Raw genomic sequence first — 56,124 nt, 5'->3', positions numbered from 1 at the left:
ATGGCCGTCCTTCCTCTTGACCAATACCCCGCCCCGGTATTCCATGTACCCCTATGGGGTACCAGACGGACGTGACCCGTCCCGCGCCGACGACCGCGGCTTCTCGGGTGGCGGTGGCCGCACCCGTCCTCGTCGGCGTGCTGTGCGCCGCCGGGTTCCTCCTCGGGCCGGTCTCCGCGGACATGCCCGCCACGATCGTGGGCATCGCCGCGCTGGCCTACCTGTCCGCGGCGGCTACCGGACGGCGAGCGGCGGCCTGGGTCTTCGTGGGCGTCGGCACCGTGGTGAAAGTGGGGGCCGAGATCGCCGACGTGAGCTGGATCCCGCCGATCCTCGGACTCGGGGTCCTCCTCGCCGGCTACGGACTGCTTCGCCGACGGTCCGGGACGCTGATCCAGTCGGCGGCGATGCTCGGTTACCTCGGGCTGGCGGTCGTCGCCCTCCTCGTCGGGCCGAACGCGGGCCTGGCGCTCGCCGGCGCGGTGCTCGCAGCGCACGCGCTGTGGGACATGTGGCACTACCGCCGCGACGCCGTCGTCCACCGGCCGCTCGCCCTGTGGTGCATCGGCCTGGACATCACGGCGGGGACCGCATGCGTGGTGCTCGCTGCGACGAGTTGAGGGCGCTCAGGTTGTGAGGTCGCGCAGCTCGGCGGCCAGGTTGGTCCGAGCGCGTTCCTCCCACAGGTGTCGGCCCGACGCGGTGGCGAACAACCGCTCACGCCCGATCAAGGACTGCAGCACCGTGCCGCGCCCTGCCCGGAACTCCTCCTCGGGCACGTGCGCGTACTCGGCCCGCACGTCCGCCGCGTAACGCGCATACCGGCGCGGCGGAGCCGCCAGGATCGCCAGATCCGCGTCGCACAAGGCAGCGCCCGGCGGGTCGTCCTCGACCGCGTGGGAGGCGGTCAGCCGCACCAGACGCACGGCCTCGGCGACCGTGGCCCCACCGGCCCCGACCCCCGTGAGCCGGCGCCGCGCGAGCTCCGCGGATTCCTCCTCGTCCCGGCCCGGCTCGCCGGCGTAGACCGCGTCGTGGAACCACGCCGCCAGACGCACCGCCGCCGTCACCGGCTCCCCGTGCCGGGCGAGCTCGGTCAGCCGGTCCAGCACCTCCTCGAGGTGGGCGAGGTCGTGGTAGCGCCGGTGCGGCTCGCTCCACCGGTCGAGGAGCTCCTGCCCGAGTGCGCGCCACGTCTCGTCCGGGCGGGCCTCATGAGCATCCGGCGGCGCCCCGTCGCCGGGCACGTCGGGCACCGCGCCGGCGAGCACCTCACGTCCCAGAGCCGCCCATTCCCCGGCGAGTCGTGCTCGTCGGCGCCGTCGCCGCTCCGCCCGGCGGTCCGCGCCGGGCACCCGCAGGCCGGACCGACGAAGCCGCTCCAGCAACTCCCGGCCGGAGACCAGTTGCGCGCCGGCAGCGACCAGCTCGTCCACCCGATCGGCAGGGACGTCGTAATGGTCGAGATCGAACGAACGCGGCGAGAGCCCGGCGGCCGCCGCGAACGCATGCAGTTCCTCGAGCGAGACGTCCGAGACGAGGTGCGCCCACATCGTCCCGTGCGCGGGCCAGCGGGGCGGGTCCACGAGGATGGCCACGCAGCGATGCTACGACCGCACGGCCTCTGCCGACCCGCCCCGACCCTCCCGGGTCACCGCGCGAACAGTCCCTGGGCCGCGGACTCGGCGTCGTCATAGGTCCGCGCCGCGGTGTCCAGCGCCATGGTGACCTGCTCCAGCGACGCCTCGACCGTGGCCTGCGTGGCGCGCCACTGGTCGGCGCACGCGCCGAAGGCCTGGGACGCCGTCCCCGTCCAGGACTGCTGCAGGGTGATGAGGTGCGCCATCATCGCGGCCACCTCGCTGCGGATGTTCGCCGTCGTCGTCCTGGTCTGCTGGGCGGCGACGACGATCTCGCCGCTGTCGACCGTGAACTGGGCCATGGTGTGCTCCTCCCTGCCGCGCCACCGTGGCACGGCTCAGCAGGGACGCTAGGCAGCCCACCGGCCGGAGGGTGCGCCCACGTCGCTGCACTGTGGACAAGGTGGCACCTGAGCCGCAGATGTGGACAAGCGGCACCGAGGAACCGGCCGAGAAGCCGCGGAAACGTCAGGACCGAGCGGCCCTCGGCGTCAGGACGGCCGGTCCTTGCGACTTCCCTTTTTCTTCTTGCGCGGCCGGGTGAGGAAGTCGGGCTCACGCTCGATGCCGTGCTGGGGGGACGCGGCGCGGCCGTCACCCGGCGGCGGCTCGTCGGAACGGTCGGAGGGCAGGTGAGGGGCGCGAGGTTGGACCTTCCGCGGCCCGCGGGTGCTGTCCGGCGTCGGGGCGCTGCGGGGCGAGGCCGGGGTCAGCGTGGACGTGCGTTCGCGACGCTCGCGTTCGGGCAACGCGCCCTGTTCCCGCAGAGCACGGGTTACGTCGAGTCGTTCCCGCTTCAGACGCTCCGCACGTTCCCGGTCCATCCGTCCGGTGCGCACCGCGTGCTCGACCAGGTCCCGCGAGGAACGCGCGATGGTCGCCCGGTCGCCCTCGCTCGGCTCGGTCCTGGGCCGCGGGGCGAGATCGTCCGGAAGTGACTCGAGCGACGACGCGAGCACCCGCTCCTCGTCTCCGCGGCGGACGGATGCGGCGCCCTGCCGGTCGGTGCCGCCGGCCTCGTCGGGCGCGGGCGCCGGCTCCTGCTCGGCACCGGCAGGCTCCGGGTGCGGCCGCACCGTCGTCGTAGCCGGGTCGGGGGAAACCGCGGCGCGGACCGGCGCAGGTTCGACGATCGGCACATCCGTGCCGGTCGGGCCGGCCGGAGCGCGGGAGGTCTCGCGCGCGGCCGGGGCGTCGGGGGTCACGGACGCGGCCGGGGCGTCGTCGCGGACCGTGTGCCCCTCGGCCGCTGCCGCGTCCGCCGCGTGCTCGTGCGCGGCCTCCGCGGCGGCGACCGTCTCCTCCGGCGCGCAGGATCCGAGCTTGCCCAGCTCCGCGCGCAGCCGGTCCAGCTCCGCGGAGAGGTTCTCCCGCGCCGCGTCCTCCCACTGCTGTCCCATCGGGGAGACGAAGATGTTCCGGCGCGCGAGGAGCTTGCCGATGATCGCGATGCGGGCTTCGAGGTAGTGCCGCAGAGGGATGTGCGCGTACTCGGCCCGCACCTTCTTGCGGTACGCCTGGTATTTCTGCGGGTCGGACGCCAGCACGGCCAGGTCGGCGTCGGACAGTGCGAGGCAGTCGATGTCCTTGGCCTTCGCCTCGTGGCGCTTCAGCCCGAGGATGAGCTGTTCCACCCGGTCGAGCGCGGGCTCCGGTACGCCGAGCCCGCCCAGCTCCTCCCGGGCCAGCTCTGCGGAGGCGACCTCGTCCTCACCGCCGCTGCGGGTGTAGGCCTTGGTGGCCACGGAACTGAAGATCGCCCCGTGGTACCAGGCCGCGAGCCGCACCAGGTCCGGGTTGTGCGTCTCCTCCGCGATCTCGTCGAGCCGGGCGAGCATGTCGACGAGGTGCTTGTCGTTGTGGAAGTGGCGGTCAGGCTGCTTCCACCGCTCGAGGAGGCGCCGACAGGTCGTCTCGATCTCGTCGCGGCCGGCACTGGCCCCGACGGCTTTGCAGCTGCGTACGAACGCGGCGGGCAGCCACTGCGGTACGTCGGCGACGCCCATGGTGATGTCAGTCCTCAGATGGTTTCATCGTTCGGTCGACCGATCGTAGAACAGCCTGCCACTCCTGCGTGCCCACAGTGCGATGAACCGGGTCACAACACCGCGAACCCGGGGTTCACGGCCCGGGAGGAGGGGAGGCGGAGAGGTAGCATGCGCGGAATGTCGCAACCCTTGGACCAGGCGCACGTGCTGCTCACGGGCGCCACCGGCTTCGTCGGCCAGGCCGTACTCGAGAAGCTCCTCTCCGCCTACCCCACGACCCGGATCACCGTCCTGGTGCGGCCCCGCGGCGAGATCACCGCACAGCAACGGATCGAGAAGCTGCTGCGCAAGCCGGTCTTCCGTCCCTGGCGCGAGGAGGTCGGTGAGGACGCGGCCACGGCCGCCCTCGCCGAGCGGGTCACCGTCCTGTCCGGCGACCTCGGCGACCTGCCGCCGCTGCCCGGCGACCTCGACGTCGTCATCCACTCCGCCTCCACCGTCTCCTTCGATCTGCCCGTCGACGAGGCCTTCGCCGCGAACGTCTCGGGGCCGGTCTCGCTCTACGACGCCCTCCGAGACACCGGCTCGGACCCCCACGTGGTCCACGTCTCCACCAGTTACGTCGCCGGGCTGCGCAAAGGCGTCGCCGAGGAGCGCACCCTCGATCACCACATCGACCGCAACGCCGAACTCGCCTCGGCCCTCGCCGCCCGTACCGCCGTCGAGGAGGACTCCCGCAGCCCGCGGGTGCTGGGTGACCTCATCGACAAGGCCCAGGCCGAGCACCGCCGGGCCGGGCCCCAGGCGGTCGCCGACGCCGCGGAGGCGCTGCGGGTCGAGTGGGTCAAGGACCAGCTCGTCGAGCACGGCCGCACCCGTGCCCGGTCGCTCGGATGGCCCGACGTGTACACCTTCACCAAGGCGATGGGGGAGCGTGCGGCGGAGGAGCTGTGGGCCGGGGCCGGGCACCGCCTGTCCGTGGTGCGACCGACGATCATCGAATCCGCGCTGCGCCACCCGTACCCCGGCTGGATCGACGGCTTCAAGGTCGCCGACCCGCTCATCGCCGCCTACGGACGCGGTCTGCTCCCCGAGTTCCCCGCCCTCGCGGACACCGTGCTCGACGTCATCCCGGTCGACTTCGTCGTGAACGCCATCCTGGCCGCCGCGGCCGCGCCACCAGCGGCCGGGGACGCGGACTACTACCAGGTCAGTTCCGGCATCACGAACCCGCTGCGACTCGGCCCACTGGTCCAGACCGTGCGGGAGTACTTCTCCGAGCACCCGCTCACCGACGCCGACGGCGCGCACGTCGCCGTCCCCGCCTGGTCCTTCCCGCACCCCGGGGCGGTCGAGCGGGCGTTGCGCCGGCGTGAGCTGGCCGTCGACGTCGCGGACCGCACCGTGTCCCGGCTGCCCGCGAACGACCGCACCCGGGGGTGGATGTCCAGCCTGGCGACGGCCCGCCGGGATCTGAACACGCTGCGGAAGTTCACCTCGCTGTATCAGCCGTACACCCAGACCGAGGTGATCTTCGACGACGCCCGCACCAGGGCGCTGCACGCCGCGCTTGCGCCGGAACGGCAGGTCGAGCACGGCTTCGACGTGACGGAGATCGACTGGCGCCACTACCTCCAGGCCGTGCACATCCCTGGCGTCCCCGGGCTGATGCGCTCGCGTTCGGCCTCGGCCGCGCCGAAGGAACCGGCCGAGCTGCCCCGGCGTGAGGACGTCCTCGCGGTCTTCGACCTGCAGCGCACCGTGGCCGCGGCCACGCTGGTCGAGCAGTACCTCTGGGTGGAACTGGCCGCGCGGCGTCCCTCCCGGTGGCCCGTCTCGGTGGCCACCCTGATGGCGAAGTTGCCCCGGTATCTCCAGGCCGAGCGGCGGGACCGGTCGGACTTCATCCGTACGTTCATGCGCCGGTACGCCGGCGTGGACGAGGAGGAGTTGCGCGCCGTCATCGCCAGCAAGGTCACGCCTTCGTTGCGCCGGGACCTGCTCACCGAGGCCGTGGAGCGGATCCGCGCCCACCGGGAGGCCGGTCACCGGACCGTGCTCGTCACCGGGGAGATCGACGTCTTCGCCGAGCCGCTGGCCCCCATGTTCGACGAGATCGTCGCCGGGAAGATGGAGAAGGACGACGCCGGACGGTGGACTGGGCACCTGGAGGTCTCGCCGATGGTGGGGGAGGCCCGGGCCGCCTGGCTGCGCCGCTACGCGCGTGAGAACGGCATGGACCTCGCGGCGTCCTATGCTTATGGCGACAGCTACGCGGACCGGCCGTGGCTGGAGGTGGTCGGGCACCCCAACGCCGTGAACCCCGACGCCGGCCTCTTCCGGTACGCCCGAGCGAGGAGATGGCCCGTACACACCTGGACGACCACGGCAGAGGGCCGGTTGACACCGGTCCTGCGAAGCATCCGAGGAGCGATGTGAGCAGCACTGTGCGGCGGCAGCGTCCGCGTCCGGAGGCCACGGTCCTGCGCGGCCGTGGCCTGGTCACCGGTGGCACCTCCGGGATCGGTCTGGCCTTCGCGCGCGCCCTCGCCGTCCGGGGCTGCGACCTCGTCCTCGTCGCCCGGGACGAGGCACGGCTGACCAAGACTGCCGAGCAGCTCAAGTGGCGCTACGGCGTCGAGGTCGAGACCCTTGTCGCCGACCTGTCCCGCACCGAGGACATCCATCGGGTCGCCGACCGCCTCACTGACGAGGACCGGCCCGTCGAGATCCTCGTGAACAACGCCGGCAAGGGCCTGCACATCCCCCTGGTGGCCGAGGAGACGGAGGAGCACGAGCACGCCGTCGACCTCATGATCCGCGCCGTGCTCGTCCTCGGTGCCGCCGCCGCGCGGGCGATGCGTGGGCGCGGGCACGGCGTCGTGATCAATGTCGCGTCGGTGGCCAGTCTGATCCCGATGGGGGCATACTCGGCGATCAAGTCGTGGGTGCGGACCTATTCCGACTCGCTCGCCCTCGAGCTGGCCGGTACCGGGGTGCGGGTGATGACCCTGCTGCCCGGGTGGGTGCGCACGGAGTTCCACGAGAGAGCGGGTATCCGCACCGGCTCGATCCCCGACGTGTTGTGGCTCGAGGCGGACCGGGTCGTGGAAGAGTGCCTCGCGGATGTCGAGAAGGGTCGGGTGAGGTCGGTGCCGTCAAAGCGGTTCGCCGCGCTGGCCTTCCTCGCCGAGCACGCCCCGCGGCCGCTCGTGCGGCGAGCGACCGCGCTCATCAAGGGAGGACGCGCATGAGTGGCCGTACCGACGGCGGCACCGGGCGCTACCACGCCGGCTGGCACCGCGCGATCCGCTACGTGGCGCAGCGGATGGTGCTCAAGCCCGTGGTGCACAGCGTCACCCGCACCAGCGTCGAAGGCCTCGACAACCTCGACGGGCTGGAACGCCCCTTCGTCGTGGTCGCGAACCACTCGAGCCATCTCGACACCGCCGTCATGGTCTCCTCCCTGCCCCGCGAGGTCACCTCGCACCTGGCCGTCGGCGCCGCCGCCGACTACTTCTACGCCAAGTGGTGGACCAAGCTCGCCACCTCGATGTTCTTCAACACCTACCCGATCCACCGCACCGCCGGATCCAGCCGCCGCAGCCGCAAGCGCAAGGGACTGACGCAGCGCCTCGTCGCCGAGGACGTGCCGGTCCTGATCTTCCCTGAGGGCACCCGTTCGCGCGACGGCGTCATGCGGGCCTTCAAGCCCGGTGCCGCGGCGGTGTGCGTCTCGCGCAGCATCCCGTGCGTGCCGATCGCCCTCATCGGCGCCTACGACGCGATGCCGCCCGGACGGTCCTGGCCCGTGGAGGGCCGACCGCGGGTGCGGATGCTCGTCGGCCGGCCGATGCGCCCCCGTCCGGGGGAGAAGGCCGCCGAGTTCAACGACCGTGTGGCCGCGCGCGTGCGCACCATGCTCGAGATGCAGACGCCGTACGTGGTGGCCGACTCGGCCCCACCGCCCGCGCAGCCCGGCGGGCAGGCTCAGGAGGAGGCTTCGTGACCGGGGTGGCGCACCAGAAGTGGTGGGGATGGGGCGTGGAGGGCGTCGCGTTCAACCACCGCGACAAGCCCAAGATGGCCCCGTTCGTCTACGACAAGGTCGGTATCGACCTCAACGCCCCGGGCAGTCCCCCGCCGAACTTCGACGACCTCGACGTTCCCGCTCCCCGGATCGGCGAGGAACTGACCGGCACGCTGACCGCCGCCGTCGGGCGTGAGCACGTCCGCGACGACGACCTCGAGCGGGTCATCCACACCTACGGCAAGGGCCTGCCCGACCTGGTGCGGGTCCGTGCCGGTGACCTGCCGCGCGTGCCGGACGTCGTCGTCTACCCCGCCGACGAGTCGCAGGTGCAGGCGGTGGTTGACGCCGTCGTCGCGGCCGACGCCGTTCTCATCCCCTTCGGCGGTGGGTCGAACATCTCCGGTTCGCTCACGCCGCCGGCCGACGAGCAGCGCACCGTCGTCTCGCTCGACCTGGGCCGGATGAACCGTGTGCTCGAGGTCGACGAGGAGGCCGGCCTCGCCCGGATCCAGGCCGGCGTCCAGGGGCCGGACATGGAAGACCAGCTCAACTCCCGCGGCTGGACCGTCGGCCATCAGCCGGACAGCTTCCGTCACTCCACCCTCGGCGGGTGGATCGCGACCCGGTCCTCCGGCATGCAGTCGGACAAGTACGGCGACATCGCCGACATCACCCGCGGCCTGCGGATGGTCCAGCCCGGCAAGGTCGTGGTGCTGCGGCCGCTGCCGTCCACGTCCACCGGTCCGAGCGTGCGCGAGATGATCCTCGGCTCCGAAGGGCGTCTCGGTGTGGTTACTGAGGCGTGGGTGCACGTGCACCGGCTGCCGGAGAACCGCGACATCATCGCCTACCTGTACCCCTCGTGGGACGCGGCACTGGCCGCGATGCAGGAGATCTCCGTCTCCGACGCCGCACCGACGGTCACCCGCGTCTCCGACGCCAACGAGACGCAGTTCTCGCTGTCCACCCAGAAGGAGTCCGCCGGGCTCAAGGGCAAGGCGCAGCAGGCGCTGTTCGACGTGCTGGCCCGGCGCGGCTGGGACCTGGAGCAGGCGTGCCTGTCCTACATCGGGTACGAGGGCGGCGCCGGCAAGGTCAAGGCGGAGAAGAACGTCGTCGGGCGGATCGTGCGTCGGCACGGCGGGATCAAGCTGGGCCGGGGGCCGGGTGCCCTGTACGACCAGAAGAAGTTCGACACCCCCTACATCCGTGACTTCCTCCTCGACATCGGCGGCCTTGCCGACGTCTCCGAGACGGCGGCGCCCTGGTCGAAGCTGCCGGAGGTCTACATGGCGACCACGCGTGCGGCACGTGAGGCGTTCGAGCGGATCGGGGTGCGCGGCTTCATCATGTGCCACCTCTCGCACAGCTACCATTCCGGTGCCTGCCTGTACTTTACCTTCGCGTTCGCGCCGGGCGTCGACGGGGCGCAGGAGCAGCTCGAGCGCTACTGGACGGTCAAGAAGGCGATCCAGCAGACGTTCGTCGACCTCGGTGCGACGCTCTCGCACCACCACGGCGTCGGGACGGACCACGCGCACTGGCTCGAGGAGGACATCTCCCCGGCCGGCACCGACGTCATGGTCTCGTTGCTGCAGGGCGTCGACCCCGGCCGGAACCTCAATCCGGGAACCATCATCCCGGCCCAGCGGGAGTGGTGAGGGAGCTGGTCGCCCGAGGGGCGATCACAGCTGAGGCGCCGGCTCGTCCCGTGGCTCGATCGGGCCGCTGACCGGCAGGGCCACCTGCACCGTCGTGCCGCCACCGGGGGTCGGGACCACCCGCGCCGCGCCGCCGTGCGCGGCGACGACGCCGGCGACGATCGCCAGACCGAGGCCGGAGCCGCCCGAGGTGCGGGCGCGCGAAGGGTCGGCGCGGTAGAACCGCTCGAACACCCGCGCCGCGTCCTCCTCCGGGATGCCGGGGCCGTGGTCGCGCACCTCGAGCTGGGCCCACCCGGGCTCGACGTGCCCGACGGCGACCTCGACGCCGCTCTCGGGTGGCGTGTGCCGCAGCACGTTGCCCAGCAGGTTCGCCACCACCTGACGGATCCGGTCGGCGTCACCGCGCACCGTCACGGGCGGCACCTCATGGTCCGCCTCGCCGGTCAGCGGCACGACGGCGACCGGCCGGTCCGGCGCCTGCGCGTGCAGGTCGGAGGCGGCGTCCCGGGCGATCGCCGTCAGGTCGATCTCGGTGAGCGTCAGCGGGCGGCCCTCGTCCAGCCGGGCCAGTTGCAGCAGGTCCTCGACGAGGCTGCCCATCCGGGAGGCCTCGGACTCGATGCGCTGCATGGCGTGGGGCAGGTTCTCCGGCGGTACACCACCCATGCGATACAGCTCGCCGTAGCCGCGGATCGCCGACAACGGCGTGCGCAGCTCGTGGGAGGCGTCGGAGACGAACCGGCGCATCCGTCGTTCGGAGGCGGCCTGGTCCGCGAACGACTGCTCGATCTGGGCGAGCATCGTATTCAGTGAACGAGCCAGCGAGCCGACCTCGGTGCTGACCGGCAGGGCAGGCACGCGGCGGGAGAGGTCACCGGCGGCGATGGCCCCCGCGGTCGACTCGATCTCCCGGAGCGGACGCAACGATCGGCGCACCGCGGCCCACGCCAGGACCGCCCCACCGGCAAGGATGACGACGCCGAAGATCACCACGAGCTTGCGGGTCTGGTCCATCGTCTTCTCCACCCCGAGCAGGGGCAGCGCGACCGTGATCGCGCCCACGACGGGACCGTCCTGGACGTTGCGCAACGGGAGCGTCACCGCCCGCCACGACGGCGAGGGCCCGTCGCCCGGCACGGTCTCGATGTCGTACTGCTGCTGGTCGGCGAGGGCGTCCAGGTCCGCGCTGTCGAGCACGGGCCGTCCCGCCTCGTTCGCGGTGGAGGTGCTGAACAGCTCCTGCGTACCGGCGTCCTGCAGCTCGACCCGGACGTAGTACTGGGAGGGCAGCACGCCGGGGGCGGTGTCCATGAACTGATCGGGCGGGCGCTGCCCGAGCTCACGCACGGCGGCGCTGAGCTGTCCGTCCACCTGACCCTCGAGGTTGGCCCGCAGGACGGTTGTGGTCGCCGCGCCGGCCGCGGCCAGCCCCACGAGCAGCAGGACCGTGATGATGGCGACGAGCCGGGCGCTGAGCGGGACGCGGCGCCACTTGGCGTGCAGGCCACCGAGCGGATGGTGCGGGACGGGCGGTTCACCCAGCGGTGGCGGGTCTCCGAGCGGCTGGCGCTCACCGGTGTTCGGCAGCTCGCCGGCTGCCTGCCGCTCACCGGGCCGAGGCGACTCCGGCGCGCCCGGCGCCTCCTCGCCCGTGCCGGCTGCGCTCACCGGCCCGCCGGCGCGCGCAGGACGTACCCCACGCCGCGCCGGGTGTGCAGCAGCGGCACCAGGGCGGCGGCGTCATCGCCGGAAAGGCCGAGGTTCTCCGGCGAGTCGATCTTGCGGCGCAGGTAGGAGATGTAGGACTCCACGATCGCCGCCTCGCCGGCGAAGTCGTAGTCCCACACGTGGTCCAGGATCTGCGTCTTCGAGACCACCCGCTCGGCGTTGATCATGAGGTAGCGCAGCAGCTTGAACTCGGTGGGCGAGAGGTCCACGGGACGTCCGGCGCGGCGCACCTCGTGCGCGTCCTCGTCCAGCTCGAGGTCGGCGTAGGTCACGATGCCGTCGTCCTCCTCTGGCGGCTGCGTGCGGCGCAGCACGGCCCGGATACGCGCCACGACCTCCTCCAGGCTGAACGGCTTCGTGACGTAGTCGTCGCCGCCGACGGTCAGCCCCTGGACCTTGTCGGACATGTCGTCCTTCGCGGTCAGGAATAGCACCGGGATGTCCGCGGCGTGCGCGCGCATCCGCCGCAGCACGGTGAAACCGTCCATGTCGGGCAGCATGATGTCGAGCACCACGAGGTCGGGCCGCTCCTCGGCGGCGGCCCGCAGGGCGGCGTTGCCGTCCGCGGCCGTGACGACCTCGAACCCGGCGAACTTCAGCGACGCGGAGAGCAGTTCGCGGATGCTCGGCTCGTCGTCCACCACGAGCAGGCGCGCCTCGGGCGCCTCCGGTGAGCGTGCGGCGGTGACGTTCATGACTCCCAGTGTGCCGCGCACGTCTGGGCGTTCGCTGGGAGCAGGCTGAGGGGGCGCCGGACGGTAGGGTCGAGCGCCATGCGTGCCGCCTACCTGGCCGCCCCGGGACGCGTCGAGGTCGACGACGTCCCGGACCCGGCCGCCGACGCCCCCGGTGACCTCGTGGTCCGCATGGAGCTGGCCTCCGTGTGCGGCTCCGACGTGCACACCGTCTTCGACGGTTTCCACGAGCCCGACGCGCTCGGCCGCCCGGGCTACCCCGGGCACGAGGGGATCGGCACCGTGGTCGAGTCCCGGGCTCGGGCCGTGCCGGTCGGGACCCGGGTGCTCACCGTCCCCGTTCCCGCCGAGGCCGGGTGCTTCGCGCAATACCAGCGTCTACCCGCCGGTCAGGTCGTCCCGCTCCCGGACGGCGCTTCGGTCGAGCGCCTGCTGCTCGCGCAGCAGTACGGCACCACGTTGTTCGCGATGCGGCTGTTCTGGCCCGACGGCGGCGCCACGCGGCCGGCCGGCACGGCGGCGATCCTCGGTGCCGGTTCGGCCGGACTGTTCTTCGTCCAACTCGCCCGCCGGGCCGGGTTCGCCCAGGTGCTCGTCGCCGACCCGGACCCCTACCGTCTCGGCGTCGCACGGGAGCTCGGCGCGACCACGACCGTGCGGCCTGGCCGGGAGAGCCTCGTCGAGGCGGTGCTCGACGTCACCGGCGGCACCGGCGCGGACCTGGTCATCGAAGCGGCGGGTTACGACGCCGCCCGCGCCGAGTGCGTGGCCGCAGCCGCGCGGCAAGGCACGGTCGGGCTCTTCGGCTTTCCCGAGCGCCGCGGCCACGCCGGTTTCCCGATGTACGACGCGTTCCGCAAGGTGCTGCGGATCCAATGGGCCGGCGGCACCCAGTCCGAGCCCGGTCTCGTCGCCTTCCGGGACGCCGTGCGCGAGATCGCCGACGGCACCGTCGAGGTGGCGCACTGCCTGGGCAGCGACCATCGCCTCGAGGAGGTCCCGGCCGCCCTCGAGCTCGCCCGTTCGGGCGGCCGGGGGTCGATCAAGCAGACGATCCGGCTGGCCTGAGTCGCCCGGTGCGAGCGCGTTCCACCGCCGCCTGCAGCTCCTCCGCGCACAGGTCGGCGTTGATCTGGGCTCCCGCCATCGCGCCTGCCGCCGCCGAGGCGCCGACCTGCGCCATCACGTCGGTCACGTTGCCGGCCACCCACACACCCGGGACCGCGGTCCTGCCGGTCGGCTCGGCCGCCACGTGCTCGCCGAGCCCGGAGGGGTGCTCGGCCGGGGTGAGCCCCAGCGCGGAGAGCACGCCGGACCGCGCCACCGGGCGCGAGGCCGTGGCGACGATGTCGCGGGGGACCAGCTCACCGTCGGCGAGCCGGAGGCCGATGATGCGGTCGGCCGCGATCTCGAGCCCGGTGACCCGCCCGGTCACCACCGGCACGCCGAGCGCGGCGAGCTGCTCGAGCTCCTCAGTCCCCGGCTCCGGGGCGAGGTGCCGGAAGAGCACGACGTCGTCACTGAGCTGACGGAACAGCATCACCTGGTGCATCGCCATCGGGCCCGTCGCGATGACGCCGATAGCCCGGTCGCGCACCTCCCAGCCGTGGCAGTACGGGCAGTGGACGACGTCGCGGCCCCACCGCTCCCGCAGCCCGTCGATCGCAGGGAGCTCGTCGAGCACGCCGGTGGCGATCAGCAGACGGCGTGCCCGGACGGTGCGCATGTCCGCCACGGTGACGGCGAAGCCGTCGGCCTCGCGGGTGGCCGTGGTCACCGTCCCGGCGACGACGTGCCCGCCGTACTGGCGCACCTCCTCCCGGCCGATCGCGAGCAGCTCGGCCGGCGACCGGCCGTCGTGCCCGAGCAGACTGTGCACCGCGGCGGCTGGGGCGTTGCGCGGCTCGCCGCCGTCGATCACGGCGACGCTCCGGCGGCTCCGGGCCAGTACGAGCGCGCCGTTCAAGCCGGCCGCGCCGCCCCCGACCACCACGGCGTCGTATCTGTCGCGAAGTTCGTCGGTCATCTCGTTCCATCTCTCGTTCCGCGGACCCGTGTTCCTCGGGCTCTCTCACGATGAGAATGCTTCCCAGGACGGCGGCATGCAACACTGCTTGCCGAAGTGGCAAACTGGCCTCGTGGACGATCTCGAGCAGGCCCTGACCGCCGTCGGCCCGCGGCTACGTTCGCTCCGCCAGGAGCAGGGCATGACCTTGGCGGCACTCTCCGGGCAGACCGGGATCTCGGTGAGCACGCTCTCCCGCCTGGAATCGGGTGCCCGGCGCCCCACGTTGGAACTGTTGCTGCCTATCGCCCGCGCGCACCGGGTCGCCCTCGACGACCTCGTCGACGCGCCGCCGACCGGCGATCCGCGGGTGCGGATGCGTGCGGTGCGGGCGCACGGCGTCACCCATGTGGCACTGAGTCGCCGGTCCGACGGCATCCAGGCCTACAAGCTCATCATCCCGCCTCGGGAGGAGCCGGCCCAGCCCCAGGTCCACGAGGGCTACGAGTGGCTCTACGTCCTCGACGGGCGCCTACGCCTGCTGCTCGCCGACCGCGATCTCGTGCTCAGCCCGGGAGAGGCGGCCGAGTTCGACACCCGCGTGCCGCACTGGTTCGGACCCGCCGACGCGCAGCCGGTGGAGGTCTTGAGCCTGTTCGGCTCCCAGGGGGAACGGGCGCACCTGCGGGCGCGGCCGAAGCGCCGCGAGGAGCTCCCGCCGAAAGCGGACACCTGAGTCAAAAGCGGACTTCCGAACGTCCGCTTTTGACTCAGGTGTCCGCTTTCGGCGTGCGACGGCGGGTGGGCCTGCGGGACGGGGCGCCCGAGGTCAGAACGTCACGACGAGCCGGCCCCGGACGCCCCCGGACTCCATCCGGCGGTGCGCCTCGGCGGCCTCCTCGGCCGGGTAGGTCTGCGCGACGCGCAACGTCAACACACCGTCGGCGACGAGGCCGCCGAGCTCGTCCAGCAGATCGGCCCGGCGTAGGTAGTCGCCGACCATGACCTTGTGCACGGTGATCCCGCGGCCCGGGCTGCCGTCCCACCCGCGCACTACGGCGAAGCCGCCGTCGTCACGGACCGCCGGGACCAACTCCTCGTGCAGCAGCGCCGCGTCCAGCGCCCCGTCGGCACCGTCCGGCAGCACCTCCCGGACCCGCTCGGCCACGCGCTCACCGCGCGGGACGAACTCGTGCGGTGCCAGCGCGGCGAGCAGGTCACGGTCGGGCTCCCCGGCGATCGCCACGACGCGCAGGCCGCGGTGCACGGCGAGCTGGAGGACGTACCCGCCGAGCGCGCCGGCGGCCCCCGAGATCACCAGCGAGCCGCCCGGCGGGAGGGCGAGCATGTCCAGTGCCCGCACCGCTGTCAGCCCGTTCATGGGCAGCGTCGCGGCCTCGACCAGGCTGACGCCCTCGGGGACGCGTGCCACCTGGTCGGCTCCGAGCACCACCTGCTCGCGGTAGGCGCCGCCGCGATCCGGCGTCGTGATGGCCATGACCCGATCGCCCGGCGCGAAGGCGACGCCGTCGCCGACCTGATCGACCGTGCCGGCCGCCTCCATCCCCGGCACGATCGGGCCCGCAGCGTCGCGGCCGGGATGGAGTCCGGCCCGCAACGCCACGTCCGTGGGGTTGACCGTGGCGGCGGCGACTCGGATCCGCACCTGGCCGGATTCGGCGACGGGTTCGGGCAGGTCCTGGATCTCGAGGACCTCGGGCGGACCGGGACGGGGAATGACGACGGCGCGCATACCGGCGACCGTACCGACGGCCTCGCGCCGGGGCGACGCGACCGGGCGACGTCCACCAGCACAGGAACCCCGGGATGTCGCTGACGATCACAACTATTGACTTTCCGAACGAATACTCGACACCATGCTCCCGGCGTCGGCTCCGGGCGCCGACCACGGCACGACCTCGAGGTGGAGGACCGCGGGATGCAGGGAATCGGTTCGTGGCCGCACAGGCGCCGGCTGAAGTCGGCCGGCGTCGACGTGCTCGTCAGCGGGGACCGGCGCGAGACCTACGACGAGCTGGCCGACCGCGTGGACCGCCTGTCCGACGCGCTGGCCGCCCGTGGGATCGCGCGCGGCGACCGCGTGGCCTACCTCGGCGAGAACGACCCGGCGTTCCTCGAGACGTTGTTCGCCTGCGGTCTGCTCGGCGCCGTGTTCGTGCCGCTGAACACCCGGTGGGCCGCACCCGAGATCGCCTACGGGCTGCGCGACTCGGGCAGCAGGACGCTCGTCTTCGCCGAAGCGCTCGCGGACCTGGCCCACCGTGGGAGCGCTGATTCCGCCGTCACCGACCGGATCGTGGTCGGGCGGGCCGACGGCCAGTCCAGCGATCCCGACGGTGCCCTGCCCTACGAGGAACTCCTGGCCGCCGGCCGTCCGGTGCACCGTGAGGAGCCCGTGACCCTGGACGACCCGGCGATCATCCTCTACACCTCCGGGACGACCGGGCGGCCGAAGGGTGCGGTCCTCACCCACGGCAACCTCACCTGGAACGCGTTCAACGCCGTCGTCGACTACGACATCCACGCCGACGAGACGGCCCTGATGATCTCGCCGATGTTCCACGTGGCCTCGCTCGGGATGGGTGTGCTGCCGACGATCCTCAAGGGCGGGACCATCGTGCTCGAGGCCAAGTTCGATCCCGGCCGGGCGCTCGAGCTGATCCAGCGCCACGGCGTCACCTACCTCTCCGGCGTGCCCACCACGTACCAGATGCTCGCCGAACACCCGGACTGGCCGACGACGGACCTCGGCACGCTGCGCCGGCTCACCTGCGGCGGCTCGACCGTCCCGCTGCGGATCCTCGAGGCGTACGAGGAGCGCGGTCTCGCGTTCACCCAGGGGTACGGGATGACCGAGACGGCGCCGGGGGCGACCGCGCTGATGGCCTCGTACTCGCGGGCGAAGATGGGATCGGTCGGCCTGCCACACTTCTTCACCTCGGTGCGCGTGGCGGGGCCGGACGGAACCGAGCTCCCGGCCGGCGAGGTCGGCGAGATCCAGATCGCCGGGCCGAACGTCGTACCGGAGTACTGGGGCCGGCCCGAGGCCGCGGCGGAGTCCTGGACCGCGGACGGCTGGTTCCGTTCCGGCGACCTCGGTCATCTCGACGAGGACGGGTTCCTCTACGTCTCCGACCGGCTCAAGGACATGATCATCTCCGGTGGGGAGAACATCTATCCGGCAGAGGTCGAGCAGCTCGTCACGGAGCTGGAGGCCGTGGGGAGTGTCGCCGTGATCGGCCGCCCGGACGAACGGTGGGGTGAGGTGCCGGTGGCCGTCGTCGCGATCCGCCCGGGCTACACGCTCGCCGCCGACGACGTCCTCGGCCACCTCGACGGCCGGCTGGCGCGGTACAAGATCCCCAAGGACGTGATCTTCACCGACGACATGCCGCGCACCGCCTCCGGGAAGATCCGTAAGACGGACCTGCGGCGGCAGTACACCTGACGGCGGGCGCCGGCCGACCGCGCCGCCGTCGGCGTCGTGTCCGAAACCCGCTAGCCGGCGTCGCTGGCAGGCGCGAGGATGGACGGCATGGCCGCCCCCGCAACCGCCCCCGCCGCCGAACCGCTCGCCGGCCCCGGCGACCCGGTCTTCGCCGAGCGCTACCGGGCCATCGCCGCGCGGGACCGCCGCTTCGACGGGCAGTTCATCACCGCGGTGCGCAGCACCGGCATCTACTGCCGCCCGTCGTGCCCGGCGCGCACGCCCAAACCGGAGAACGTGGTCTTCTACCTCACCCCGGCCGCCGCGCACGAGGCCGGCTTCCGCGCCTGCCGTCGCTGCCTGCCCGAGGCGGCGCCCGGGACGCCGGAGTGGAATCTACGGCGGGACGTCGCCGGGCGCGCCATGCGGCTCATCGGCGACGGCGTCGTCGACCGCGAGGGGGTTGACGGCCTGGCGGACCGGCTCGGCTACAGCGCCCGGCACCTGCACCGCATCCTCGTCGCCGAGCTCGGTGCCGGACCACTCGCCCTCGCCCGTGCGCAACGGGCGCAGACCGCTCGCGCCCTCGTCGTCGGCACCCGGCTCCGGCTCGCGGACGTCGCCTTCGCCGCCGGGTTCGGCAGCATCCGGCAGTTCAACGACACCGTCGCCGAGGTCTTCGGCACCACACCGGGCGACCTGCGCCGCCGGTCCCGCCGGGTACCCGGTGAGGCCGGAACCGACGCGTACCTCCCGGCCCCGGCGACCGTCCACCTCACGCTGCCCGTCCGTGAGCCCTTCGACGCTGCCGGCGTGCTGACGTTCCTGGCCGCCCGCGCCGTCGAAGGCGTCGAGACCGCCTCGAGCGACGGCCCGAACCTGACCTACGCCCGCACGCTGGCCCTGCCACACGGACCGGGCGCCGTCGAGGTCACGTGCACGCCGGGCACCCGGAGCGGTGCCTGGCGGATCGGTCTGCGCCTCGAGCTGACCTCGCCGGCTGACGTCGCCGTCGCCGTGGCACGCGTGCGCCGGCTGCTTGATCTGGACGCGGACCCGGCCGGCGTGGACGCCGCGCTCGCCGCCGACCCGGCACTCGCCGGACTGGTCGCCCGCCGGCCCGGCGCACGCGTCCCGGGCAGCGTCGACCCGCACGAGACGCTCGTGCGGGCGATCGTGGGACAGCAGATCTCCGTCACCGCCGCCCGTACCCACCTCAGCCGTCTGGCGGCTGTGGGCGATCCGTACCGCTCGGGCATCCCCGGGCTGACCCGGCTCTTCCCCACGCCGGCGCAGGTCGCCGGCGCCGCCACCGACCGCTTGCGGCTGCCCGCACGCAACGTGGGCGCGGTCGCCACCGCCGCCCGTGCGATGGCCGACGGGGCCCTGGCCCTCGACGTCGGACAGGATCCGGCCGAGCTCCGCGCGGCCCTGCTCGCGCTGCCCGGCGTCGGACCCTGGACCGCCGGCTACGTCAGCATGCGGGTCCTCGGCGATCCGGACGCCTGGCTCGACGGCGACGTCGCCCTGGAAGCGGGGGCACGCGCCGTCGGAATCATCGACGACCGGCCCCGCGCGGCCGCGACACGGCTGCTCACCACCCGCGCGGCCGAGTGGGCGCCGTGGCGCTCCTACGCCGTCATCCATCTCTGGCGCGCCGCCGTCACGAGCCGCACCCCACATCCCGGCACGCGCACAGGGTCGCATGCCTCGTCCCCGACAGGAGCTACGCCATGACCGTCGCCGCCGCGACCGCCGGCACTGCCGTCACCACCGCGACCACGAACACCATCACCACGCCGGACGGGCCGTTCACCGTGATCACCGCGGACGGCTCCGTCCTGGCCTCTGGCTGGACCGACGACGTCGCCTCCCTGCTCGCGTTGATCCATCCCGCTCTGCGGCCAGGAGCGGTCGAACCGGTGGTGGGCGCGACGCCCGCGGGCGACGCCGTCCGGGCCTATTACGACGGCGACCTCCAGGCGCCGGCCCGCCTCGCCGTCCGCCAACGGTCCGGCCCGTACCGGGAGTCAGCCTGGGAGACGTTGCGCCAGGTGGCCCCGGGTGAGCGGGTGACCTACACCGAGCTCGCGGCCCGCACCGGTCGGCCCGGTGCGGTGCGGGCCGCGGCCGGTGCGTGCGCGATGAATGCCGCCGCCCTGTTCGTGCCCTGCCACCGCGTGCTGCGCAGCGACGGCGCGCTCGGCGGCTTCCGCTACGGGCTGCCGATCAAGGAGTCGTTGCTCGGCCGCGAGCACGGCGACCGGCGCTGACCTGCCCCGTCGCCGCCACGTCAACCGCAGGAGGGGCCAGGGCGCCGGGCCGCCCGCGACGACGTCCGGGCTCGCCCGTCCTCGTCAGGGGAGGAACTCGTCGAGGTTCACGGGCTCGTCGTAGATGCCGTCCGCGACGGCCATCTCGTTGACGGCGTCCATCGCCGCCCGGTCGATCTCCGGGCCCAGCCCTTCGAGGCGGATCGCCTGGGCGAGCTCCTCGTCGATCTCGAGGAACTGTGAGCGGGTGAGGACGTCGCGCTGCTCGTCCGGGTGCTCGTCGGCGTAGGTGGTGGCCTCGTCGGCGGCCGCGGTGAACGCCTCGACGACGTCCGGGTTCTGCTGCGCGTACGCACCGGAGGTGAACAGCACCGTGGTGGACAGGCCGGGTGCCACGAGCTGGTTCTGGTACTCGACCAGCCGGACGTCGTCGCCGGAGATGGTGATGAACGGCTCGGGCAGCCACGCGGCGTCGACGTCGCCGCCGGCCAGGGCCGCGGGCATGTCAGGGAAGCCGATCTCCACGAAGGACAGGCTGTCCGGGTCGCCGCCGTCCTGGCGGACCATCTCCTTGATCGTCAGGTCGCCGAGACCGCCGATGGTGTTGACGGCGACCGTGGCGCCTTCGAGGTCGGAGATCTCGTGGATGTCCGTCTGTGCCCCGGCATAGGTGCCGTTGATGTCGTCGCCCTCGGCGAGCGAGTGCGAGTAGCCGGTGACGATGTCGACGTCGAGGCCCTGCGCCTCCGCCTGGAGCAGGGAGAGCGGGTTCGAGATGGCGAAGTCGTAGTCGCCGGCGACGACCGCCGGGAGCAGCGCCGCGCCACCCTGGCCGACCTCGAGCGTGACGTCGAGACCGTGTTCCTCGAAGATGCCGTTCTCCACGCCGAGCTCGAGGCCCGCGATCGCCGAGACCGGCAGGATCCCGACGGTGATGGGGGTCAGGTCGCCGCCGTCGCCGCCGGCGTCGCCGTTTCCGGACGGTTCGCCTTCCGCGCCGCAGGCGGCCAGGGCCAGGGCGGTCGCAGCTGCGAGCAGACACGTCTTCGTGCGCATCGATCAGGTCCTTCCAGGAGAGGGGCCCAGCAGTCCTCATCGGTGAGGTGGCGGCAACGTAGCACGCATGCGCTTAGGTTCGTCAATGATTGAGAACGTCATTGATTTGGTCTGCGCGTGCTGGCACGTCGAGGTCGCCGGAGCCGCCGGTGTGCGACGCGGCCTCCGACGCCCGGTCCCGCCAGCTCAGGCGAAGACGACGGTGCTGTTCCCGTCCCGGAAGACCCGGTCCTCGCAATGCCAGGCGACCGCGCGGGCCAGCACCCGGCGCTCGACGTCGGCGCCGGTGCGGGTGAGGTCGTCGACCGTGTCGGCGTGGGTCACCCGGGCGACGTCCTGCTCGATGATCGGTCCCTCGTCGAGGTCTTCGGTGACGTAGTGCGCGGTGGCCCCGATGAGCTTGACGCCGCGTTCCTTCGCCTTGAAGTAGGGGCCGGCCCCCATGAAGGCCGGCAGGAACGAGTGGTGGATATTGATAACCGGGACGCCCACGTTCTCGAGGAAGTCGCTGGAGAGGATCTGCATGTAGCGGGCCAGGATGACGAAGTCGACGTTGTCCTTGACCAGGTCGATCTGGCGCTGCTCGGCCTCGGACTTGTCGCCCTTGGGCACGGGCACGTGGAAGTACGGCACGCCGAAGCCGCGGACCTCCTCGGCGAGGTCGGGATGGTTGTCGACGACCATCGTGGTGGTCATCGCGAGCTCACCGCGCCGCTCGCGCCAGAGCAGGTCCAGCAGGCAGTGGTCCATCTTGGACGCGAAGATCGCCACGCGCTTGCGCTGCTGCGCCTCGGTCAGCGTCCAGGTCATGCCGAGCGGCTGCAGGGTCTCGTCCAGCGCCTGCTCGAGGTCGCGCCGGCGCACCGTCAGGTCCGGCAGGTGGAACTCGGTGCGCTGGAAGAAGCGGCCGCCCTCGTGGTCCGTGGAGTGCTGGTCGAGGGAGATGATGTTGGCGCCCTGCTCGGTCAGCAGCCCGGAGACGGCGGAGACGATCCCCGGTCGGTCCGCTCCGTGGACCATGAGGCGACCTCGGTCTGCCGGCTGGTGGGCGGCGCTGGCTTCGGTCGGCCTCACTGTGGTCACGGAAGAGTCCCTTCTTCGTCCTCGAAGGCTGCGGTGGTGGCGTGCACGGCCATGCTGCCTGCCGGGCGGCCATCCGTCATGCTGGCAATCCCAGACATTTCTGTCAACGATTCTTTCGACAGTCTGGCAGGGGCTTCGTCGTGGTGGCGTGACGTCGGGTGTGGAGCGCGGCATGTCGAGCGCCCACACGGCCGAGATTGCTCTTCCGGCCTGCGGGTCACAGTGTTGACACGAATGTTGACGATTTCTCCGAGGCGGCCGTACGCTCGCCGCACGGTTGTTCGGTAACGCGCTACGGGGCGCCTGGGAGATGCGATGACGCACACGGCACGACGACGGGCGATGGTCCGCTGATGGCGACGAGATTGGTGCTCGAGGACGTCAGCCTGCAGTTCGGCGGGATCCAGGTTCTGCAGGACGTCAGCCTCGAGGTCGAGCCCGGAACGGTACTCGGCCTCGTCGGTCCCAACGGTGCGGGCAAGACGTCCCTGTTCAACTGCATCAGCGGCCACTACCGGCCGACGTCGGGCGCGATCCGGCTCGACGACGTCGACGCGCTCGCACTGCCCCCTTCGCGCCTGGCAGAGGCCGGATTGGCGCGCACCTTCCAGCATCCCGCACTGCAGCTGAGCGCGACGGTGCTGGAGAACGTGCTGCTCGGCGCCCACTCGCGCCTGCCGGGAGGCCCGATCGCCTGGTCGCTGCGCCTGCCGGGTACGCGCCGTGCGGAGCGGGAGGCACGCGAGGAGGCCGAGGAGCTGCTCGAGCGGTTCGGGCTCGCCTGGGCCACGCATCGCCGGCCCGAGGAGCTCTCGCACGGTCTGCACAAGGGCATCGAACTCTGCCGCGCGATGCTCTCCCGCCCCAGCCTGCTGCTGCTCGACGAGCCCGCCGCCGGGCTCTCGCACGGCGAGGTCGAGCAGTTCATCGACTCCGTGCGGCGGTTGCGCGACGAGGGCGAGGTGACCGTGGTCGTGGTCGAGCACCACATGGGCGTCATCTCGGCCGTGACGGACAAGGTCGTCGTGCTCGACAACGGACGCGAACTCATGGCGGGCACGGCGGAGGAGGCGCGCAACGACCCGCGCGTCATCGAGGCGTACCTGGGGGTCTCGGCATGACCGCGCGGAGCCCTCTGCTGGAACTGACCGACGTCACCGCCTCCTACGGCCGCATCCAGGTCCTCGACGGCGTCTCCCTGAGCCTCGAGGACGGTGGCGCCGTCGGGATCCTCGGGGCGAACGGCGCCGGGAAGACGACGACGTTGCGCGCCATCAGTGGCATGGTCCGCACCGGTGGCTCGCTCACCTTCGACGGCCGGAGCCTGCGGGGCCTGCGCCCGGACCAGGTCGCTCGCCTCGGGATAGCCCACGTGCCCGAGGGGCGCGGGACCCTGGGTCACCTGTCCGTACGGGAGAACCTGCTCGTCGGCGCGTACCAGCGCAAGGACAGGTCCGGGGTCGCCGAGGACATCGACCGGTGCCTCGACCTCTTCCCGAACCTCGCCGACCGCGTCTCCGCCCCGGCGGCCGGCCTCTCCGGCGGCGAGCAGCAGATGCTCGCCGTCGCCCGCGGAATGATGGCCAAACCCCGGTTGCTACTGCTCGACGAACCGTCGCTCGGGCTCGCCCCGACGACCGCCGCGACCGTCTACGAGTCCATCGGGCGGCTGCGGAAGGAGACGGCGGTCTCGATGCTCGTGGTCGAGCAGAACGCCAACCTCGCCTTCACCCTCGTCGATTCGGCGACCGTCCTGGAGACGGGGCGCAGCGTCCTGTCCGGCCCCCGGGACGAGCTCATGGGCCGGGACGAGATCCGCCGCGCGTACCTGGGGAGCTGACATGGAACGTTTCGTCCAGCTCGTCGTCGACGGGCTCGCCACCGGCTCCATCTACGCCCTGCTGGCGCTCGCCATCGTGCTGGTGCACCGTGCCACCGGGCTGATCAACTTCGCCCAGGGCTCGATGGCCGTCTTCTCCACGTACGTGGCCTTCGCCTTCGTCCAGTCGGGCCTGCCGGTCTGGCTGGCGATTGTGTGCGCCGTCGTCGGCTCGTTCGTCTTCGGTGCGTTCGTCGAACGGGTGGTGATCCGCCGCTTCGAGGGTGGTTCGCACGACGTCGCGGTCGTGGTCACCGTCGGTCTGTTCGTCCTGCTCGCCGGCCTGTCCGGGACTATCTGGAGCTACAACCACCGGGAGTTCCCCTCGCTCTTCCCGCTGGAGTCGGTCAGCGTCGGCGGTGCGCACGTGGGGCTGCGCAACCTCGGCACCATCGTGGTGACGATCCTCGTCATGGGCCTGCTGCAGCTGCTGTTCCTCAAGACCAAGCTCGGACTCGCCCTGCGTGCGGTCTCCGGCGCCCCGACGTCGGCCGCACTGTCCGGGATCCCGGTCGGCCGGATGCTCATGATCGGGTGGGGGCTGGCAGCCGCGCTCGGTGCCGTCGGCGGCGCGCTCGTGGCACCCAAGCTCTTCCTGACGCCGTCGATGCTCGACTTCGTCCTCGTCTACGCCTTGGCGGCAGCGATTCTCGGCGGTCTCGACTCACCGGTCGGTGCCGTCGTCGCCGCCTGGTTCATCGGGGTGGCCGAGAACCTCGCGGGCGGCTACATCCCATTCATCGGTGACGATCTCAAGATCGCCGTTCCGATGGCGCTGATGTTCCTCATCCTGGTGATTCGACCGCAGGGGCTGTTCGGCCGGAAGCAGGTGGTCCGGGTATGACGACGACGCAGACCTTTCCCGCGCCGGCTCGGGCCCGGCTGAGCGAGTGGTGGCAGCGCCGCTGGGTGCGCATCGCGGCGGTCGTGCTCGTGGCACTGATCGCCCTCGGCGCTCCGCTCAACCTCACCCAGTACGCCGTCTACCAGGTCACGATGATGGCGGCGTTCGCCGTGGCCGTCCTCGGGCTCAACATCATCATGGGGTACGGCGGGCAGGTCTCCCTGGGGCAGGCCGCGTTCCTGGGCCTCGGGGCCTACGTGAGCGCGTACGGGGTCACCCACGGCTGGAACATCGTGCTCGTCTTCGTGGCGGCCTGCCTCGTCCCCGCCGTCGTCGGCTGGCTGGTCGCGCTGGCGGCCGCACGGTTGCGTGGTCTGGCGATCGCCATGGTCACCATCACCTTGCCCATCGTCGGCATCCCCCTCGCGCGCCGGTTCGACGAGGTCACCGGCGGCTCCGGCGGGTTGACCGTCTCGTTCATGCAGGCGCCCGAGTGGACCGGCCTGGCCACCGACCAGTGGCGCTACTACGTGGTCCTCGCGGTGACCGTCGCCTTCTTCCTGCTCGCGCGGAACTTCCTCCGGGGCCGGATGGGGCGCGCGCTCGCGATCGTGCGTGACAACGAGTCCGTGGCGCTCGCGATGGGGGTGAGCCCCTACCGGTACAAGGTGCTCGCGTTCACCGTCTCAGCACTCTACGGCGGGTGCGCCGGCTTCCTCTATCTCGTCGGAGTCCAATACGTCTCGCCCGAGACGCTGAGCTTCGCCACCTCGATCAACATCCTCGCCGCCATGGTCATCGGGGGCAGCGCCAGCATCCTCGGCTCGCTCCTCGGCGGCGTCTACTACGTCCTCGTCCCCTTCGTCGCAGGCCAGGTCAACCCCAGCAGGGCTGCGATGTACTCGGGGATCATCCTGCTCGTCATCCTCTTCGTGCTCCCCGGCGGCCTGACGTCCCTCCCACGGGCCTTGCGTCGCCTCAGGCGGCGGCGCGACGACGGACCGGGCACGAGATCCACGGCCGCGGCCGGTCCCACCGACGACGGCGGAACCCAGACCGAGGCATCGTCACAGACAGAGAGGCAACAACGATGAGGCAGCACGCAGTCAGGATCCTCGCGATCGCCGGAGCGGCCACCCTCGCCCTGAGCGCCTGCGGGCGCGACTCCAGCGGCGGTGGGGGCGACGGTGACGGCGGTGAGGTCGAGGCCTCGCCGGGTATCACCGACGAGGAGATCACCTTCGGCATCACGACGCCGCTGTCCGGTCCCACCGCCGGACCCGGTACCTGCACGGTCGCCGGCGTAACGGCGTACATGGAGCGCCGCAACGAGGAGGGCGGCATCGAGTTCGGTGACGGGCAGACCCGTACCGTGCAGATCCGCTCCTATGACGACGCCTACGACCCCTCTCGGGCGGTGAGCAACTTCCGCCAGATGATCAACGACGGCGTCTTCGGCGACATCCTCAGCCTCGGCACCCCCACCAACCTCGCGGTCATGCCGCTGGCCAACGAGCAGGAGGTCCCGCAGGTCTTCCTCACCACCGGCGCCAGCCAGTTCAGCGAGGACCCCGAGGCCAACCCGTACACGATGGGGCTGGTCCCCACCTACAAGGGGGAGGGTGAGGCGTTCGGCGCCCTGCTCGCCGAGGCCGGTGAGCCGATCACGGTCGCCGTGCTCGCCCAGAACGACGACTTCGGCGAGGACTACGTCGAGGGCCTGGAAGCGGGGATCGAAGGCAGCGACGTCGAGATCGTCGCCCGCGCCACCTACGAGCCGGCGGACACCTCCATCGATGCGCAGGTCACCGACCTCGCGGACTCCGACGCCGACGTCTTCTTCAACGCCAACTCCCAGCACAACCTGGCCGTGCAGTCCCTCCTGCAGGCCCAGCAGCTCGGCTGGACGCCGCGGGTCTTCCTGCCCTCGAACACCTCGAGCGTCTCCGACGTCCTCGAGCCCGGCAGCGCGGACGCCTTCCCCGGCGTGTACACCACCCAGTCCGCCAAGGACCCGAACGATCCGGAGTTCGCCGACGACGAGGAGGTCGTGCAGTTCCAGGAGGACATGGAGCAGTACGCTTCCAACATCACCACGACCTTCGTGCCGCACTGCGCGTGGAGCTACGCCGCCGGAGCCGCCCTCGAGGACGCGTTCACCCGGATGGAGCAGCCCACCCGCGAGAGCTTCATGGAGGCCGTTCGCAGCATCGAAGATCTCGACGCGCCGATGCTGCTCGACGGAGTCACCATCAACACCACCGAGCCCGGTGTCCCACCGATCAGCGACGTCGAGGTCACCGAGTTCAACGGCGAGAAGTACGAGATCACGGACGGCTACTGAGCCGCCCGGTCCCGAGCAGACCGCCTTCCCCGCCCGCCGAGCCGGCGGCCCTCACGCCGGCGAAGGGAGAGCATGTCATGGCAGTGCAGTCAGACACCCAGCCCCAGCAAGCGCACGACGAGCCGGTCACCACCGGCATCTACATCGGTGGCGGTGCCCGCGAGGGCACCGACCACCTGGAGGTCCGGGAGCCGGCCGACCCGTCGGTCGTGATCGGGCGGGCAGCCGCCGCGAGCCGGCAGGACGCCGAGGACGCGGTCGCCGCCGCGAAGGAGGCGTTCCCGGCGTGGTCGGCGCTGACGCCGCAGCAGCGGGCCGAGCAGATCAACGCGGCCATCTCCGGCCTGGAGGCCCACCGCGACGCCGACGCCCGCATCCTCGCTCGGGAGAACGGCAAGATTCTCCCCGAGGCCAGTGTCGACCTGCTGGTGTTCAACATTCGCACCGAACTGGCGACGGCCCTTGCCGACGAGGTCGACGCCACCCACGAGCTGCCCGGACCGCCGGTGACGACCACCGTGGGCTACCAGCCGCTCGGCGTGGTGACGATCATCGTGCCGTTCAACTGGCCCGTCGCCATCCTCGGGGCGTCGCTGCCGCACGCCCTGATGGCCGGCAACACCGTGATCGTCAAACCACCGCCGACGACGCCGCTGGCCACGACCCGAGTGGTCCAGCGGGTGGCCGAGCAGCTCCCGCCGGGGGTGCTCAACGTCGTCACCGGCCGCGATGCCGATATGTCGCCGCTCATCCAGAGCCCGGACGTGGCCAAGGTGTGCTTCACCGGCAGCGTGCGGGGCGGGTCGAAGATCATGGAGCTCGCCGCGCCGTCGTTGACTCGGGTCACGCTCGAGCTGGGCGGCAACGACCCGGCGATCATCCTCGAGGACGCGGTGCTCGACGAAGCCGCCCTGGACCGGCTGTTCGCCGGGATCTTCGACACCACCGGACAGATCTGCATGGCGGCCAAGCGACTCTATGTGCACCGGTCGCGGTACCAGGAGGTCGTCGACGCCCTGACCGAGCGACTGTCTCGCACGGTGCTGGGCCACGCGCTGGCCGAGGGCACGACGATGGGGCCGCTGCATCAGTCGGCGCAGAAGGAGTTCGTCGAGGAGCTCGTCGCCGAGGCCAAGCAGGCCGGCGCCGAGGTGCGCGAGTTCGGCGAGCTGCCCGCGGACTATCCGGACGGGAACTTCGTGCGGCCCTCCCTGGTGCTCGACCCGCCACGCGACCTGCGGGTGGTCACCGAGGAGCAGTTCGGGCCGACGATCCCGGTCATGCCGTTCGACTCCGAGGAGGAGGCCGTCGCGGCGGCGAACGACACCTGGGCGGGGCTGTGCGGCTCGGTCTGGACCGCGGACGCGGAGGCGGCGAACCGCGTCGGCGGTCAGCTCGTCTGCGGCTTCGTATTCGTCAACGACCACGGCGCGACCCGGCTGGACCTGCGGGCGCCCTTCGGCGGCATGAAGGGCAGCGGAATCGGCCGCGAGCAGGGCATCGAGGGGATCCGGGACTTCCAGGACACCCGCTCCATCGGGCACCTGGCCGTGTGAGCGTCTGTCCCTGAGTCACTGTCGGGTCGCGGTCGACGCCCGCCGGGTGGTGGTGTGCCCGACTAGTTCCGGAACGGTGTCCTGAGTGGCCGGAGACCAACGTTTGGGCGTTCGCCTATGGCGCCCCGTTTCGCTCCCCCCTCGTCCCTTTATGGCGCCCAGCCAGCCAGATGGCCAGTCCGTAGGGAACGAGACACACGGCGGCAATCTGCCACCATGACCAAGCGTCGAGAGTCAGGCTGAGTGATCCGATTATCGCCATCCCGACGACGGCGGCAAGCGTCTGTCGAGCTCTTGGGTCCCTCACGAGAAGCAATTTCCTTGCGTGTTGACCGCTACAAGTCGCGGATTTGGCTGCGGAGGGACGCGGATTTGGTAGCAAGTGGTGTTGCGAAGTGATGACGTTGCGTAAGTATTCCTAACCCAACTCACGAAGTTTCTGAGGTTAGAGGCGCCGATGGTGCCGCATGCGGCCTTGAGAACGGCAGCCCATGGATTGGGAATATTGACGATGAGGCAAGAGCCTACGACGATCGCGCCCCCGGCACCGACAATGGCCGCCTTGAGGGTCTTCCACTCATGGCCGAGACCATTGACGGATACTCCCAGCCCGAATGTTAGGCGAGGGTCAGCGACGATTGGGTACGACACGTCGGCGTCTGGTGTCACGACTTGCACCAGGGCACCATCGCGGACCGAGTAGTGAGTTTCAACGGGTTGGCCTGTTGCGTCGCGTGACCATGGGGGGTCTATGGACGCGACCTCAACGGCTATGCCGGAATCTTCGTCGCGAACCTGCAGAGAGGCTGACCCGTCGTCGTTCACTGTGGCTTCCGCTGGAGCGGTGTCACGAACTAAGGCTGCGACGTCGTCGCGCTAGATGGATTATCGGTTTCCGCGCCGGCGACACCGGCAGTACCAACAGAAAGGGCGAGGGCTACGCCTCCACTAGTAATCTGCTTCAACCACGGAAAGCTTGTCGTGTCATGCCCAACTCGCTGGAATCGGTGGCGCGTCCAGTTCCGCGAGCGACTTTAGGTACGGCTTAGGGGCGCTGGCAATGGCTGCGTGTGGCATGTACCGGCCATGGCAAGAACCTGCCAACATACTCGTGTCCAGTGTTGGTGGTCGTCGGCGGTGTGATCGGTCGGCGGCCCGTGGTGACCGTAGTGCAACTGCAGTTCGGCCAAGAGGGGCGCCATCTGCGCCGTCGTCGATCAGGGCCCCACTCCAGTCCGGCTCTCGGCTCTTGGGCTCAGGGCGCGGGATGATCGACGGTTCCGTGATCGGCACGATCAGTGAGCAGTGAGTCGGCCAGCTCGGGGTGCGCGGCGATCTCCTGCAGCCATCGCCGCGTGCCCTCCGTCATCCACACCGGGCTGCCCAGCTCGCCCAGGTAACGTGCGACGTCGTCCGCCTCGGCCGCCCGGCGGGCGGCGTGCGTGCGCGTGCCCGCGATCAACCGGGCGACGAGCGCGTCCCCGTCCGGGCCGAGCTCGGCGGCGATCTGGCCGCGCAGCCAGGCGACGGCGCCGGGCCGACCGGTCCGCTCGGCGGCGGTCAACCCTTCGAAGACGAGGCCGGCCAGGCCCTTCATGAACACCGACCGCAGCAGTTTGAGGCCCGCCGCGGTGCCGGCCTGTGGCCCGGCCTGCTCGATCGGGGCGCCGACCCGGTCCAGGAGTGCGGCCGCGGCCTCTGCGCCGGTGCCGCTGACCAGCAGTGGGGTGCCGATGCCGTCGCGGGGCAGTGGCGCGAGGACGGCGACGTCTGCGAAGTGCACCCCGGCGGCGTCCGCGGAACGAGCCAGGGTGGCCTTGTGCGCCGGCGAGGTGGTGTTGAGATCAGCGAACACGCCGGTGATGTCCGCGAGCACGGACCCGAGTGCGGCCTCGGCGGACGCCGCGCCGACGAGGGAGAGCACGAGGTCGGCGTCCCGGGCGGCTGCGGCGTCGCTGGCGGCGAGCCGGAGACCGTCCGGTGCGGCGGCCGCCGCGTCCGGGCGCGGGTCGTAGCCGGAGACGACGACGCCGCGTGCCAGCAGGTCCCGGGCGTAGATCCTGCCGGCCTCACCGAGCCCGAGTAGTGCGACGTGCATGGCACCTCCTCGATCCGGATGACGGTCTCAGCTGGCTCGATGATGGGCTTGGGGTCCGCGCCCGGTGACTGATCGACCGCGGTGGTGCCGCGGCGTCGTCGTCTGCCCAGCGCGCATGATTGTCAACAAAATTGTTGCGTTGTAGTGTCTCGACGAGGCCGGACAACGGCGACGGCGAGAGGAATCTGTGGGGGAGCGCATGAGCGCAGAGGTGACTGACGAAGCCGACGGTGCGACGCCCGCCGGCACCTCCCGACTCGCGGAGGCGATCCGCGAGGCCATCATCAGTGGCGAGTTCGCGCCGCATCAGCGGCTCATCGAGACCGACTTGTCGACAACGTACGGGGCGAGCCGCGCCGCCGTGCGCACGGCGCTGCTCGAGCTCGCCGGCGAGGGCCTGGTCGACCGGATGCCGCACCGCGGCTCCCGGGTACGCGCGATCAGCGTGGAAGAGGCCATCGAGATCCTCGAGGTGCGCCAGGGCGTGGAGGGCCTGTGTGCCGCGAAGGCCGCGGAGCGGATCAGCGAGGACGAGATCGCCGAGTTCCGGCAGCTGCGCCAGGACATCCTCGACTCGGTGGATTCCGGTGACCTCATGCGCTACTCGGAGCTGAACCGTCACCTCGACCGGCGGATCCGCGAGATCAGCAAGCACGGCGTCGCCTCGGAGGTTCTCTCGCGCCTGCACGCACAGACCGTACGTCACCAGTTCCGCCTGTCCTTCCAGCCCGCCCGGGCCGCGAAGTCCGCGCCGGAGCACGCCGCCATCATCGACGCCATTGTGGAACGCAGCCCGGAGGCTGCCGAGGCCGCGACGCGCGCACACCTGGCCAGCGTCATCGACGCCCTCCAGGCCTGACTCCGCGGACACTTCGACAGCCCAATCCGAAGGGTGGGGCCAAGCGGCTGGGAGCGGCGGGGTCGGGAGCGCGGCGAGGCTGGCTGGACCGGGCAGGCCGGGGGCGGGATGTCGCGGGGCTGGTTGGGTCGGGCCGTCCGAGCGAGGAACGAGCGAGGACTGGACGTCCCGCGACACCCGGCCCCGGCCTAGTGAGCTGACCGGCGCCCGGCTCAGCTCGATGCAGGAGTCTGATCCACGATCGGCGTGCCGTGCGTGTGGAACGTCTCGATGGTCTTCATGCCCCACGCCTGCCCCTTCTTGCGCTCCGCCTCGGACCACTCGACGACCGGCTGGTCGGGATCGAGCAGCAGGCGGGCGCCGGCCTGGGCGAACTCGATGCGGTTCCCGCCCGGTTCCCAGACGTAGAGGAAGAACGTCTGGTTGATGGCGTGCTTGTGCGGGCCGGACTCGATGTGGATGCCGTTCTCCAGGAAGATGTCCGCGGCCTTGAGGATGTCCTCGCGGGTGTCCGGGGCGAAGGCTACGTGGTGCAGGCGGTTGCCGTGCTTGGTCCAGTCGTCGGAGTAGACGATGTCGTAGGACTTCAGTCCGAAGTGGAACCACCAGGCGGCGAACTTGCCGTTGTCGAGCCGGATCCGCTCGCTCTCGCGCATGCCGAGTGCCGTGGCGAGGAACTCGCCGTTGGCCTCGACGTCCTTACCCAGGTAGTTGATGTGGTCGAGACGGCGCGCGTTGACGCCGCGGCCCGGGAACGCGGAGGCCTGGTTCTTCAGGGCCGGCTTGTCGTCGGTGGCGACGTACCGCTCGGTCTCGTAGTAGATGGCCATGTCGTGGCCGTCCGGGTCGTTGAACAGGTACGTCGGGCCGGTTCCGACCTCCCCGTCGGCCCAACCGATCCCGAGCCCGGTCTCCTCGATGGCGGCCACCCGGCGCTCGAGAGCCTCCTGGCTCGAGGCCCGCACCCAGGTGCGCCCCACGCCGGCCGCGTCCTTGGCGGTGAGCTTGATGGTGAACAGCTCGTACTCGTCCCAGGTCCGCAGGTACACGGAGTTGCCGTCCTCGGCCACTACTCGCATGGCGAGCAGGTCGCGGAAGAACCAGAGGGATTCGTCGAAGGTGGGCGTGAAGATCTCGACGGCGGACAGGTGTGCGACGTCGAAGGAGGTGTAGTGGGTCATCTCGGGCGGTCCTCTCTGACGGCGATGCTCGGACGAGGCTGTGGCGGCGTACTCACGGGCGGGGATGGACGACGCCGTCGAGGAGCTTGCGCGCCGTGCGCAACACACTGGACGAGGCGGTGGTGAGCTCGCCGCCGGTCTCGGTGATCTCGGCGGTGACGTCGAGGTGGCCGGTGGGGTGCTCGATCGGCATCGGTTCACCGGCGCCGGGCAGGTCGGCCAGGTCGTGACCGACCGAGCCGGGGATGCGCACGCCCGCGGCGACGGTCAGCGCCCCGAGGACGCCGATGGAGGTGTGGCAGCGCACCGGCAGGAAGCTCCGTGTGCCGACGACGCCGCCGTGCCGCGGCGGGGAGAGCAGCACGAGCTTGGGGACGGTCGCGGCGCTGACGTCTCCCATGCCCATGAGCCCGGCGGCCGCGAGCCGGATCTCGGCCAGGCGTGCGGCGAGCGCCTCGTCCGCCTCCAGGTCGGCCGGCTCCTCGGTGCCCGCGACACCGAGGTCGCTCGCCGCGATGAGCACCGAGGGCATGCCGTTGTCCACACAGGTGACCTGGATGTCGCCGGCGGCGGTCGCCACGGTGTCGGTGACGTGCCCTGTGGGGAGCAGGGCGCCGGTCGCGGAACCGGCGGTGTCGGCGAACTCCAGGGTGATCGGGGCGGCCGTGCCGGGGACGCCGTCGATCGCGAGGCCGCCGTCGTAACGGACCCGGCCACCGGGCGTGGCGAAGGTGGCGACGGCGTAGGAGTCGGAGTTGACCAGCCGGATGCGCACCGACGTCGTCTCGGACCCGGCGGCGACGAGGCCGCGCTCGACCGCGAACGGACCGATGCCGGCGAGGATGTTGCCGCAGTTCTGCCGGTCGGTGACCTCGGCCTTGTCCACCGCGACCTGCAGGAAGAGGTAGTCGACGTCGGCGCGTTCGTCCGCGGACGGGCTCACCACGGCCACCTTGGACGTCAGCGGGTGTGCGCCGCCGATCCCGTCGATCTGTCTCGGGTCGGGGCTGCCCATGATCCGCAGCAGCAGGCCGTCCCGGGCGGCGGTCTCGGTGGGCAGGTCCGAGCTCAGGAAGTAGGCGCCCTTGGACGTCCCGCCGCGCATCACCAGGCAGCGGATACCGTCGGTGACGGGATCGGGGTGCAGGGGAGCGGTCACCGGTGACCTCCGGCGTCGGCGGCGTCGACGTACCGCACGCCCAGTTGCTCCAGCACCTCGCGCAGGCCGTACCGGTCGAGGCCGAGCTGACCGGCCTCGAACGCCTCCCGGGTGGCCGCCTCCTTCGCCTCGCGGGCGCGGGAGGACTCGATCGCGGCGGTGGTCCGCTCGCGCGGGATGCACAGCACGCCGTCGTCGTCGGCCAGGACGACATCGCCGGGGGAGACGACCGTCGGTCCGATGGTGACCGGCACGTTGACGGCGCCGGGCGTGGCCTTGACGGTGCCCTGGGCGTGGACGGCGGCCGACCAGGCAGGGAATCCCATGGCGCGCAGCTCGGCGGTGTCGCGGATGCCGGTGGTGGTGACCACGCCGCGGACCCCCCGGTGAGCGAGCGCGGTGGCGAACAGCTCGCCGAACGCGCCGTCCCAGGACGCGGAGGTGGTGGTGACCACGAGGATGTCTCCCGCCCGGCACTGCTCGACCGCCGCATGGATCATGAGGTTGTCGCCGGGCCAGCTCAGCACGGTCACGGCGGTGCCGGCGATGCGGGTGTCGGCCTGGATCGGCCGCAGTTCGGGACCGAGCAGGCCGGTGCGCCCCATGGCCTCGTGCACCGTGGCCACGCCGAACCCGGCGAGCGCGTCCACCTCCTCCAGGGCGGCACGCGGCGGATTGGTGACGATCACGTTGTCCACGGGCTGCCTCACTCCAGGCGGTCGGTGACCTGCGGGTAGTAGCGCATGTAGGCCTCGCCCTTGGTGTCGGTGGGGAAGCCGAGGTTCGGGCCGGCGTTGCGCTTGAGCTGGACCCCGCGGCGGACGGCGAGGTCGGTGTAGTAGTCCCACATGTGCTGCTGCGCGCCCAGGCACTCCATGGCGCGGCGCTTGGTGGCGAAGACGTCGGTGATGTCGAGCAGCACGTCCGGCTTGAAGTCGCACTGCTCGGGCTGGTGCGGCTCGAAGAAGAAGACCGGGGGAGCGCCGAGGGGGTCGCCCGGGGCGTCGTAGCCGATCGCCTGGGCGAGCACCCGTGCCTGCAGGGCGAGCCGGGCGGCTTCCGGGTGGTCCCCGTTGTACGGGTCGGCGAGGGTGTGGGTGAGCACCACGGTCGGGTTGACCTCGCGGTAGACGCGCACGAGCTGGTCGAGGATCTCCCGGTCGCCGATCAACGGGTAGTCCCCGGCGTCGAGGAACCGGGTCTCGGCGCCGAGCTCAGCGGCGGCGTGCTCGGCCTCCTCTCGCCGCAGCGCCTTGATCTCCTCCAGCCCTTTGCCCTCGCGCCAGGCCTTCGCGGACTCGCCGCGCTCGCCGTAGGACAGGCAGACGACGACGGCGCGCTCGCCGCGTGCGGTGGCGGAGGCGATCGCGCCGCCCGCCCGCCAGACGAAGTCGCCCGCGTGGGCGCTCACCACGAGGAGCGACGGGGGAACAGTGGCCATGCGTTGTCTCCTTGGATCGGCATCGTCGGCGGTGCTCGCACGGCCGCGGGCGGGCACGCCCACTCCGGGGCCACGGCGCCAGCGAACCACCGGCCACGAGCATTGTCAACAATCATGTCAGCAAAAGTGTGCTCGAACCGCCCGCGCCGAGAGCGGACAGTTGAGTCAAGAGCGGTCGTTCAAACGTCCGCTCAAAGCACAGGTTTCCGCTCTCGGCGGAGGGGGCGTGCGCTATGCGTACAAAATTGATGACAATCCTGTTGACCTATCGAGAGGGCGGGTTATAGGTTCACCGTGGGTCGCACAGCAGCGACCGTGAGGACGACGTGGTCGGAGGTTCCCGGATGGCTCCTGAGGGCGTGGGTCCGGCAGAGCAGGTGGACGCCGCAGCCGGCGGTCCGTCCGTGCAGTCCTTCTTGGAAGGGCTCCGCTACGAGGTGATGCCGTTCAAAGGCGTGGACGAGAAGGTGCTCGCCCACGTTCCGAAGGACATCACCGTCACCGTCACCGCCTCCCCGGGCAAGGGGATCTGGCGCACCGTCGACTTCGCCGTCCGGCTCGCCGGCGAGGGGTACGCCGTCGTCCCGCATCTGTCCTCGCGCATGATCAAGGACAAGGCCGAGCTCTCGGAGATCATCGCCAAGACCACCGAGGCCGGGATCGAGGAGATCTTCGTCGTCGGCGGTGACGCCCCGGAACCGGCCGGGACCTTCACCGACGCGCCCGGCCTGGTCCGTGCCCTCAAGGAGCTCGACCACCCGTTCGCCGAGGTCGGCATCACCGGCTACCCGGAAGGTCACGCTGACATCGGGGACGAGCGCCTCGACGAGGCGCTGCGCGAGAAGGCCGAGGTCGGCACGTACGTGGCCACCCAGATCTGCTTCGACGCCGGCACGATCCTGGACTGGGCCCGCGGCCTGCAGCGCAAGGGCATCACCCAGCCGGTCTGGGTGGGTATGCCCGGTGAGGTCAACAGGGAGAAGCTGGTGCGGATCTCGGCGGGGATCGGCCTGGGGGCGTCGGCGCGGTTCCTCAAGAAGCAGCAGAGCATGTTCTGGCGCTTCCTCCTCCCCGGCGGCTACAGCCCGAACAAGGTCGTGCGCGGGCTCGCCCCGCACCTGGGGGAGGGCGATCAGAACATCGCCGGGTTCCACATCTTCACGTTCAACGAGATCGAGGGCACCGAGAAGTGGCGGCGCCGGATGCTCGAGAAGTACTCGGGCTGACGAGCCGCACGCGTGCCGACCACAGGACCGACGGGCCGGACGGCCACGGAGAGGTAAGGAAGAGATGACCGCGAAGAACCTGCAGGAAGTCCTCGACGCAGCGGGCAACACCGTCGAGCTGCTCCGCAACAGCCAGCTCGGCGCCTACATCTATCCGGTGGTGGCCGCCGAGTTCACCAACTGGCAGCGCGAGCAGCGCGCCTGGCGCGACACCGCCGTGCTGTTCGACCAGTCCCACCACATGGTCAACCTGTTCATCAAGGGCCCGGACGCGCTGAAGCTGATCTCGGACACCGCGATCAACTCCGTCGCGAACTTCCCGGTGAACATGGCCAAGCAGTACGTGCCCACCACCGCCGCCGGGAACGTCATCGGTGACGGCATCCTCTTCCACGAGGAGGAGGATGAGTTCACCTTCGTCGGCCGCGCACCGGCCGCCAACTGGCTGATGTTCCACGGTGAGACCGGCGGCTACAACGTCGAGATCGTCAAGGACGACCGCTCGCCCTCCCGCCCGAACGGCAAGCAGGTCACCCGCAAGCTGTGGCGCTTCCAGATCCAGGGCCCGCGCGCATGGGAGGTCATCGAGAAGGTCAACGGCGGTCCGGTCGAGCAGCTCAAGTTCTTCCGCATGGCGACGATGAACGTCGGCAACAAGACCGTGCGCACCCTGCGTCACGGCATGGCCGGCGCCCCCGGCCTGGAACTGTGGGGCCCGTACGAGGACTACGACGACATCCGCGAGACCATCCTCGAGGCCGGTGAGGAGTTCGGCCTCGAGCCGGTCGGCTCCCGCGCGTACTCCTCGAACACCCTCGAGTCCGGCTGGATCCCCTCCCCGCTGCCGGCGATCTACGACGGCGAGGCCGAGCGGCCCTACCGCGAGTGGCTGCCCGCGAACGGCTACGAGGCCACCAACGCCCTGGCCGGCAGCTTCGTCTCGGACGACATCACCGACTACTACACGAACCCGTGGGACCTCGGCTACGGCAGCTTCGTGAAGTTCGACCACGACTTCATCGGCCGCGACGCGCTGGAGAACCTCGACCACAGCCGCCAGCGCAAGAAGGTCACCTTCGCGTGGAACGCCGACGACCTCGGCGAGATCATGACCTCGCTGCTCGACGTCGAGGGCCCGGGCTACCAGTTCTTCAACCTGCCCAACGCCAACTACGGCTCCTCGAACTTCGACGAGGTCAAGGACGCGGCCGGCAAGGTGGTCGGCCTGTCGATGTTCACCGGGTACAGCGCCAACGAGCGCCGCGGCCTGTCGTTGGGCACCGTCGACCCCGACGTCGAGATCGGCACCGAGCTCACCCTCACCTGGGGCGAGCCCGACGGCGGCAGCAAGAAGACCACCGTCCAGCCGCACAAGCAGAAGGACGTGCGCGTCGTCGTCAGCCCCGTGCCGTACGCGGTGACCGCCCGGACCGAGTACCGCGAGGGTGGCGGCTGGCGCTCGCAGTACGCCTGAGCCCGACCCGAACCACCGACCGCTGCCGCTCCTGCCCGACGCGCGTGTTCCTCCTGGAGCGTGAGGCAGGACCGGCAGCGGTCGGCGTCTGTCAGGCGGCTCGGGCGGGCTACGTGGCTACGTCAGATCGTCGTGGTCGCCGCGTGCCCAAGCGGCGTGCCGGTCCGCGGAGCGGCGTACCGCAGCGCGCCCGTCGCGCGGCACGACGTTCGCGAAGTTGCCGTAGATCCGGTCGAAGTCATAGCGCTCCACGTGTGCCGCGATGCGCTGCGCGACCGCGCCGGAGAGCGGGATGAGGTTGGGGTAGGAGCGCAGAAACCCGACGGTCGTCCGGTCCGGGTTCGGGAAGATCGTGTCACCGGTCAGCAGCGCCCCGCGCCCCTCGGCGCCGTCCGCCCAGTGCAGCACGGCGCTGCCCGGGAAGTGGCCGCCGGGCTGGCTCAGGGTGATCCCGGGGGCGGGCGAGAGCTCACCGGACCAGGTCTCGATCACCGGGTCCGGCCGCTGCACCCACGCCTGGTCCGCCTTTGCCACGAGCACCGGCGGGTCACCGAGCCGGCGGCTCCACTCCACCTGGACGCCGAACATGTGCGGGTGCGACGCGACGACGGCGACCACCTCACCGTGTCGCAGCACCGCCGCCACGCCGTCGTCGTCGAGGAAGCCCAACGGATCCCACAGCACGTTCCCGCCCGAGGTGGTCACCAGCAGGCTCGTTTGGCCGATGCCGACGCTCGGCCGGGCCCCGACGGCGATCAGCCCGGGCTCCAGCTCGCGCACCGTGGTGCGGGTCCCCTCGGCGGCCAGCTCCTCCGGCGTGGTCCACCGTTGCCCTTCGGCCGGGACCCACTCGCGCTCGTCGGCACAGATCACGCAGATCTCGCCGGGCTCGGCGTGCTCGACGGCGCAGTTGCCGCAGACGGTCACGGTCATCGTTCGCCGCCCTCGAGGTCGATGGTGCCGTCGACGACGGTGGTGACCTCGCCGGCCACCCAGATCTCGCCGTCGTCCTCGCTGATGTGGATCCTGCCCGTGCGCCCGAGGGCTGCGCCCTGCGCGGCGACGTAGGACGACGGCGCAACCCCCAGGTCCCGCAGCCAGCGACCCAGGGAGGCGTTGAGGCTGCCCGTCACCGGGTCCTCGTCTCCGGTGTCCATGAACGCCCGGACCTCGAAGGCCGGCTCACCGGAGCCCGCACCGTCGATCGCGCCGACGATGCCGACGTCCAGGCCGCCAAGCGCCGGGTAGTCGGGAACGACGCCGCGCACCGTCTCGGCCGAGTCGAGTCGCAGCCCGAGCCACCCCGGGCCGTTGTCGACCCACGAAGCGTCGAGCACCTGCTCCCTGGTCAGGCCGAGTGCCGCGGTGACCCGGCCCCGGATCTCGTCGGTGGGCGGTTCGTAGCGCACCAGTGGCGGACCGGCGAAGGCCCACCGTCCGCCGTCGTCGCGGAGGGCGACCGCTCCGGCGCCGCACTCCTGGACCAGCCGTCCCGGCGTGCGGGGCGTCCCGCCCGTGGCCAGCAACGCGTGCGCGGTGCCCAGGGTCGGGTGCCCGGCGAAGGGCAACTCGGCCGTCGGTGTGAAGATCCGGACGCGGTAGTCGGCTTCCTCGCTGCTCGGCGGGAGCAGGAAGGCGGTCTCGGACAGATTGGTCCAGCGGGCGAGTCGCTGCATGCGGTCCGTGGACAGTCCGGCCGCGTCGACCACGACGGCGAGGGGGTTGCCGCCGAGCGGGTCGGCGGAGAAGACATTGACCTGGAGGAAGCGGCGTGCGGTCACCGGCTTCACGGTAGTCGCGCCGGTCGCCTCCTGCCCGGCGGAGCCGAATCAGGTGGTGACCGATGCCGGCTCTCGCCGTCGGGCGAGTGTCGAGGCCACTGCTGCGAGCAGCCACACCAACGGCCCGGACAGCCCGCCGACAGGATCGACGTGACCAGGGACCACCATGACAGGGAGGAATGCGAGGTCGACCGCGCCGAGGACGAGCAGGTTGAGCCAGTGCCCCGCGCGGCTGTTGTGCCGGTTCATGGTCAGCGCGACAGCGATCGCCTGGCATCCGAACACGACGGCGCACAGAAAGAACATCGTGCTCTCGGCGACGGCTTCATCGGTCAGCATCTCCGCGTCGACTCCGGCCACCATCGAGACCCCGAGCCCCACGTGGAGCAGGCCCCACAGGGTGTACAGGACGGTCGCTATGCGGCTGAACGGGCGGGAGCCAGACAAGTTCACGCCAGAAACAATACACGGCGTGTACTATCGCCTCATGACCCGGTCCGGACCACGGGACACCGCCACCGCGATGCTCGAGGCCGTGCGGATGCTGCACGCCTCGCACGACGCGCTGCTCGAGCGGGCCGCAGAGCGGTACGGCATCTCGCGCAACGACCTCCGCTGCCTCGAGGTGCTCCAGCGCGAAGGCCCCATGCGACCCCAGCAGCTCGCCGTTCGCAGCCAGCTCAGCCCGGCTGCGATCACCAAGGTCACGGACCGCCTCGTCGCCGCCGGCTTCGTGGAGCGCCGCCCGGTGGAGGGCGATCGCCGGGGGCACCTCCTGGGACTCTCCGGGCATCGCGCCGACCTGCGGCAGGAGACGTGGGACGGCGTGCGCGACGACGCGCTCGCCGAGCTCGCCACACTCGAGCCTGCGGACGCCCGCCGGTTCGCCCGCACGCTCACGGCGCTCGCGGCGATCAACTCGGCGCACGCCGAACGGCTCGCCGACTCCTGACGCTGCGCTCGACCCGGTCATCGAGCACGCCCGCCGACGTCAGTAGGCCAGGTGCGTGGGGCGGCCGGCGAGGATCGTCGCCGCCACGGGCATCTCCCGCAGCCGCGCCGCCACTGCCGCCGTATCCATCGCGGGCTGCCGTCCGGGACCGGTGCCGTCGGCAGGGGGCACCAGGTCGCGCGCGAGCGGATCGGCGTCGAGCAGCACGACGTCGCCACGGGACCCGACACCCAGCGTCCCTTGGCCGTCCGTCGAGCAGGCAAGTGCCTCGGCGGCGGTGAGCTGCTGCTCCGGGTGCCACGGCCCCCGGTCGTCCCCGCTGCGGTGGACGGCGGCGGCCATGGCGTGCCAGGGATGCAGCCGCGCCACCGGTGCGTCGGAGCCGAAGACCACGCGCGCGCCCGCGTCGAGAAGGCGTCGCAGGGCGAAGCAGTCGCCCGCACGGCCCGGCCAGCGTTCCTCGGTGAGGTCTCGGTCGTCGAGCAGGTGCGCCGGTTGGACCGACGCCGTGACGCCGAGTGCTGCGAACCGCTCAGCGTGCCCCGGGCCCAGCAGTTGCGCATGCTCGACCGATCCGCGCGCCCGGGCAGCGGCGATGGCGTCCAGGGCGACCTCGACCGCCGCGTCACCGATGGCGTGCACGGCCGCGTCCAGCCCGCCGCGGTTCGCGCGTCGCAACAGCTCGGTGAGCTCGCCGGCCGGGACGTTCTGGACGCCGTGGCGATGGTCCGGCTCGTCCGGGTCGGGATACGTCGCGGTGATGTGCGCGGTCGCCGTGTTGAGTGACCCATCGGAGATCACCTTGAGCGGGCCCATTGTGACCAGCCCGCGACCGCCGGGCAGCCGGTCCCCGGTTCGCACACCGTCGCCGAGGACGCCGTCCAGACGGTCCGGGTAGACGGCGGTACGCACCCGCAGCAGGTCCAACCCGGAGGCCACCCGCTCCGGCCAGTCCGCCCGGTTGTCCGCCCACTCCATCTCGGTGATGCCGACGACGCCGCGCGCAGCCACCGTCGCCTGCGCGGCCCGGTACCCGGCGGCCGGGCGCGTGCCGGGGACGTCACCGAGCCGTGTCAGGGCCGCGAACCACGGCGCCTCACGCACCAGGCCGTCGTCGTCGGCCGGGGAGGGCAGACCGAGCAGGGCCCGGGCCCGGCTCGAGAGCCAGCCGCAGTGCACGTCGTTGGAGATGAGGACGACGGCGCGTTCGCCGGCCACGGCGTCCAGTGCCGCGAGCGAGGGGGTGTCCGGCCAGGAGGCCTGGAAGAAGCCGAAGCCGACCGCGGGCACGCCGGGCGGTGGAGCGTCCGGTCCGGCGAGGTGGTCGGCAACCATGCGCAGCGCCTCGCCGGCGGAGCCGGCCGTGGTGAGGTCGAGCCGGTCGAACGTCGTGGCCGCCTGGGTGAAGTGGACGTGGTGGTCCCACAGACCCGGGACGGCCCAGCGGCCGTCCGCGTCGAGCACCTCCTCGCCGGGCCGGCGCGCCAGGCGGGGCGCGGTGGCACGGAGCACGCCGTCGCGGATCCGCAGGTCGACGACGTCGTCGTCGGCGACCGGATGACCGGCGGGCACCGACCGTTCTCCCGGGCGCTGTCCCACCGGGACGAGCCGGACCTGCCGCAGCAGCAGGGAGCCGGTCCGGTCCTCGTCCGTTTCTCGGGCGGCCACTTACAGGTAGCGCGTGGGGTCGAAGGCCTCGAGCGGGATGATCCGCACCCGCGGGAGCACGGAGGTGAACGCGCCGAGGTCGTCCTCCAGGTCGTAGACGTGCAGGCCGCGCTCGGTCATCGCGGTCACCTCGGCGTTGAGGAACTCGCGGAAGCACATCACCCCGACCTGCCGACCGGCGTCGAGCAGGCCCTCGAGCTGAGGGATGTAGTCGCCGTCGTGGGTGGCGAGCAGCACGTCGCCGTAGCCCTGGTCGAGGATCGCCTGCATCGTGCGCTGGATACCGATGTCGACGACCTTCTCCTGGCTCGCCCCGGCGAGCGGGATCGGCTGGAAGTCCATCGCGAGCAGCGCCTGGACGAAGCTCATCGGCATCTGGCCGTTGGTGGCGTTGAGGAAGAACAGGCCGCGGGCGTCGTGGTCCCACACGTCCGAGGCGAACGCGCGTACCCGATCCCACCGCGGACGCTCCTCCGGGTTGGGCCGGCGCCCCAGCACGCTCATCCCGAGCGTCGCGTCGATGTTCTCGCCGTCGACGAGGAGGTAGGTGGAGGGCTTCGCGGCTGCGGCGGCGGTTTCGGCCATGCCTCGCAGCGTACCCAGGGACGGGACCGGACGTGGCCCGCGGTCTGAACCCGGCGACGCGGCGCACGGGTGCCGTGCCCACGGACCGGGTGCCCGTGATCACCCTCGCCGGACGTGGCGGACAGGGGCGGGTCCCGTCGTAGGCTGCCTTGGTGCACAAGAGCCCGAGCGTGACGTTGCTGGCGGGCGGGGTCGGTGGCGCGAGACTCGCGCACGGGCTGGCCGGCGCCCTGGCCCAGCCCGAGGACCTGACCGTCGTCGGCAACACCGGCGACGACGACGTCATCTACGGGCTGCACGTGAGCCCGGACCTCGACACCGTGATGTACACGCTGGCCGGGATCGCCGATCCGCAGGCCGGCTGGGGCGTCGCCGGAGACACCACTGCCACTCTGGAGACCCTCGGCAGGCTCGGTGTGCCGACGTGGTTCCGGGTCGGCGATCAGGACTTCGCCACCCACATCGCCCGCACCGCCCGGCTCCGGGCGGGCGAGCCGCTCTCCGAGGTCACCGATGCCCTGCGCGCCGCCCTGGGCGTACGGTCGCGACTGCTGCCGATGAGCGACCAGCCGGTGGCCACCCGTATCGAGACCGCCGAGGGGACGCTCGACTTCCAGGAGTACTTCGTCGCCCGCCGCCATCGCGACCCGGTGCGCGCCGTCACCTTCGACGGCGTCGACGAGGCCGCGCCCGCGCCCGGGGTGCTCGACGCGATCTACTCGGCCGACGTCCTCGTGCTGGCCCCGTCCAACCCCTTCGTCTCCATCGCGCCGATCCTCGCCGTCCCGGGCGTGCAGGACGCGCTGACGACGACGCAGGCCCGGCGAGTCGGCGTCAGCCCGATCGTCGGTGGCCGGGCGATCAAGGGGCCGGCGGCCGCCATGCTCGAGGCCATGGGCCACGAGGTCTCCGCGCTCGGCGTCGCCCGGTTGTGGGCCGACATCCTCGACGTGCTGGCGATCGACTCGGTCGACGCCCACCTCGCCCCGGCGATCGAGGAACTGGGCCTGCGCCCGCTCGTCACCGGCACCGTCATGGGCGATCAGCTCGACCGGGAGCGCCTCGCCCGGGAGCTGATCGCATGACCGGTCCTGCGGAGAACGGCGGACCGGCGGGCGGGCGCGTCATCGCCGTGGTCCCGGTCCGTGGCGGCGCCAACGGCAAGAGCCGGCTCGCCCCCGACCTCGGGGCCGAGGAACGCGAGCGGCTGGTCGGCGTCCTCGCCCGGCACGTGGTGACCACCTTGCTGGCCGTCGTGGACCGGGTGGTCGTGGTGACCGCGGACCTGAGCTCGACGCGCCGGGCCGTGGGCGCCGACGTGCGCCTCGACGTCATCGAGCAGTCCCGCGAGGGCCTCAACGGGGCCGTGGCGGACGGGTGCGACTTCGCCTTCAGCGGGCGGGCCGCCCGGGTGGCCGTGATGCACGCGGACCTGCCGCTGCTCGACCCGACGGATGTGCTCGCCCTGGTCACCGCCGAGGCGCCGGTGGTGCTCGCGCCGGACCACGCCCGCGAGGGGACGAACGCGATCGCGCTGGACAGGGGGCTGGCCGCCTGGCGCTTCCGCTTCGGCCAGGGCAGCTTCGCCGAGCACGCCGCCGAGGCGGAGCGGCACGGGGTGGCGCCGTTCGTGCTGCAGCGGCCGGGTCTGGGCGTCGACCTGGACACCCCGGGGGACTGGGAGGCCCTGCCCGGCGACGCCCGGGACGCGTTGCGCCGCCTCATCCGGAGCGGATGATCCGGCCGGAGGCCGGTTCACCAGCGGCCGCGGTGGACGACCTCCTCGAGCGGTCGACGACCTCGCCGGGCGGGTGAGCCGGCCGGCGACGGGCCCGGGTCAGGGTGCCCGACCGTGACGGCACCGACCGGCTCGTGGTCGTCCGGGATGCCGAACCGCGCGCGCAGCTCACCCACCCGGGCGGCGGGCACCCCGAAGAAGCAGGCGCCCAGGCCGGCGTCGACGGCGCCGAGCAGGATGAGCAGCGCCGCCATACCGGCGTCGACGTGCCAGTACGGCACCGACCAGGGCAGCTCGCCCTGCTGACCGGGACGGCGCCCCTTGTCGGGCTCGGCGTAGCGACGCCGGTAGGCGTCCTCGCAGGCCAGCGGCACGATGACCACGGGTGCGGTGCGCATGCCCCGCAACCACGCGTCCGGCCGGCCGGCCCGCTCCGGTGGAGTGGTGGCGTCCCAGAAGCGTGCGAGGTCGTCAGCGGTGTCCAGGACGAGGAAGGCCCAGCCCTGGCTGAACCCGGCGCTCGGGGCGCGTGTGGCGTTCTCGAGCAGGCGGGTCAGGACGGCGGGGTCGACCGGCTCGGGGGTGTAGCGGCGGACCATGCGCCGTTGGTGGACCACGTCCTGGAACTGCATGTCCCGATCATCCCCGACGACGCCGCGCGCACTCCTCGCCACGGGCCTGAGCGCGCGGCCCGAGCCCGTGGCGAGGTGTGGGCAGGTGGTGGCTCAGTAGGTCGTTCGGTCCTCGTCGGGCGCCGGTGCCGGAGTGGCCTGCTCCTCAGCGCTGCCGATCTGTCCCGCGGGGGAGCCGGACTGCAGCGCGGCGAGGCGGGCCTCGATCTCCGCGTCGCGGCTGTGGTCCTCGAGCTCGGCGAACTGCGATTCCAGGCTCGAGCCCTGGAGCTCTGCGTGCCCGGCCACCCGCGCCTCCTCGCGGCGGATCTGCTCCTCGAACCGGGAGATCTCCGAGGTCGGGTCCATGACGTTGATCGAGGAGATCGCGCTCTGCACCTGCGACTGCGCCTCGGCGCTCTTGGCGCGGGCCACGAGCTGATCACGCTTGGACTTGAGCTCGTCCAGCTTCGTGCGCATCTGGGTCAGCCCGGTCTTGAGCTTCTCGACGACCTCGTTCTGCGAGTCGATCATCGGCTCGGCGTCCTTGGCCTCGTTCTCCGCCGTGATCTGCTTGCTCACCGCGATCCGCGCGAGGTTGTCGAACCGGGACGCCTCGGACTCGTTGCCCTGCGCGCGCATCTCCTTGGCCTTGGTCGAGGCGGCGAGGGCCTTCTGGCCCCAGTCGCGGGCCTCGGCGAGGTCGGCCGCGTGGTCCTGCTCGGCCAGGCGCAGGTTCCCGATCGTCACCGCCACGGCGTCCTCGGCCTCGGCGATCGAGGAGGTGTAGTCGCGGATCATCTGGTCGAGCATCTTCTCCGGGTCCTCGGCCCGGTCGAGGAGCGCGTTGATGTTCGCTCGGGTGAGCTGGCTGATGCGGCCCAGGATGCTCTGCTTCTCTGCCATGGTGCTGCCCTTCTCGGTCGTGACGCTGGAACGGATGTGCTGTGGGTGGCCGGTGGCCGGCCGGGGTGGACGCAGGTCTGCGGGCGACGGGGATCGACGGGGTTGCGAGGGTACTGAGGGCTACTGACGGGCGTTGGCGGTACCGACGGAACGGTCAGAAGCGGCCACCACCCCCGCCGAAGCCGCCGCCTCCACCGAAGCCACCGCCGCCTCCGCCGAAGCCACCGCCGCCTCCGCCGAAACCGCCACCGAAGCCGCCGAACCCGCCGCGGTGGCCACCACCGCCCAGCATGCCGCCGAGGATGCCACCGAGGATCAGTGAGCCGGCGTCCACACCGCCACGCCGCCCTCCGTAGCCGCCTCCGCCGAAGCCGCCGCCACCCCACGGGTTGAACCGGTCGACGTCGCGCTGGGCGAGGTTCTGGGCGTCGGCGAGACGCCGCTCGGCCTGCGTGACGGCTCGCATCGCCGCAGCCGGGTCGCTCTGGGCGACGGTGCGGGCCTCGTCCGCGAGCCGCTGGGCCTCGGAGAACCGGGTGCGGGCCTCGTGGCCCACGCTGCCGCGGTGGGTGGAGATGTAGGTGGAGACCCGCCGCAGGCTTGCATCGAGGCGATCCAACCGGTCGCCCACTTGCTGGGCGGCCTTGCGGCGGTGCTCCTCCTCACCCCGGGCGTCGGCGAGCGCCTCGTCGATCGCGCTTTCCGCCGCTTCCAACCGCTGCAGCGCGGCGAGCGGGTCGCCGCCGGTGCGGGCCTCGTGACCCTGCGCGATCGCCGCCTCGGCCTCCTTGCGCCGGGCGTTGATCTCCAGGTCCTCGGGGGCGAGACGCTTGGCGTCGCGCACGTCCGCCGTGATGGAGGCGATCGCGGCGTCCAGGCGCCGGCCTGCGTCGGCGAGCATGTCCCCGGCTCCGTGCACCTCCTTGAGCAGCGCGTCGGCCTGCGCGATCGCCTCCTCGGCGATGTGGACGTGGGTGACGGCGGTCTGCCGATCACCGTCGGCCACCTTCTCGCGGCCCTTCTCGACCGCGTCATGGGCACCGCGCAGCAGGTCCTTGGCCTGCTCCGGGTTGTCCCGGACCGAGGCGAGCGCGCTCGCGGGGTAGCGGGTCGCGAGGTTGGCGAGCTGGGCGCGGGCACTCTCGATCTGCCGCTCCACCTCACGGGCGCGCTGATCCATCTCGTCCAGTGCCTGCGGGGCGCGGGCCTGGATGTCCCGGAGTTTGGCGAAGTGCTCCGCCTGCGCCGAGAGCGTCCTGTCCACCTCGTCGGTGAGCTGAATGATGTCGGCGTACATCTGACGCTGCTGCTGCTCGGTCTCCGGGATGTCGTCGTCGAGTCGCTGGCGGATGTTGAACGCCTGCCGCGACTGCTGCTTGGCCTCCTCCAGGGCCGCCGCGAACGGGTCCGTGGCCTGCAGCCCGAACTGCGCCTTGGCGAAGCCGAGCTCCTCCTCGGAGCTGCGGACGGCGTCGTCGGCGGCGAGCAGCGCCTGCCCGGCGCGGGTGGCGAGCTTGTCGGTCGGGAGGTTGAGCGGATGGTCCGGGGGGAGCGGCTTGGGTTTCGGGCCGCGCGGGCGGCCGTCGTGCCCGGCCGTGCTCTTCCGGCGTGAGCGCACCACCAGCGCGATGATCCCGATGACGGCGACGACGAGGACGGCGACCATGACGAACGTGAGAAGCCCGCCGCCGCCCCCGCCGGAAGCGAGGTCCTCGACCTCGTCGGCGTAGGCCTCGGCCGCTCCCACCCAGTCGCCGTCGCTCAGCGCGGGGACCATGCTGGATTCGAGCGCACCCTGCAGATCCTCGGTGCTGTACGGTGCCGAGTTGCTCACCGCGACACCCCACGACCCCTCGTCGATCGCGACGGCGACCAGCGGGTTCTGCGTGCCGAGGCCGGAGTCCTCGGCCGTCCGCGGGGGCCACTCGGTGTTCGGTAGCCCTGAGAAGTCGGGCACGAACGCGATGAACGGCACCTCGCCCGAGGACTCGGTGACCTCGTCGAAGGCCTGTTGGATCTCGGCGACCTGGCCGTCGTCGAGGACTCCCGCGGTGTCGGTGACCTGGTCCGGCAGGTTCATCGGCTCCTCCGCCGCCGCCGGCGCCGCCGCGAGCACGGGCACCAGGGCCACGGTGGCAGCGGCAAGCGTCCTCGAGGCAGCGCGGAGTCTCACACCTTCGATCCTGGCCGCAGCGGTGGCCAGGCGCAACGAGTTCGGCTCCCCATTCGCGGCGGGCCGAGGACGGGAACTCTTCCGCGGGCCCGCCCGTTCAGGGTCCGGGCGGCTCGTCGGATCCGTGGCGGCGCCTCGGCTCAGGCGGCAGCCAGGTCCTCGGCGTCGACGATCGTGTACGCGTATCCCTGTTCGGCGAGGAACCGCTGCCGGTGCGCCGCGAAGTCCTGGTCCACCGTGTCGCGTGCGACGATCGCGTAGAAGTGCGCGGAACGGCCGTCCGCCTTGGGGCGCATGAGCCGGCCGAGCCGCTGCGCCTCCTCCTGGCGCGAGCCGAACGAGCCCGAGACCTGGATGGCCAGGGAGGCCTCGGGCAGGTCGATGGAGAAGTTGGCGACCTTGGAGACCACGAGCACGTCGATCTCCCCGGCGCGGAAGCCGTCGAACAGCCGCTGCCGCTCGGCCACCGTCGTCTCGCCGGTCACCAGCGGGGCGTCCAGCGCCTGCGACAGCTCGCCGAGCTGGTCCAGGTACTGCCCGATGACCAGCGTCTGCTCACCCTGATGCTTGTCCAGGATCTGCCGGACCACGCGGGTCTTGCCCGGGGCCGAGGCGGCGAGCCGATAGCGCTCTTCGGGCTCGGCGGTGGCGTAGGCGAGCCGGTCGCCGTCGGGCAGGGTCAGCCGGACCTCCGTGCACTCCGCCGGTGCGATGTACCCCTGGGACTCGATGTCCTTCCACGGGGCGTCGTACCGCTTCGGGCCGATGAGGGAGAACACCTCGTCCTCGCGGCCGTCCTCGCGGACCAGAGTGGCCGTCAGTCCGAGGCGACGCCGCGCCTGCAGGTCCGCCGTCATCCGGAAGATCGGCGCCGGCAGCAGGTGCACCTCGTCGTAGACGATGAGGCCCCAGTCGTGCGCGTCGAGCAGTTCGAGATGGGTGTAGGTGCCCTTCCGCCTGGTGGTGAGCACCTGATAGGTGGCGATGGTGACCGGGCGGACGTCCTTGCGGGTGCCGGAGTACTCACCGATCTCGTCCTCGGTCAGCGACGTGCGGCGGACGAGCTCGTCCTTCCACTGCCGCGCGGCCACGGTGTTGGTCACGAGGATGAGCGTGGTGGTGCCCGACCGGGCCATGGCGCCCGCACCCACCAGGGTCTTGCCGGCGCCGCACGGCAGCACGACGACGCCGGAGCCGCCGTGCCAGAAGGTCTCCACCGCCTCCTCCTGGTAGGGGCGCAGGTGCCAGTCGTCCTGTTCGAGGCTGATGTCGTGGGCCTCGCCGTCGACGTAGCCGGCCAGGTCCTCGGCCGGCCAGCCGAGCTTGACCAGGGCCTGCTTGAGCCGGCCGCGCTCGGAGGGATGCACTGCGACGTTCTCGTCGTCGATGCGGGTGCCGACCATGCCCTTGGTGCGCTTGGACCGCAGCACCTCCTCGAGCACCGGCTTGTCCAGCGCGTGCAGCACGAGCCCGTGAGTGGGGTGCTTGACCAGCTGCAGGCGGCCGTAGCGGTCCATGGTGTCCGCGACGTCGACCAGCAACGGGTGGGGAACCGGATAGCGCGAGTACCGCACCAGGGCGTCGACCACCTGCTCGGCGTCGTGGCCGGCGGCGCGCGCGTTCCACAGGCCCAAGGGCGTCAGGCGGTAGGTGTGCACGTGCTCCGGGGCGCGCTCGAGCTCGGCGAAGGGCGCAATGGCGCGGCGCGCGTCCTTGGCGAGCGGGTGGTCGACCTCGAGGAGCAGCGACTTGTCGGACTGGACGATCAGTGGGCCGTCAGGCATCCCGCCATTGTCGCGCGTGAGACGGGTCGGCAGCGACCGTGCGGAGCGGGCCGCGGCGTGAGTCGCGTCGCGTCATGGGCGGCGGGCGCGAGCGGACGCGGTGCGGCGGAGCGGTTCTGGACACGTGTAGCGCGGTGCACTACTGTTCCGCAACAACAAATTCCGTAAAGGGCCTTAACAGAACGCCGATCGATGAGGACGGAGGTGCTGCGGATGGTCGAGGCTCCGCGGCGCTCCGTCGAACGTGCCGCCAACACCCGCCGGGTCCTCGCGGCCCTCGGCCCCCAAGGGCGGCTCACCCAGGCGGAGCTCGGCACGGCCACCGGACTCTCGCGCCCCACGCTCACCGCGATCCTCGGTGACCTGGGCGCGGCGGGGTGGGTCACGTCCGGTCCGCCCGCCACGGACCGGCACGGTGCGGGCCGCCCGGCCCGCGTGTTCGGCGTCGACCCGGACGCGGTCCTCGTGGCGGGCGTCGACGTCGGCGTCCACACCGTCCGCGCGGTCGTCGCAGATCTGACCGGCACCGTCCGCGCCCACCACGAGACCACGGTCGCCGCGCACGCCCCCGGCGACCGGCGACTCGCCGTCGTCCAGGACGTCCTGCTCAAGAGCTGCCACGCCGCCGAAGTGGACCTGGACCGGCTCGCCGCGCTCTGCGTCGGCGTTCCGGGCATCGTCGACGCCTCCGGTCGCATCCGCCGTTCCACCGTGGTCCCGGACTGGAGCGGCCGGCACGTCGGACACGAGCTCGAGCAGTGGTCCGCACGCCCGGTCGAGATCGTCAACGACGCCAACCTCGCCGCCGTCGGCGAGCACTGGCGTGGAGCCGCCCGCGGCACCGACGACGTCGTCTATCTCCACGTCGGCCGCCGCACCTCCGCAGGTCTGCTCCTCGGCGGCCGCGTCCACACCGGCCGCACCGGCGGCGCCGGCGAGATCGGCGCGATCCCCGCCCTGTTCGTCGACAACGTGAAGGTCCTGCTCGGTGAGACCGCGGCCGCGGACGACGCCCGCGTCCCGGAAGTCTTCGCCGCCGCGGCCGCCGGTGAGCCCACCGCGGCCGCCCGCGTCGAGGACCTCGCCAGCCGGCTCGCCCGGAGCGTGGAGACGCTCGCCCATGTCCTCGACCCCGACGTCATGGTCCTCGGTGGCGGCCTCTCGCGCGCGGGCCGGCTCCTCGTCGAGGCCGTCGACCGGCACGTGCCCGTGGTCGACGACCTCATGCCGCCGCTGAGGCTCGGAGAGCTCGCGGACACCGCGGTGACCCTCGGCGGTGTGCGGCGCGCGCTGCTGCGTGCCGCCGGCCAGAACCCCCAGCTAGAGGTGCTGCTCGACGATGCCGGGACACGAGTGGAAGGCAGGGTGTCATGAGACGGCGGACGTTCCTCGGCGGCGCGGCACTGGCCGTGGCCGGCGCCACCACCGCGGCGTGCTCGCGGGAACAGGACGCCGGACCCCGGCCGGCCGGCGTCGCCCGGATCTCCTACGGCATCTGGGACCAGCTCCAGCTCCCCGCGATGCAGGAGATCGTTGCCGCGTTCCGGCGCGAGCACCCGGACATCGAGATCACCCTCCAGCTCACCCCGTTCACCACCTACTGGACCCGGCTGCAGACCTCCATCACCGGCGGCGGCGCGCCCGACGTGTTCTGGATGAACGCCCCGAACATCCAACGGTTCTCCTACTACGACACGCTGCTGCCGCTCGGCGACCGGCTCGCCGCCGACGGTGTCGACCTGGCCGCCGACCACCCCGAGAACCTCGTCGACCTGTACGCGTTCGAGGGCGAGCAGTACGCCATCCCCAAGGACTACGACTGCATCGCGCTCTACTACAACACCGAGCTCTTCGACCGCGCCGGTGTGCCCTACCCCGACGAGACGTGGACCTGGCAGACCGTCCGGGACGCCGTCGCCGAGTTCCGCGACCCCGCCCGCGGGCAGTACGGGATCAGCTCGGCCCTCGACCGGCAGCGCAACCTCTACCCGGCGATCTTCCAGAACGAGGGCTGGGTGCTCGACGGCGCCCGTTCCGGCTTCGCCGCCGAGGAGACCATTGGCGGGCTGGAGTTCTGGACCGACATGGTCAATTCCGGTCTCGCCCCGAACGCCATGGCCACCGCCGACACCGACGGCCGCGCCCTGTTCCTCGGCGGTCAGGTCGCCATGTACTACGGCCTGCCGAACGACGCCGTCCAGGCCTACGACGACCCGGCGGTGCGCGAGCGCACCGGCATCGCCGTGCTGCCGGCCGGGCGGCGTCGCGGCAACGTCATCCACGGCCTGGCCAACGCGGTCAACGCCCGGACGCCGTTCCCCGACGCCGCGTACGAGTTCGTCAAGTTCCTCGCGGGCCGCGAGGTCGGCGAGATCCAGGGCGCCAGCGGCTCGATCCTGCCGAGCTTCGCGGGCACCGAGGGCGAGTACCTCGCCTCCCGCCCGGAGTTCAACCTCCAGGCCTTCATCGATCAGATCCCCGACGCCACCGCGTATCCGGCGTCGATGGAGACGAACGCCTGGGAACGGCTGCAGGAGACCTACCTGGCCCCGGCCTGGATCGGCGACCCCGGCCGCAATATCGCGGACGCCTCCCGGGCGCTGGCGGCCGAGATGGAACGAGTCCTCGAGGCGGAGGCGAACGCGTGACCACGACGACGGCGGCACCGGCCGCGACCACTGTGACGCCCCCGGTCCGCGGTACATCCGCGCGACGACGCACCGCGGTCGTCAGCTACCTCTTCGTCGCGCCCGTGGCGATCGGGCTCTTCGCGCTCTACCTCTACCCGGCGCTGGCCACCTTCGCGCTCAGCTTCACCGACTGGGGTCCGTTCGGTGGCAACACGTTCACCGGGCTCGACAACTATCTCTCCGTCTTCTCCTCGGAGGTGTTCTGGCGAGCTCTGGTCAACACGCTGTGCTACATGGCCATCGGCCTGCTCGTCATCCCGGCCGCGATCGTCATCGCCGCGCTGCTGAACAAGCCCGGCCTGCGCGGCGTCTCCGTCTACCGCGCGCTGTACTTCATCCCGTTCATCACCTTGCCGGTGGCCAGCGGCATGGTCTGGAAGTGGCTGTACAACGGCGAGTACGGCCTGCTCAACTCCTTCCTCGAGATGTTCGGCATCTCCGGCACGTACTGGGTGGCGAACCCGGCGACGGCGCTCGTGGCCATCGGCGCGGTGCAGGTCTGGTCCCAGATCGGCTACTACCTCGTCATCTTCATCGCCGGCATCAAGGCCATCCCCACCCACTACAGCGAGGCGGCCGAGATCGACGGTGCCGGTCCGCTGCGTCGGTTCTGGCACATCACGCTGCCGCTGCTGAGCCCGAGCATCTTCTTCTGCACCGTCATCAACGTCATCGCGACGCTGCAGATCTTCGACCTCATCTATGTGATGTCGCAGAGCTCGGGCGCCAACCCCGCCTACAACGCCACGCAGTCGATCGTCACGCTCTTCTACGAGACGGCGTTCGTGGACAACACGAAGGGGCCGGCCACCGCCATGGCGTTCCTGCTCATGATCCTCATCGCGGCGCTGACCGCGATTCAGTTCCGACTGCAGCGAAGGTGGGTCGAGTATGCGTGAGCCGGCACCCGTCCGACCCAACCGGGGATCCGCCCGCGGCACCCGGGCCGGGAGCGTGGCGACGCATGCGGTGCTGCTGGCCGGCGTCGTCGTCATGGTCTTCCCGTTCGTCTGGCAGATCCTCACCGCGTTCAAGACGCAGGCCGAGGCGATCGCGGTGCCGGTCTCGGTGCTGCCCGCGCAGTGGCGGTGGGACGCCTTCACCGAGGTCTTCCAGGTCCTGCCGTTCGCCGAGCAGCTCGGCAACTCCGTGCTCGTGGCGCTCGCGCGCACGCTGGGCCAGCTCGTCATGTGCTCGTTGGCGGCCTACGCCTTCGCCCGGCTCGAGTTCCCCGGCCGGAATCTCCTCTTCGCGCTGTTCCTGTCGGTGCTCATGGTCCCCACCCAGCTGCTGGTGCTGCCGCAGTACGAGATCATGGTCGAGCTCGGCCTGCTCAACACCCTGACCGCGCTGGTGCTGCCGGGCATGTTCTCCGCGTTCGGGACTTTCCTGCTGCGCCAGTTCTTCCTGACCATCCCCAAGGAGCTGGAGGAGGCGGCGCTGCTGGACGGCGCCGGCCGGCTGCGGATCTACTGGTCCATCATGCTCCCGCTCGTCCGGCCCGCGCTCGCCGCCCTGGCCGTCATCACCCTCATGCACGCGTGGAACGACCTGCTCTGGCCCCTCGTGGTCAACACCGACCCGTCCGTCATGCCGATCAGCGCCGGCCTGACCACCCTGCAGGGGCAGTTCCTCACCAACTACCCGGTGCTCATGGCCGGCTCGTTGCTCGCCAGCCTGCCGATGCTGCTCGTCTACATCCTGCTGCAGCGCCACTTCGTCCAAGGCATCGCACTGTCGGGGACCAAGGGATGAGCGGGGCGCAGCTGCGGCTCGGCGTCGTCGGCGTCGGGGCCCGCGCACGGCTCGCCACGCACGCCGGCGCGGCCGGGGCCCGGGTGGTCGCCGCGGCCGACCCGGACCCCCGGGCACGGGAGCGGGCGGAAGAGTTGTTCGGTGCGGCGGTGAGCACCGTCGCCGACCACCGCGACCTGCTCGACGCCGGCCTCGACGGTGTCCTCGTGCTCACCCCGGACGATCGGCACGCGTCGGTCGCCGTCGACCTCCTCGATGCCGGTGTGCCCGTCTACCTCGAGAAGCCGATGGCCACGACGCTGGCCGACTGCGACGCCATCCTCGCGGCCCAGGCCCGCTCCGGCATGCTCCTCGTGCCCGGGCACAACATGCGCCACGTCCCGGTCGTCACCGAGATGCGCCGGCTCATCGAGGACGGCGCCATCGGCGAGGTGATGACCGTCTGGTGCCGGCACTTCGTCGGCCACGGCGGTGACTACTACTTCAAGGACTGGCACGCCGACGCCTCCCGCGCCACCGGACTGCTGCTGCAGAAGGGCGCGCACGACATCGACGTCATCCACTGGCTGGCCGGCGGGCACACGGATCTCGTCGTCGGGATGGGCGCGCTGCAGGTCTACGGCTCGATCACCGATCGGCGCGACAACTCCGACCGCCGGATGCCCGACTGGTTCTCCTACGACAACTGGCCGCCGACAGCGTTGCGCGAGCTCAACCCCGTCGTCGACGTCGAGGACACCTCGATGCTCCAGATGCATCTCGACAACGGAGTCCTCGCGAGCTACACGCAGTGCCACTTCACTCCGGACTACTGGCGCAACTACACGGTGATCGGCACCGCGGGCCGGCTGGAGAACTTCGGCGACCTCGACGGCGCGGAGATCAAGGTCTGGAACCGCCGCACGAACTTCGAGCCGGAGGGGCACCTCACCGTCCCGGTCGCCGGCGGCATCGGCGGCCACGGTGGTGCCGACGCCTCCATCATCGCGGAGTTCTGCGCCGCCGTCCGCGGCGGGGCGACGCCGCGGACGACGCCGCTGGACGCCCGGGCGGCGGTCGCGACCGGCGTGTGCGGCACCGAGTCCATCCGCGCGGGCAGCGTGCCGGTCCGGATCCCGCCACCGGTCGGTCCGGACGGCACCGCGGCGGCCGGCGGAGCGGCTCCCGCTGCCCGGGACGTGGCAAGGCCGAACCCTGGCGTGCCGGACCCCGAGAAGGAGGAGAACAGCCAGTGAGGACCGAGGACGGACCGCGCGTCGCCCTGATCGGCGCCGGCGGGATCGCGAACGCCCACATCGACGCCTGGCTCACGCTGGGCGCCGACGTACGGGTGTACTCCCACGACGGCGCGGGCGAACTCGTCGCCGCGCATGGCGGCGGAACGGTGGTGGACACCCGCGCGGAGGCGTTCGACGGTGCCGACGTCGTCGACGTCGCCACCCCGACCTATACGCACGGCGAGGTGGTCCGCGCCGCCTTCGCCGCGGGGCTGGACGTCATCTGCGAGAAGCCGCTGGCGCTGACCTCGGCCGAGGCCGGAGAGCTTGTCGAAGCCGCGCGGTCGGCGGGCCTGGCGCTCTACCCGGCGCACGTGGTGCGGTTCTTCCCGGCCTACGCGGCCATGCGCGAGCACGTCGCCGCCGGGGGCGTCGGCGAGATCGCGGTCCAGCGGTTCACCCGGCTCGGCGCCCGCCCGGTCAAGCCCTGGTTCGCGGACCCGCGCCTGTCCGGCGGGATCGTCATGGACCAGATGATCCACGACCTGGACTTCGCCCGGTGGACCGCGGGGGAGGTGGTCCGCGTCTTC

51 protein-coding genes (1 of these 51 only partly in view) are annotated in these 56,124 nt (G+C 71.6%); 28 read left to right on the top strand and 23 right to left on the bottom strand.

Features of this window, described 5'->3' with window-relative positions:
• The first annotated feature begins 71 nt into the window (after window positions 1-71).
• On the top strand, window positions 72-620 hold the full coding sequence (locus ACFSE6_RS06745) for a hypothetical protein (RefSeq protein ID WP_388003926.1): 549 nt from the start codon (window positions 72-74) through the stop codon (window positions 618-620).
• Between the two features lie 6 nt (window positions 621-626).
• Here the strand turns inward: ACFSE6_RS06745 and ACFSE6_RS06740 are convergent, their stop codons facing one another.
• The 3 genes from ACFSE6_RS06740 to ACFSE6_RS06730 form a co-directional block, all read right to left on the bottom strand.
• The gene (locus ACFSE6_RS06740) at window positions 627-1,598 is read right to left on the bottom strand and encodes a DUF4031 domain-containing protein (protein ID WP_388003923.1); all 972 of its coding nucleotides are present in this window, start codon (window positions 1,596-1,598) and stop codon (window positions 627-629) included.
• 53 nt (window positions 1,599-1,651) lie between these two features.
• A complete protein-coding gene (locus ACFSE6_RS06735; RefSeq protein ID WP_388003920.1) occupies window positions 1,652-1,942 on the bottom strand; it encodes a WXG100 family type VII secretion target in 291 nt (96 codons plus the stop codon).
• Window positions 1,943-2,131: 189 nt separating this feature from the next.
• A complete protein-coding gene (locus ACFSE6_RS06730) occupies window positions 2,132-3,646 on the bottom strand; it encodes an HD domain-containing protein (protein ID WP_388003917.1) in 1,515 nt (504 codons plus the stop codon).
• A 159-nt stretch (window positions 3,647-3,805) separates the two neighbouring features.
• Here ACFSE6_RS06730 and ACFSE6_RS06725 point away from each other — a divergent pair, with 159 nt between their 5' ends.
• From ACFSE6_RS06725 to ACFSE6_RS06710, 4 genes are read left to right on the top strand one after another with little or no spacing between them, the layout of a single operon-like run.
• Window positions 3,806-6,067, top strand: a complete 2,262-nt coding sequence (locus ACFSE6_RS06725) for an HAD-IB family hydrolase (RefSeq protein WP_388003914.1) — start codon at window positions 3,806-3,808, stop codon at window positions 6,065-6,067.
• On the top strand, window positions 6,064-6,882 hold the full coding sequence (locus ACFSE6_RS06720; protein ID WP_388003911.1) for an SDR family NAD(P)-dependent oxidoreductase: 819 nt from the start codon (window positions 6,064-6,066) through the stop codon (window positions 6,880-6,882). Before ACFSE6_RS06725 ends, ACFSE6_RS06720 begins: the two co-directional genes overlap by 4 nt.
• Window positions 6,879-7,637 (top strand): lysophospholipid acyltransferase family protein, encoded by a 759-nt coding sequence (locus tag ACFSE6_RS06715; protein ID WP_388003908.1) that lies wholly within the window; start codon window positions 6,879-6,881, stop codon window positions 7,635-7,637. Before ACFSE6_RS06720 ends, ACFSE6_RS06715 begins: the two co-directional genes overlap by 4 nt.
• Window positions 7,634-9,322 carry an FAD-binding oxidoreductase gene (locus tag ACFSE6_RS06710; protein ID WP_388003905.1) on the top strand — a complete coding sequence of 563 codons (1,689 nt, stop codon included), beginning with the start codon at window positions 7,634-7,636 and terminating at the stop codon, window positions 9,320-9,322. The genes ACFSE6_RS06715 and ACFSE6_RS06710 overlap by 4 nt, the downstream gene beginning before the upstream one ends.
• 24 nt (window positions 9,323-9,346) lie before the next feature.
• On the opposite strand, the gene ACFSE6_RS06705 is transcribed toward ACFSE6_RS06710, so the two are convergent.
• The gene (locus tag ACFSE6_RS06705; RefSeq protein WP_388003902.1) at window positions 9,347-10,993 is read right to left on the bottom strand and encodes a sensor histidine kinase; all 1,647 of its coding nucleotides are present in this window, start codon (window positions 10,991-10,993) and stop codon (window positions 9,347-9,349) included.
• Entirely contained in the window at window positions 10,990-11,748 is a 759-nt protein-coding gene (locus ACFSE6_RS06700) for a response regulator transcription factor (RefSeq protein ID WP_388003899.1), read from the bottom strand. The genes ACFSE6_RS06705 and ACFSE6_RS06700 overlap by 4 nt, the downstream gene beginning before the upstream one ends.
• Window positions 11,749-11,826: 78 nt before the next feature.
• Here ACFSE6_RS06700 and ACFSE6_RS06695 point away from each other — a divergent pair, with 78 nt between their 5' ends.
• Entirely contained in the window at window positions 11,827-12,816 is a 990-nt protein-coding gene (locus tag ACFSE6_RS06695) for a zinc-binding dehydrogenase (protein WP_388003896.1), read from the top strand.
• Here ACFSE6_RS06695 and ACFSE6_RS06690 read toward each other — a convergent pair.
• Window positions 12,791-13,774: an NAD(P)/FAD-dependent oxidoreductase gene (locus ACFSE6_RS06690; protein WP_388003893.1), complete on the bottom strand. Its 984-nt coding sequence runs from the start codon at window positions 13,772-13,774 to the stop codon at window positions 12,791-12,793. The genes ACFSE6_RS06695 and ACFSE6_RS06690 overlap by 26 nt on opposite strands.
• Window positions 13,775-13,850: 76 nt before the next feature.
• Here ACFSE6_RS06690 and ACFSE6_RS06685 point away from each other — a divergent pair, with 76 nt between their 5' ends.
• Entirely contained in the window at window positions 13,851-14,489 is a 639-nt protein-coding gene (locus ACFSE6_RS06685; RefSeq protein WP_388003890.1) for a helix-turn-helix domain-containing protein, read from the top strand.
• 93 nt (window positions 14,490-14,582) lie between these two features.
• Here the strand turns inward: ACFSE6_RS06685 and ACFSE6_RS06680 are convergent, their stop codons facing one another.
• Window positions 14,583-15,506 (bottom strand): quinone oxidoreductase family protein, encoded by a 924-nt coding sequence (locus tag ACFSE6_RS06680; protein ID WP_388003887.1) that lies wholly within the window; start codon window positions 15,504-15,506, stop codon window positions 14,583-14,585.
• A 186-nt stretch (window positions 15,507-15,692) separates the two neighbouring features.
• On the opposite strand from ACFSE6_RS06680, the gene ACFSE6_RS06675 reads away from it, so the two are divergent.
• The 3 genes from ACFSE6_RS06675 (at window position 15,693) to ACFSE6_RS06665 (ending at window position 19,474) form a co-directional block, all read left to right on the top strand.
• Window positions 15,693-17,222 (top strand): acyl-CoA synthetase, encoded by a 1,530-nt coding sequence (locus ACFSE6_RS06675; RefSeq protein WP_388003884.1) that lies wholly within the window; start codon window positions 15,693-15,695, stop codon window positions 17,220-17,222.
• A gap of 87 nt (window positions 17,223-17,309) precedes the next feature.
• A complete protein-coding gene (locus ACFSE6_RS06670; RefSeq protein WP_388003881.1) occupies window positions 17,310-18,938 on the top strand; it encodes an AlkA N-terminal domain-containing protein in 1,629 nt (542 codons plus the stop codon).
• The gene (locus ACFSE6_RS06665; protein WP_388003878.1) at window positions 18,935-19,474 is read left to right on the top strand and encodes a methylated-DNA--[protein]-cysteine S-methyltransferase; all 540 of its coding nucleotides are present in this window, start codon (window positions 18,935-18,937) and stop codon (window positions 19,472-19,474) included. Before ACFSE6_RS06670 ends, ACFSE6_RS06665 begins: the two co-directional genes overlap by 4 nt.
• A gap of 84 nt (window positions 19,475-19,558) precedes the next feature.
• On the opposite strand, the gene ACFSE6_RS06660 is transcribed toward ACFSE6_RS06665, so the two are convergent.
• Together ACFSE6_RS06660 and purU are read right to left on the bottom strand one after the other, a co-directional pair.
• Window positions 19,559-20,530: an ABC transporter substrate-binding protein gene (locus ACFSE6_RS06660; RefSeq protein WP_388003875.1), complete on the bottom strand. Its 972-nt coding sequence runs from the start codon at window positions 20,528-20,530 to the stop codon at window positions 19,559-19,561.
• Between the two features lie 186 nt (window positions 20,531-20,716).
• On the bottom strand, window positions 20,717-21,613 hold the full coding sequence (purU, locus tag ACFSE6_RS06655) for a formyltetrahydrofolate deformylase (RefSeq protein WP_388003872.1): 897 nt from the start codon (window positions 21,611-21,613) through the stop codon (window positions 20,717-20,719).
• 353 nt (window positions 21,614-21,966) lie between these two features.
• Here purU and ACFSE6_RS06650 point away from each other — a divergent pair, with 353 nt between their 5' ends.
• The 6 genes from ACFSE6_RS06650 to ACFSE6_RS06625 all read left to right on the top strand — a co-directional run bounded on the left by ACFSE6_RS06650 (window position 21,967) and on the right by ACFSE6_RS06625 (window position 28,236).
• Complete coding sequence (locus ACFSE6_RS06650) at window positions 21,967-22,734, top strand: ABC transporter ATP-binding protein (protein WP_388003869.1); 768 nt, start codon at window positions 21,967-21,969, stop codon at window positions 22,732-22,734.
• Entirely contained in the window at window positions 22,731-23,453 is a 723-nt protein-coding gene (locus ACFSE6_RS06645; RefSeq protein ID WP_388003866.1) for an ABC transporter ATP-binding protein, read from the top strand. Before ACFSE6_RS06650 ends, ACFSE6_RS06645 begins: the two co-directional genes overlap by 4 nt.
• Before the next feature lies 1 nt (window position 23,454).
• A complete protein-coding gene (locus tag ACFSE6_RS06640) occupies window positions 23,455-24,336 on the top strand; it encodes a branched-chain amino acid ABC transporter permease (protein WP_388003863.1) in 882 nt (293 codons plus the stop codon).
• Window positions 24,333-25,430 (top strand): branched-chain amino acid ABC transporter permease, encoded by a 1,098-nt coding sequence (locus tag ACFSE6_RS06635; RefSeq protein WP_388003860.1) that lies wholly within the window; start codon window positions 24,333-24,335, stop codon window positions 25,428-25,430. Before ACFSE6_RS06640 ends, ACFSE6_RS06635 begins: the two co-directional genes overlap by 4 nt.
• Window positions 25,427-26,680, top strand: coding sequence for an ABC transporter substrate-binding protein (locus tag ACFSE6_RS06630; protein ID WP_388003857.1), 1,254 nt, complete (start codon window positions 25,427-25,429; stop codon window positions 26,678-26,680). Before ACFSE6_RS06635 ends, ACFSE6_RS06630 begins: the two co-directional genes overlap by 4 nt.
• A gap of 77 nt (window positions 26,681-26,757) precedes the next feature.
• Window positions 26,758-28,236, top strand: coding sequence for an aldehyde dehydrogenase family protein (locus ACFSE6_RS06625; protein ID WP_388003854.1), 1,479 nt, complete (start codon window positions 26,758-26,760; stop codon window positions 28,234-28,236).
• A gap of 1,255 nt (window positions 28,237-29,491) precedes the next feature.
• Here the strand turns inward: ACFSE6_RS06625 and ACFSE6_RS06620 are convergent.
• Entirely contained in the window at window positions 29,492-30,334 is an 843-nt protein-coding gene (locus ACFSE6_RS06620) for a DUF1932 domain-containing protein (protein WP_388003851.1), read from the bottom strand.
• 211 nt (window positions 30,335-30,545) lie between these two features.
• Between ACFSE6_RS06620 and ACFSE6_RS06615 the strand changes: the two genes are divergently transcribed.
• A complete protein-coding gene (locus ACFSE6_RS06615; protein ID WP_388003848.1) occupies window positions 30,546-31,193 on the top strand; it encodes a GntR family transcriptional regulator in 648 nt (215 codons plus the stop codon).
• Between the two features lie 212 nt (window positions 31,194-31,405).
• On the opposite strand, the gene ACFSE6_RS06610 is transcribed toward ACFSE6_RS06615, so the two are convergent.
• Genes ACFSE6_RS06610 through ACFSE6_RS06595 form a run of 4 tightly spaced genes read right to left on the bottom strand, consistent with a single transcriptional unit; the run spans window position 31,406 to window position 34,974 of the window.
• Window positions 31,406-32,374 carry a VOC family protein gene (locus tag ACFSE6_RS06610; RefSeq protein ID WP_388003845.1) on the bottom strand — a complete coding sequence of 323 codons (969 nt, stop codon included), beginning with the start codon at window positions 32,372-32,374 and terminating at the stop codon, window positions 31,406-31,408.
• A 52-nt stretch (window positions 32,375-32,426) separates the two neighbouring features.
• Window positions 32,427-33,533: a 4-oxalomesaconate tautomerase gene (locus ACFSE6_RS06605; RefSeq protein ID WP_388003842.1), complete on the bottom strand. Its 1,107-nt coding sequence runs from the start codon at window positions 33,531-33,533 to the stop codon at window positions 32,427-32,429.
• Entirely contained in the window at window positions 33,530-34,231 is a 702-nt protein-coding gene (locus ACFSE6_RS06600; RefSeq protein WP_388003839.1) for a 4-carboxy-4-hydroxy-2-oxoadipate aldolase/oxaloacetate decarboxylase, read from the bottom strand. Before ACFSE6_RS06600 ends, ACFSE6_RS06605 begins: the two co-directional genes overlap by 4 nt.
• Before the next feature lie 8 nt (window positions 34,232-34,239).
• Complete coding sequence (locus tag ACFSE6_RS06595) at window positions 34,240-34,974, bottom strand: PIG-L deacetylase family protein (RefSeq protein WP_388003836.1); 735 nt, start codon at window positions 34,972-34,974, stop codon at window positions 34,240-34,242.
• A gap of 344 nt (window positions 34,975-35,318) precedes the next feature.
• On the opposite strand from ACFSE6_RS06595, the gene ACFSE6_RS06590 reads away from it, so the two are divergent.
• Both ACFSE6_RS06590 and ligM read left to right on the top strand, forming a co-directional pair.
• On the top strand, window positions 35,319-36,200 hold the full coding sequence (locus ACFSE6_RS06590) for a methylenetetrahydrofolate reductase (RefSeq protein ID WP_388003833.1): 882 nt from the start codon (window positions 35,319-35,321) through the stop codon (window positions 36,198-36,200).
• A gap of 64 nt (window positions 36,201-36,264) precedes the next feature.
• Window positions 36,265-37,674 carry a vanillate/3-O-methylgallate O-demethylase gene (ligM, locus tag ACFSE6_RS06585; RefSeq protein WP_388003830.1) on the top strand — a complete coding sequence of 470 codons (1,410 nt, stop codon included), beginning with the start codon at window positions 36,265-36,267 and terminating at the stop codon, window positions 37,672-37,674.
• 117 nt (window positions 37,675-37,791) lie between these two features.
• On the opposite strand, the gene ACFSE6_RS06580 is transcribed toward ligM, so the two are convergent.
• Genes ACFSE6_RS06580 through ACFSE6_RS06570 form a run of 3 tightly spaced genes read right to left on the bottom strand, consistent with a single transcriptional unit; the run spans window position 37,792 to window position 39,908 of the window.
• Window positions 37,792-38,607: an MBL fold metallo-hydrolase gene (locus tag ACFSE6_RS06580; protein ID WP_388003827.1), complete on the bottom strand. Its 816-nt coding sequence runs from the start codon at window positions 38,605-38,607 to the stop codon at window positions 37,792-37,794.
• Window positions 38,604-39,455, bottom strand: coding sequence for a PhzF family phenazine biosynthesis protein (locus tag ACFSE6_RS06575; protein ID WP_388003824.1), 852 nt, complete (start codon window positions 39,453-39,455; stop codon window positions 38,604-38,606). Before ACFSE6_RS06575 ends, ACFSE6_RS06580 begins: the two co-directional genes overlap by 4 nt.
• 48 nt (window positions 39,456-39,503) lie before the next feature.
• A complete protein-coding gene (locus ACFSE6_RS06570; protein ID WP_388003821.1) occupies window positions 39,504-39,908 on the bottom strand; it encodes a hypothetical protein in 405 nt (134 codons plus the stop codon).
• Between the two features lie 34 nt (window positions 39,909-39,942).
• On the opposite strand from ACFSE6_RS06570, the gene ACFSE6_RS06565 reads away from it, so the two are divergent.
• Complete coding sequence (locus ACFSE6_RS06565; RefSeq protein WP_388003818.1) at window positions 39,943-40,407, top strand: MarR family winged helix-turn-helix transcriptional regulator; 465 nt, start codon at window positions 39,943-39,945, stop codon at window positions 40,405-40,407.
• 39 nt (window positions 40,408-40,446) lie between these two features.
• On the opposite strand, the gene ACFSE6_RS06560 is transcribed toward ACFSE6_RS06565, so the two are convergent.
• Both ACFSE6_RS06560 and ACFSE6_RS06555 read right to left on the bottom strand, forming a co-directional pair.
• Window positions 40,447-42,075 carry an amidohydrolase gene (locus ACFSE6_RS06560; protein ID WP_388003815.1) on the bottom strand — a complete coding sequence of 543 codons (1,629 nt, stop codon included), beginning with the start codon at window positions 42,073-42,075 and terminating at the stop codon, window positions 40,447-40,449.
• Window positions 42,076-42,660, bottom strand: a complete 585-nt coding sequence (locus tag ACFSE6_RS06555) for an NYN domain-containing protein (protein ID WP_388003812.1) — start codon at window positions 42,658-42,660, stop codon at window positions 42,076-42,078.
• A gap of 152 nt (window positions 42,661-42,812) precedes the next feature.
• On the opposite strand from ACFSE6_RS06555, the gene cofD reads away from it, so the two are divergent.
• Together cofD and cofC are read left to right on the top strand one after the other, a co-directional pair.
• A complete protein-coding gene (gene cofD, locus ACFSE6_RS06550; protein WP_388003809.1) occupies window positions 42,813-43,745 on the top strand; it encodes a 2-phospho-L-lactate transferase in 933 nt (310 codons plus the stop codon).
• Window positions 43,742-44,398 (top strand): 2-phospho-L-lactate guanylyltransferase, encoded by a 657-nt coding sequence (cofC, locus tag ACFSE6_RS06545; protein ID WP_388003806.1) that lies wholly within the window; start codon window positions 43,742-43,744, stop codon window positions 44,396-44,398. The genes cofD and cofC overlap by 4 nt, the downstream gene beginning before the upstream one ends.
• Before the next feature lie 17 nt (window positions 44,399-44,415).
• Here cofC and ACFSE6_RS06540 read toward each other — a convergent pair whose 3' ends face one another.
• The 4 genes from ACFSE6_RS06540 to ACFSE6_RS06525 form a co-directional block, all read right to left on the bottom strand.
• Window positions 44,416-45,030 (bottom strand): nitroreductase family protein, encoded by a 615-nt coding sequence (locus tag ACFSE6_RS06540; RefSeq protein ID WP_388003803.1) that lies wholly within the window; start codon window positions 45,028-45,030, stop codon window positions 44,416-44,418.
• Window positions 45,031-45,123: 93 nt separating this feature from the next.
• The gene (locus ACFSE6_RS06535; protein ID WP_388003800.1) at window positions 45,124-45,915 is read right to left on the bottom strand and encodes a PspA/IM30 family protein; all 792 of its coding nucleotides are present in this window, start codon (window positions 45,913-45,915) and stop codon (window positions 45,124-45,126) included.
• A gap of 154 nt (window positions 45,916-46,069) precedes the next feature.
• The gene (locus tag ACFSE6_RS06530; RefSeq protein WP_388003797.1) at window positions 46,070-48,088 is read right to left on the bottom strand and encodes a TPM domain-containing protein; all 2,019 of its coding nucleotides are present in this window, start codon (window positions 48,086-48,088) and stop codon (window positions 46,070-46,072) included.
• A gap of 140 nt (window positions 48,089-48,228) precedes the next feature.
• Window positions 48,229-49,872, bottom strand: a complete 1,644-nt coding sequence (locus ACFSE6_RS06525; protein ID WP_388003794.1) for a DNA repair helicase XPB — start codon at window positions 49,870-49,872, stop codon at window positions 48,229-48,231.
• A 192-nt stretch (window positions 49,873-50,064) separates the two neighbouring features.
• Between ACFSE6_RS06525 and ACFSE6_RS06520 the strand changes: the two genes are divergently transcribed.
• The 6 genes in view from ACFSE6_RS06520 to ACFSE6_RS06495 are tightly spaced (each overlapping or abutting the next) and all read left to right on the top strand, a layout consistent with a single transcriptional unit that may run on beyond the window.
• Complete coding sequence (locus ACFSE6_RS06520) at window positions 50,065-51,246, top strand: ROK family transcriptional regulator (RefSeq protein ID WP_388003791.1); 1,182 nt, start codon at window positions 50,065-50,067, stop codon at window positions 51,244-51,246.
• Window positions 51,243-52,520: an ABC transporter substrate-binding protein gene (locus ACFSE6_RS06515; protein ID WP_388003788.1), complete on the top strand. Its 1,278-nt coding sequence runs from the start codon at window positions 51,243-51,245 to the stop codon at window positions 52,518-52,520. The genes ACFSE6_RS06520 and ACFSE6_RS06515 overlap by 4 nt, the downstream gene beginning before the upstream one ends.
• On the top strand, window positions 52,517-53,461 hold the full coding sequence (locus tag ACFSE6_RS06510) for a carbohydrate ABC transporter permease (protein WP_388003785.1): 945 nt from the start codon (window positions 52,517-52,519) through the stop codon (window positions 53,459-53,461). The genes ACFSE6_RS06515 and ACFSE6_RS06510 overlap by 4 nt, the downstream gene beginning before the upstream one ends.
• The gene (locus tag ACFSE6_RS06505) at window positions 53,454-54,317 is read left to right on the top strand and encodes a carbohydrate ABC transporter permease (protein WP_388003782.1); all 864 of its coding nucleotides are present in this window, start codon (window positions 53,454-53,456) and stop codon (window positions 54,315-54,317) included. Before ACFSE6_RS06510 ends, ACFSE6_RS06505 begins: the two co-directional genes overlap by 8 nt.
• Window positions 54,314-55,552 (top strand): Gfo/Idh/MocA family protein, encoded by a 1,239-nt coding sequence (locus tag ACFSE6_RS06500; RefSeq protein WP_388003779.1) that lies wholly within the window; start codon window positions 54,314-54,316, stop codon window positions 55,550-55,552. Before ACFSE6_RS06505 ends, ACFSE6_RS06500 begins: the two co-directional genes overlap by 4 nt.
• Window positions 55,549-56,124 carry the 5' portion of a Gfo/Idh/MocA family protein gene (locus tag ACFSE6_RS06495; protein ID WP_388003776.1) on the top strand. 435 nt of this gene lie beyond the right edge of the window, so the window shows 576 of its 1,011 coding nt (coding positions 1-576); it begins with the start codon at window positions 55,549-55,551; its stop codon lies off the right edge, out of view. The genes ACFSE6_RS06500 and ACFSE6_RS06495 overlap by 4 nt, the downstream gene beginning before the upstream one ends.

It is taken from the genome of Georgenia deserti (genome assembly GCF_042680605.1).
Classification (GTDB): domain Bacteria; phylum Actinomycetota; class Actinomycetes; order Actinomycetales; family Actinomycetaceae; genus Allobogoriella; species Allobogoriella deserti.
The sequence above is the reverse complement of the archived record's forward strand: the minus strand, read 5'-3'. Positions and strand labels throughout refer to the sequence as shown.

Bases quoted from the DNA above. Each gene is read 5' to 3' on its own strand.
- ACFSE6_RS06675 (WP_388003884.1), top strand. From the start codon at position 15,693: ATGCAGGGAATCGGTTCGTGGCCGCACAGGCGCCGGCTGAAGTCGGCC.
- ACFSE6_RS06715 (WP_388003908.1), top strand. From the start codon at position 6,879: ATGAGTGGCCGTACCGACGGCGGCACCGGGCGCTACCACGCCGGCTGG.
- ACFSE6_RS06645 (WP_388003866.1), top strand. From the start codon at position 22,731: ATGACCGCGCGGAGCCCTCTGCTGGAACTGACCGACGTCACCGCCTCC.
- ACFSE6_RS06635 (WP_388003860.1), top strand. From the start codon at position 24,333: ATGACGACGACGCAGACCTTTCCCGCGCCGGCTCGGGCCCGGCTGAGC.
- cofC (WP_388003806.1), top strand. From the start codon at position 43,742: ATGACCGGTCCTGCGGAGAACGGCGGACCGGCGGGCGGGCGCGTCATC.
- ACFSE6_RS06595 (WP_388003836.1), bottom strand. From the start codon at position 34,974: ATGGCCACTGTTCCCCCGTCGCTCCTCGTGGTGAGCGCCCACGCGGGC.
- ACFSE6_RS06610 (WP_388003845.1), bottom strand. From the start codon at position 32,374: ATGACCCACTACACCTCCTTCGACGTCGCACACCTGTCCGCCGTCGAG.
- ACFSE6_RS06725 (WP_388003914.1), top strand. From the start codon at position 3,806: ATGTCGCAACCCTTGGACCAGGCGCACGTGCTGCTCACGGGCGCCACC.
- ACFSE6_RS06695 (WP_388003896.1), top strand. From the start codon at position 11,827: ATGCGTGCCGCCTACCTGGCCGCCCCGGGACGCGTCGAGGTCGACGAC.
- ACFSE6_RS06665 (WP_388003878.1), top strand. From the start codon at position 18,935: ATGACCGTCGCCGCCGCGACCGCCGGCACTGCCGTCACCACCGCGACC.
- ACFSE6_RS06625 (WP_388003854.1), top strand. From the start codon at position 26,758: ATGGCAGTGCAGTCAGACACCCAGCCCCAGCAAGCGCACGACGAGCCG.
- ACFSE6_RS06685 (WP_388003890.1), top strand. From the start codon at position 13,851: ATGCAACACTGCTTGCCGAAGTGGCAAACTGGCCTCGTGGACGATCTC.
- ACFSE6_RS06680 (WP_388003887.1), bottom strand. From the start codon at position 15,506: ATGCGCGCCGTCGTCATTCCCCGTCCCGGTCCGCCCGAGGTCCTCGAG.
- ACFSE6_RS06730 (WP_388003917.1), bottom strand. From the start codon at position 3,646: ATGGGCGTCGCCGACGTACCGCAGTGGCTGCCCGCCGCGTTCGTACGC.
- ACFSE6_RS06630 (WP_388003857.1), top strand. From the start codon at position 25,427: ATGAGGCAGCACGCAGTCAGGATCCTCGCGATCGCCGGAGCGGCCACC.
- ACFSE6_RS06620 (WP_388003851.1), bottom strand. From the start codon at position 30,334: ATGCACGTCGCACTACTCGGGCTCGGTGAGGCCGGCAGGATCTACGCC.
- ACFSE6_RS06565 (WP_388003818.1), top strand. From the start codon at position 39,943: ATGACCCGGTCCGGACCACGGGACACCGCCACCGCGATGCTCGAGGCC.
- ACFSE6_RS06735 (WP_388003920.1), bottom strand. From the start codon at position 1,942: ATGGCCCAGTTCACGGTCGACAGCGGCGAGATCGTCGTCGCCGCCCAG.
- ACFSE6_RS06520 (WP_388003791.1), top strand. From the start codon at position 50,065: ATGAGGACGGAGGTGCTGCGGATGGTCGAGGCTCCGCGGCGCTCCGTC.
- ligM (WP_388003830.1), top strand. From the start codon at position 36,265: ATGACCGCGAAGAACCTGCAGGAAGTCCTCGACGCAGCGGGCAACACC.
- ACFSE6_RS06640 (WP_388003863.1), top strand. From the start codon at position 23,455: ATGGAACGTTTCGTCCAGCTCGTCGTCGACGGGCTCGCCACCGGCTCC.
- ACFSE6_RS06515 (WP_388003788.1), top strand. From the start codon at position 51,243: ATGAGACGGCGGACGTTCCTCGGCGGCGCGGCACTGGCCGTGGCCGGC.
- ACFSE6_RS06690 (WP_388003893.1), bottom strand. From the start codon at position 13,774: ATGACCGACGAACTTCGCGACAGATACGACGCCGTGGTGGTCGGGGGC.
- ACFSE6_RS06590 (WP_388003833.1), top strand. From the start codon at position 35,319: ATGGCTCCTGAGGGCGTGGGTCCGGCAGAGCAGGTGGACGCCGCAGCC.
- ACFSE6_RS06555 (WP_388003812.1), bottom strand. From the start codon at position 42,660: ATGGCCGAAACCGCCGCCGCAGCCGCGAAGCCCTCCACCTACCTCCTC.
- ACFSE6_RS06650 (WP_388003869.1), top strand. From the start codon at position 21,967: ATGGCGACGAGATTGGTGCTCGAGGACGTCAGCCTGCAGTTCGGCGGG.
- ACFSE6_RS06500 (WP_388003779.1), top strand. From the start codon at position 54,314: ATGAGCGGGGCGCAGCTGCGGCTCGGCGTCGTCGGCGTCGGGGCCCGC.
- ACFSE6_RS06505 (WP_388003782.1), top strand. From the start codon at position 53,454: ATGCGTGAGCCGGCACCCGTCCGACCCAACCGGGGATCCGCCCGCGGC.
- ACFSE6_RS06535 (WP_388003800.1), bottom strand. From the start codon at position 45,915: ATGGCAGAGAAGCAGAGCATCCTGGGCCGCATCAGCCAGCTCACCCGA.
- ACFSE6_RS06525 (WP_388003794.1), bottom strand. From the start codon at position 49,872: ATGCCTGACGGCCCACTGATCGTCCAGTCCGACAAGTCGCTGCTCCTC.
- ACFSE6_RS06580 (WP_388003827.1), bottom strand. From the start codon at position 38,607: ATGACCGTGACCGTCTGCGGCAACTGCGCCGTCGAGCACGCCGAGCCC.
- ACFSE6_RS06700 (WP_388003899.1), bottom strand. From the start codon at position 11,748: ATGAACGTCACCGCCGCACGCTCACCGGAGGCGCCCGAGGCGCGCCTG.
- ACFSE6_RS06660 (WP_388003875.1), bottom strand. From the start codon at position 20,530: ATGCGCACGAAGACGTGTCTGCTCGCAGCTGCGACCGCCCTGGCCCTG.
- ACFSE6_RS06670 (WP_388003881.1), top strand. From the start codon at position 17,310: ATGGCCGCCCCCGCAACCGCCCCCGCCGCCGAACCGCTCGCCGGCCCC.
- ACFSE6_RS06540 (WP_388003803.1), bottom strand. From the start codon at position 45,030: ATGCAGTTCCAGGACGTGGTCCACCAACGGCGCATGGTCCGCCGCTAC.